We start from the raw sequence: 57,671 nt of genomic DNA, 5'->3' as shown, positions 1-57,671 counted from the left end.
AACCGTTTTATCGTCAGGAAGACCTAACCAAGCTGGAGTATCTGGATACCCTTCCCGGGGAGTTCCCGTATGTGCGCGGAACCAAAACCAACAACAATGACTGGTATGTTCGCCAGAATATCATTGTAAAAGATCTGGAAGAAGCCAACAAGAAAGCACTGGACGTTTTGATGAAAGGTGTGACTTCGTTGGGCTTTGTTTTTAATGAATGTACTGAAGTTACGGTGGCCGACATGAGTGTTCTGTTGAAAGACATTTGCCTGGAATCGGTTGAAGTGAACTTTGCAGCCAAATGTTACAGCAACAAAATTGCTGCTGCCTTTGCCGATTATGTGTTGGCCGGCAAATGGGACCCGGCTAAGGTTGTGGCTTCTGTGGCTTGCGACTCATTTGGAAACTACCTGCTGTATGGCCGCCTGAAAAACGGCAAAGATGGTTCGGTAGCTCAACTAAAAGACCTGATCGAAAAAACAACTGCTTTGCCAAACTTCCGTGTGGTTGCTGTGAATGCTAAAAACTACGGGAATGCCGGTGCTTCGGTTGTGCAGGAATTGGCATTTGCTTTGGCCCAGGGCGCGGAGTACCTTTCGGCTGTTACCGAAGCGGGTGCGGAGGTTGACGCTATTGCAAAAAATATCAAATTTAATTTCAGCGTAAGTGCCAACTACTTCATGGAGATCGCGAAATTGCGCGCTGCCCGGATGTTGTGGGCGCAAATCGTAAAAGCTTACGAGCCTAAATGCGATGACAGCTGCAAGATGAATGCTCATGCCGAAACCGGCAGCTGGAATAAAACGGTTTATGACCCTTACGTAAACATGTTGCGTACACAAACCGAAGCCATGAGTGCTGCCTTGGGTGGCGCCAATTCCATCACGGTACTTCCGTTCAACGCCATTTACGAAGAGCCAACAACTTTCTCTGATCGGATTGCCCGCAACCAACAGTTGTTGCTGAAAGAAGAATCAAACTTCGACAAGATTGTTGACCCGGCTGCCGGTTCATACTATGTGGAAGAGCTGACTGCTTCAATCGCCGACGAAGCCTGGAAATTGTTCCTCGCCATTCAGGATAAAGGAGGCTTCCTGGCAGCTGCCAAAGAAGGTTTTATTCAGGCTGAAGTGAAAGCGATGGCGGCAAAACGCGATTTGAACGTGGCTACCCGTCGTGAAAACCTGTTGGGTGTAAACCAGTTCCCGAATTTCACCGAAAAAATAGAAGGTTCAGTTGACGCATCTGTTTTTGAGGCACAGGATTTAACTGCCGAAGATGCTGAAATTGAAACGCTGAAACCATACCGTGGTGCACAGGCTTTTGAAAAAATGCGTGCTGCTACCGATAACTTCGCTAAAGACAATAAACGTCCGCTGGCTTTCATGCTAACCATTGGTAACCTGAACTTCCGCAAGGCTCGTGCTCAGTTTGCCTGCAACTTCTTTGCTGTTGCCGGTTACGAGGTGAAAGACAATAACGGTTTTGAGACGATCGAAGAAGGTGTGGCTGCTGCTAAAGCTGCCGGTGCCGACATCGTGGTGCTTTGCAGTTCTGATGATGAATATGCTGAATTGGCCCCAGCTGCTTTCGAAGCCATTAAAGGCGAAGCAATCTTTGTTGTTGCCGGCGCTCCTGCCTGCACGGATGAGTTGAAAGCTAAAGGCATTGAAAACTTCATTCATGTGAAGAGCAATTTGCTGGAAGAACTGAAGGCTTACCAGGCAAAATTGGGTATTAATTAGATTAACAGATATTCAGATTATCGGATTTTCAGACAATTGACGACAACATGCATAACTATTCTGAATTGAAAATATGGCAAGAGGCCAGGAAGCTGGTTAAGGAAGTTTATTCCTTGACTGCCGGTTTTCCAAAAGAAGAGATGTATGGATTAACGTCACAAATAAGAAGAGCTGTTGTTTCAATTCCTTCGAATATTGCTGAAGGAACTGGCAGGAGTAGTGATAAGGAGTTCCAACGTTTCCTTGATTATGCTATCGGTTCTCTATTTGAATTGGAAACACAAATCATTTTGTCTAATGATTTGAATTTCATCAGTGCTGAAAATTATGAAACAGTCTGTTTAGATATAAAATCACTTATACGAATGATTGTCAAATTTAAAGGTGTTCTCGTCGTCTGAGAATCTGAATATCCGACAATCTAAAAATCTTACAAGTATGAAACTAGATTTTAAGAATATAAACATTAAAACAGCCACCGCCCAGCCAAAAGCAAGTGAGTGGGCTGCAGAACACAAAATTGAGAAAAACTGGGTGACTCCGGAGCAGATTCCGGTGAAACCGGTTTACACCAAAGAAGACCTTGAAGGGATGGAGCACCTGAGTTATGCTGCCGGTTTGCCACCATTCCTTCGCGGACCCTATTCGGCCATGTATGCCATGCAACCCTGGACAATCCGCCAGTATGCAGGTTTCTCAACAGCCGAAGAGTCAAACGCGTTCTACCGCCGTAACCTGGCTGCCGGTCAAAAAGGCCTTTCTGTTGCCTTCGACCTCGCAACACACCGTGGTTACGACTCAGATCACCCTCGTGTAGTGGGTGATGTGGGTAAAGCAGGCGTGGCGATCGACTCCATCCTGGATATGAAAATCCTGTTCGACCAGATCCCATTGGATAAAATGTCTGTTTCCATGACCATGAACGGTGCAGTTTTGCCGGTGTTGGCTTTCTACATTGTAACCGGTTTGGAACAAGGCGCCACGTTGGAACAACTGTCGGGTACTATCCAGAACGACATTCTGAAAGAATTCATGGTGCGTAACACCTACATCTACCCACCGGAATTTTCGATGAAGATCATCGCTGATATTTTCGAGTTCACCTCTCAGAATATGCCGAAGTTCAACTCGATTTCAATTTCGGGTTACCACATGCAGGAAGCTGGTGCAACGGCCGACATTGAAATGGCTTACACGCTGGCCGACGGGTTGGAATACCTCCGCGCCGGTATCAACGCCGGAATGGACATCGATGCTTTCGCGCCACGTTTGTCATTCTTCTGGGCTATTGGGATGAACCACTTCATGGAGATCGCCAAAATGCGTGCTGCACGTATGATCTGGGCGAAGCTGGTGAAACAGTTCAATCCGAAAAACCCAAAATCAATGGCTTTGCGTACACACTCGCAAACTTCGGGTTGGTCGTTAACCGAGCAAGATCCGTTCAATAACGTAGGCCGTACGGCTATCGAGGCGATGGCTTCGGCGCTGGGTCACACCCAGTCGCTGCACACCAACGCACTCGACGAAGCGATTGCATTGCCAACCGACTTCTCGGCCCGTATTGCCCGTAACACGCAGTTGTACATCCAGCAGGAAACTGAAATCTGCCGTGGCGCAGACCCATGGGCCGGTTCGTACTATGTGGAGGCGTTGACGAAAGAATTGTACACCAAAGCATGGGCGCTGATCGAAGAGGTTGAAAAGCTAGGTGGTATGGCCAAAGCCATCGAAACCGGTGTGCCTAAAATGCGTATTGAAGAAGCTGCGGCACGTACTCAGGGACGTATCGACAGCGGTGTGCAGACCATTGTTGGGGTGAACAAATACCGGTTGGAAAAAGAAGACCCGATCGATATTTTGGAAATCGACAACACAGCTGTTCGTTTGTCACAAATCGAACGTTTGAAAAAGCTGCGTGCCGAGCGTAACGAGGAAGACGTACAACAAGCGTTGGCTGCCATTACAAAATGCGCCGAAACCGGCAAGGGCAACCTGCTTGATCTCTCTATTAAAGCGGCACAAAAACGTGCTTCATTAGGTGAAATTTCCGACGCCTGCGAAAAAGTTTGCGGACGTTATAAAGCTGTAATCAGAACAATCTCAGGCGTGTATTCAGCAGAAAGCAAACACGATAAAACCTTCCAGGAAGCGCAGGAGCTGGCGAAGAAATTTGCCGAATTGGAAGGCCGTCAACCTCGTATCATGATCGCCAAAATGGGTCAGGACGGACACGACCGCGGCGCGAAAGTAGTGGCAACCGGTTATGCCGACCTTGGTTTCGACGTGGACATGGGACCGCTGTTCCAGACTCCGGAAGAAGCTGCCAAGCAAGCCGTTGAAAACGACGTGCACGTGATGGGGGTTTCCTCACTGGCTGCCGGTCACAAAACACTGGTGCCAGCGGTTATTGAAGAGTTGAAGAAACTGGGTCGTGAAGACATCATGGTGATTGCCGGTGGTGTAATTCCTGCTCAGGACTATCAATACCTGTACGATGCCGGTGTGGTAGCTATCTTCGGACCAGGCTCAAGCGTTGCTGCTGCCGGAAAGAAGATCCTTGAGATTTTGATCGCTGCACACGAAGAATAACGAAAGTCGCGAGTCGCGAGTATTGAGTAACGAGTCAAAACAACTCACCATACTAAAAGCCATTTCCGAAAGGGAGTGGCTTTTTTCGTTGGGTGGCGCGGTTTTTTTGCCGCGCATGAATTGGCGAATAGAATTCGCCGCACCCGTGTTTTCCCTGTTCGGTAGGGATCCCGAAATAAATTCGGGATGACTTACGACGCTGCTTTTCCCGTCATTCCGAGCGTAGCGAAGGAGACTTTTTTAATTGATTAAACACCATTAAAACTTCCTTCCCGATTGCGCGAAATATCCGTATAGATGGCGTAAAATTTTCTTCTAAGAGAAAATAAAATTCCATCTAGATGAAAATAAAGTTTCATCTAGATAGAAATATTCCCGCATCGAGACGGAACAAAACAGACGTGATGCTTGATTTATAGCAAGCGGCCTTTGCCGAAAGAGTGCGGCCGAATGCGTTTCGTTATCGGTTGCTTTTATCGCATTTCATATGCGCACGCGAAGCAGCTGCGGGAAACAAAAAAGGCCACTCCAACGAGCAGCCTTTCGGATCTATACAGGGTATTCTAATTTTTGCATCAATCTCAGTTGATCAGATCGAATCCGCAGAACGGAACCAATACTTCGGGCACGCGGATGCCTTCGGGGGTTTGGTTGTTTTCGAGCAGGGCGGCCACAATGCGGGGCAGGGCCAGGGCGCTGCCGTTCAGCGTGTGGGCGATCACCGGTTTCTTGGTTTGCTCGTCGCGGTAGCGCAGTTTCAGGCGGTTTGCCTGGAACGACTCGAAGTTGGAAACGGAGCTCACTTCCAACCATTTTTCCTGGGCAGCCGAGTAAACTTCAAAGTCGTACGTTAGCGCAGACGTGAAGCTCATATCGCCACCGCAGAGGCGCAGGATGCGGTAGGGGAGTCCCAGTTTTTGCACCAGGCTTTCCACATGGGCCACCATTTCTTCCAAAATGGCATAACTGTTATCCGGGTGCGCAATCTGCACAATCTCCACTTTGTCGAATTGGTGAAGGCGGTTCAGTCCGCGTACATCCTTGCCGTACGAGCCGGCCTCGCGGCGGAAGCAGGCGCTGTAGGCGGTATTTTTGACGGGCAGGTCTTTGGCTTCCACAATCACGTCGCGGTACAGGTTAGTTACCGGCACCTCGGCCGTGGGGATCAGGTACAGGTTGTCTTCGGTAACGTGGTACATCTGGCCTTCTTTGTCGGGCAGCTGTCCTGTGCCAAAGCCACTATCCTCGTTCACCATCAGCGGTGGCTGAATTTCGAGGTAGCCGGCCTTTTCAGCTTCATTCAGGAAGAAGTTGATCAGCGCCCGTTGCAATTTGGCGCCCTTGCCTTTATAAACGGGGAAACCGGCGCCGGTGAGCTTCACGCCGAGTTCAAAATCGATCAGGTTGTATTTGCCGGCCAGCTCCCAGTGGGGCAGTTTATCTGCACCCAAGGTGGGCAGTTCGCCGCCCGATTTTACCGTAACATTGTCCTCGGGGGTCCGGCCTGCAGGCACCAGATCGGCTGGCAGGTTGGGCAGCTGCACCTGCAATTCGAACACCTGCTCGTCGATCGTTGCGAAGCTGTCGTCCAGTTGTTTGATAGTGTCTTTCAGTTCGGTGGTGCGTTCTTTGGCGGCATTGGCTTCGGCTTGTTTGCCTTCGCGGAACAGTTGGCCGATCTCTTTCGAGAGCTTGTTCATTTCGGCTTTCACCTGGTCGGCTTTGGCCTGAATTTCATTTTTCTTTTTATAGAGGTCGATGATTTGGCCAACAATACCGGCTGCATCGAAGTTTTTCTTTTTCAGTTTTTCAATAACCAACTCCGGGTTTTCCTGGATAAATCGTAGGTTGAGCATGTTGCACAAATTTTGAGGTCGCTGACCTATTTATTATTTCTTCAATCGTACTTAAAAACAGAAACCCATGCAGAAATTACGAATCGTATTTTAAGCTGTTTGTTTCTGCGGGCCAAAGTTATAAAATAAAAATCTCCTGCCTCAAACAAGACAGGAGATTCTCCAATGCTATTTTTAGATCGTCTTAGTTTGCTGCCACAACGGGTTCAACAGACACATACGACCTGTTGTCTTTTTTCTTTCTGAAAACAACAGTACCATCAATCAGGGCAAATAAAGTATGATCTTTTCCCAGACCAACATTATCACCAGGATGATGAGAAGTTCCACGCTGACGAACCAAAATGTTGCCAGCTTTGCAAACCTGACCGCCGTAGATTTTTACGCCAAGTCGTTTACTTTCCGATTCGCGTCCGTTCTTCGAACTACCGACACCTTTCTTATGAGCCATGGTTAATTAATGCTTTTAGGGTTATCCAATAATTTCTTCAATCTGAATCTGAGTCAGGTACTGACGGTGACCATTTTTCTTTTTGTAACCTTTTCTTCTTTTCTTTTTGAAGACGATTACTTTTTCCCCTTTCAGGTGGTCCAGTACTTTAGCGGTTACTTTGGCTCCTTCCACAACCGGGGTACCGATTTGGATTGCGCCGTCGTTATCAACCAAAAGAACTTTCTCAAATTCTACACTCTCGCCTGCTGCTGTTTCGAGGCGGTGAACAAACAATTTTTTGTCTTTTTCAACACGGAATTGTTGTCCGGCAATTTCTACAATAGCGTACATGTTATACGATTTTTCAATTTCTTCCGGAAGGCGGGAAATCTTCTGAACTTCCGCTTGTTGAGCCCACTCGAAAACTTTGGACTGCAAAAGTAGCTTTTTTTTAATGACTGCCAAAGAATTACATTTCTTTTTTAGTGGAATGATGTGGTGTGCAGCCTTTTGCTTTTTCCTGTATCCATAAAAAACGGAACGGGGGAAGTGCCCTGCCAATCGTTGCCGTGAACCTGAAAAGATGCTTCCCAACGCCAGGCTGTCTGTCTGTACAACACACGGAGGTGCTCATTATTCGGGCAATAAACCGGGGCAATCCTCTTGATTCCGTGAAACAATTATTATATTTGCTTCACACACCGCCGATGCTTGATATATGCAGAAAGTACGTTTAAACATTTTGGGTCTGTCCGTTAGTCAAACACAATCAGGGGCTTATGCCTTGGTTTTGGCCGAGGAAAACGGGGATCGCCGGATCCCCATCATTATTGGCCCGGTTGAAGCCCAGGCAATTGCCATTCAACTGGAAGGCCTGAAACCGCCCCGTCCGCTTACCCACGATTTGTTCAAAAATTTGTCCCTGGCTTTCGATATCAATATTTCTGAGGTTATTATCTACAAATTGGAGGAAGGTATTTTTTACTCCGAGTTGGTGTGTGAAATGGGTTCTCACGAAACCCGGATCGATTCGCGCACCTCGGATGCTGTGGCACTGGCCTTACGTTTTAAATGTCCTATTTATACCACAGAAGATATTTTGAGCAAAGCCGGTATTATCCTCGATTTGGAAAGTGCATCGGGCGGCGAGTTTGGCGAAGAACCTGAGCGGGGGCACAAAAAGCGGGAATCGGAGTTCGACCGTTATACCGTCAGCGAACTGACCGACATGATGAATGACGCCATCAACAACGAAAACTACGAACGGGCCTCCAAAATACGCGACGAAATCAACCGAAGAAAAAAATAACCCCTGCGAATGAAACAGCTTATCTTCAGGCTTCTGTTGCTGGTTGCAGTAATCAGCTCCCTTTCGTTGGTAACATCAGCCGCCCGCTTGTCTGAAACTACATTACAGGCGGACACCACAATTCAACCTGAGACAACCTCACAATCAGCCCAATTTAAGCAGGCTGATAATCCATCCACCACTTCAAATATCCTGATTTCGAAAGGCCGGGAGCGTTCCTTCAGCCTGATGACTATTTTGCGCGGACTCATCGGGATGCTGGTGTTGGTAGGATTGGGCGCCCTGCTCTCGAAAGACCGTAAACTTATTCCCTGGAAAACGGTGGGTGTGGGATTGGCGTTCCAGGTGGTGCTGGCTATTGGAGTACTGTATGTGCCGTTTATCCGGTCCGGTTTCGAGTTTTTCGGTCGTATCTTTGTCAAAATATTGGATTTTACCAAAGTGGGCAGCGAATTCCTGTTTGGACAGCTGATTGATATGAACACATTCGGTTCTATTTTTGCTTTTCAGATATTGCCAACCATTATTTTCTTTTCAGCCCTCACCAGTCTGCTTTTTTATTGGGGAATTATCCAGCGCATTGTGTGGGCGTTGGCTTGGGTGTTCACCCGGTTAATGAAATTGTCGGGCGCCGAGGCGCTTTCGGTGGCCGGTAATATTTTTCTGGGGCAAACCGAATCGCCTCTCATGATTAAGGCCTATCTGCCCAAAATGAACAATTCCGAGATTATGCTGGTGATGACCGGAGGGATGGCTACCTTGGCGGGTGGCGTGCTGGCAGCGTACATTGGCATGTTGGGGGGCAACGACCCAATGTTGCGGTTGGAATTTGCCAAGCATCTGCTCACTGCTTCGGTGATGGCAGCTCCGGGTGCGGTGATTTTCTCCAAGATCATGCTTCCCAATCCGGATGTGGTGAATAAGGACGTGGAGGTCAGTAAAGATAAAATTGGCAGCAATGTGCTGGATGCCATTACAAACGGAACCTCCGACGGCATCCGGTTGGCGGTGAACGTGGCCGGCATGTTACTGGCTTTTCTGGCCCTGATTGCCATGTTCAATTTTACGTTTGGCAAAGTCGGCGGGTGGACCGGGTTGAACGAGCTGATTGCCCGCGGAACGGAAGGACGCTTTACCGAATTGTCGCTGCAATTTTTGATGGGCTACTTGTTTGCCCCCATTATGTGGCTGATTGGGATTTGCCCGCAAGACATCATGCTGGTGGGGCGTTTGCTGGGCGAAAAACTGATCCTGACCGAGTTTATCGGGTATATCAGCCTTTCGGAATTAAAAGCTGCCGGAGCTTTTTGGGAGCATAAGTCCGTCATAATGGCTACTTATATATTATGTGGTTTTGCCAATTTTGCCTCCATCGGAATCCAAATAGGGGGTATTGGCGCCCTGGCTCCCAATAAACGGATTGTTCTTTCGAAGTACGGGATGCATGCTTTGATTGCCGGAACCTTGGCTTCGCTGATGTCGGCAACTATTATCGGGATGATCCTGGGCTAATCGTTTTCTAATCTGCCAATTGAATTTCTTATTTTTTCTTGTTCGGACTTGTTCCGTGTACTGGTTATTAGTCCTCAGGGAGCTGGTCCGGTTGGGTTTGCGCCCAACCGTAGCGGTGTTTTGCTGTGGCCATATTGATGTCGCAATGCTTGTCCTCTTTTTGTTACAGCAAAAAGGATGTTTTTGAATACTTAACTAATTAGAGATGAATACGTAATCAATATTAGTATTAATCAAAAACTCTCCGTCATGAGGCAAATCAACTTAACTTTTCAGATTTTGCTGGTCTTTTTGCTGTTTGCCGGTTGCAATCAAAAACCCGAAATTGGGTTGCTGATGGATACAATCGCCAGGGAACGCTGGGTGAAAGACCGGGACGCATTTGTCCAAAAAGTAAACGATCTCGGAGGGTCCGTTACCGTTAAAGTAGCCGACTCAGATGCTTCAGTACAGTTTCAACAGGCACTGGAAATGATTAACGCCGGCATCGATGTGTTGGTAATTATTCCGGTAGATATGACCGTTGCCGCTGGTATCGTGAAAATGGCCAAGAAGCAAAATATCCCGGTCATCTCATACGACCGATTGATCCGCGACAGTGATATCGATTTTTATGTTTCGACCGACAATATTGATGTGGGGGAACAGATGGCGAGCTTTCTGACTACCGTCCGCCCTACAGGCAACTATGTCCTGATTGGTGGGCCAACCACCGATAATAACTCGTTCCAGCTACATCTGGGCTGGATGAATGTGCTTCAACCCCTGATAGACAAAGGGGATATCAAGGTAGTCAGCCATCAATTTGTGGAACGCTGGGAACCACAGGATGCCTATCAGTTGATGTCATCGGTATTAAATGAAGGGCATACGGTAGATGCGGTTATTGCTGGCAATGATGCCTTGGCCCAGGGGGCTATTGATGCCCTGGCAGAACATGGCATGGCCGGTAAGGCCTTGGTTGCCGGGCAGGATGCCGACATTACGGCAATCCGGAATATCATTCTCGGAAATCAAACCATCACCATTTATAAACCGATTGAGTCGCTAGCCTTTAATGCGGCTGATGCAGCTGTAAAAATGGCAAAGGGGAAAAAGCCATCCGATAACATGAGTTTTACCATCAATAACGGACACCGTCTGGTGCCGGCTATTCTGCTCAACGGACAGGTGGTGAACAAACAAAATATCCGGATGACCGTCATTTCTGAAGGGTTTGTTGCTGAACAGGAGATATTTGAATAATACTATGTTTCCAAAACCCTTTATGGAGGCGCAAACCGGCTGGCTTGCGCTTCTTTTTTGCGGTTAGGCTTCCGGTATGTTCCGATCTTTTCTGTTCCCTCTTGGCGATTCAGGCTAAAACCAGTAACTTTCCGCACAATTTTGATTTTTCCTGAAGGAAGTTTACCATGAAGCAATATCTTGATTTACTGGATCATGTCCTGAAAAACGGCGCGGAAAAGAAAGACCGTACCGGAACCGGGACCATTAGTGTTTTCGGGCACCAGATGCGCTTTAACCTGGAAGAAGGTTTTCCTGCGCTAACGACTAAAAAACTGCACCTCAAGTCGATTATTCACGAGCTGTTGTGGTTCCTGGCCGGCGATACCAACATCAAATACCTCACCGATAACGGGGTCCGGATCTGGAACGAGTGGGCCGACGAGAACGGCGATCTTGGCCATATTTACGGTTACCAGTGGCGATCGTGGCCAACCCCCGATGGCGGACATGTTGACCAAATTTCGGAGGTGGTCAACTCGCTGAAAAATAATCCGGACTCGCGACGCCATCTGGTTAGTGCCTGGAATGTTGGCGAGTTGGACAAAATGGCCCTGCCGCCGTGCCACCTTTTGTTCCAGTTTTACGTGGCTAACGGTAAATTGTCGTGCCAGCTGTACCAGCGTAGTTGCGATGTCTTTTTGGGGGTTCCGTTCAACATTGCTTCCTACGCTTTGCTGACCCTGATGATGGCTCAGGTTACGGGTTTGAAACCCGGCGACTTTGTATGGACCGGCGGCGATGTGCATATCTATCAAAATCACCTTGAACAGGTAAAACTTCAGCTGACACGCGAACCCAAACCGCTTCCGCAAATGAAAATTAATCCGGGCGTGAAATCCATTTTCGATTTTAAATACGAAGATTTTGAATTGGTAAATTACGATTCTCACCCGCATATCCCAGGGAAAGTTTCTGTTTAAAGATAAAAGCAATTGAGGGTTTCGCATCATGTGAAGCCCTCAATATTTAAAATACTCATCTGTTTAACCAGTAAGAAAATGATCCACGAAAATATTTCCATCATTGTAGCTATTGCGCAGGACTTCGCCATTGGCAAAAACAACGATTTATTGTTTCACTTGCCCAACGACCTGAAGCATTTCAAAGAAATTACTTCGGGCCACACGATTATTATGGGGCGAAATACCTTGTTGTCGTTGCCCAAATGGCCACTGCCCAAACGTCGCCACATTGTGATTACCGATAAGCCGGATGATCATTTTGAAGGTTGCGAAACGGTTTTTTCCATCGAAGAGGCCATCGAGAGAGTGAAGGACGAGAAGGAAGCATTCATCATTGGTGGCGGAATGATCTACCGTCAGTTTTATCCGCTTGCCGGAAAATTGTACCTGACGGTGGTGCATCAGGATTTTGATGCCGATGTGTATTTCCCGGAAATCAACTTTACGGATTGGACCGAATTCGGACGCGAAGATTTTCACGACGAAAAAAATGGGTTTGATTATTCATACATCAACCTGAGAAGAAAATAGAAGGCTTGGGCAATTAGTTGGGCAGACCTGAGTTATAATTGAAGTTGAATTTCTGATAAAGAGCAATGACAAACTAATTTTAAAACAGACGAGTATGAAAACAAGGAACGTGATACTGCCAATCGTTTTTTCGTTGTCGCTGATCTCTTGCCAAAAAAACGATCATGATGCCGAAGGGGTAACTGAAGAAGATATTGAAATCATCAAAACTGAGAACCAGGCTACCTATTTGCTGGAAGATTTGGAAAGTGAGGTGGATTATTTTTCTGCTTCGTCCGAGTCCTCGAACATGCAGAAGTCGGCTCAGGTTGGCGGGCCTTGCGCTGCGATAACGATTGACGTTACAGAAGAAACAATCTTCCCCGTTGTGGTTACCGTTGACTATGGCGATGGGTGCGACGGGCTGTGGGGGCATCGCAAAAGCGGGACGATCGTCATCACCAAAACAGCTCCCTGGTTCCAGGAAGGAGCGAAGCGTATCATCGAATTCCAGAATTTTGTCATGGACACGGTGGCTGTCTCCGGAAGCATGACAATTACTACCGAAGCGTTTCAGCAAAACCTGGTATCTTTCCGCACGGTCAGCAACATCGCCTTTACCTGGAACGAAACCCTCAGCCTGAACCGTACCGCTGACATCACCCGTTCGCTGCTGGCGGGGTTTGATACCCCTTTCGACATCACGGACAATGTTATTGAGGCAGAGGGAATGGCCACCCTTACCTTTCCCGGAGGTGACCGCTACACACGACAAACTGTTGAGCCGCTTGTTATCATGGGATCGTGCCAGCATATTGTCAGCGGAATTCTGGAGATTGTGAAAAACGGGGAAACTGCCATCACGGTAGATTATGGCGACGGTACTTGCGACAATAACGTGGTGGTTTCGAAAGATGGAGAAAGTGTTGAAGTTGAACTGAACCGTGAGGAAAATTAGATTGGATAATGATCAGCATAATTGAAAAAGTCCGGTGTGAGCCGGACTTTTTTGTATCTAGTAAAGTAATTTTCCCAGGTTGTCGAACCGTTTCTGGTAATCATCCATCGAGCGCTGAATGACTTCAAAAGCTTCGTCCGCCCCATAGGTGTGGGTAATTTCGGTGTCCTTATCTTTTCCCGGCATATCTTTATAGGTAAGGAAGTAGTGCTTCAACCGCTCAACAACAATCGATGGAAGGTCGGCCACATCTTTATAGCCTTCATAAACCACATCGTTGTTGAGCACGGCAATGATTTTGTCATCCGCCTCGTTACCATCAATCATGCGAAAACCACCAATTGGCCGGGCATGCACCAGGATATCCCCGTGGGTGATGTCTTTCTCGGTGAGCACACAAATATCGATTGGGTCGCCATCGCCGCGAATTCCTTTTTTCCCGGTTTTTTGCATGCAAAATTCACCTACTGAATCGCCGCAAAACGTTTGCGGAATAAAACCATAGAGAGCAGGTACTACGTTGGAATATTTCTGGGGTCGGTCGATGCGTAAATAGCCGCTGTCCTTATCAATTTCATATTTCACCGTATCGGTCGGCACAACTTCGATAAAGGCAGTTACTTTTTCCGGGGCATCTTTCCCGATGGCAATACCGTGCCAGGGATGCGATTTGTAACGAAGTCCCATTAATCGCCCAATGGGGTCAGACAATCTGTCAACCATAATTTTAACTTTAAAGCTTTTACTGGAACCCCGATTCAACAAAAAGGTTGACGTGAGTCCCAAATTTCTGTGTAAAAATAGAAAAGCCTGTTGGTTTTTGGAAATAACAAACAGGCTTCCGGGTTTCTTTTAAACATTGAATGGCTCTGACGCTGCTTGTCGGCCAATCCGGTCAACCGCCACTACCTGGTATTCGTCGCCTGGTTGGGCCGTGGTATCCCGATACAAATGCTTGTCTTTTGTACAGATGGGCACATGTTTTTTCTCGTCCACTTTTTTCCCGTTTTTCAGGATTTCGTAATGGCTGACCGGTTCGTCGCCCGCAAATGCCATTCCCCATGCCAGTTCTGCGGTATTTCCTTGCTGTTGAAACGAAACATCATTGGGAGCGCTCAATTCATTCTTTTTGATTTGAAAGTAGTTGGCCTGTCCGTCTTTGGCCTTTAACCCCAGTTCTTCAATTTTTCGCCGTTCGGCTTCTGTCAGCGATTCAGGTTCCACCTGGGCGGCATAAAAATTCTGCACCAGCTGGCATTTCATCGGATCGTCATCGATATGGCCGATACCAATGATGGCCGTGTGCACCCCTGGCGTTGTCAGTGCATATTCGACCAAGGGGCGGCTGGGGATGGCAGGCGTGCCCACTCGGCGCACTACGTCGCTCGGGTTGTTCGACCACTTGGCATCTTTATCGTACATGGCTCCATCGGCAAACACCTTCATGGCGATGACACCCATGTTTTTTGCCTTTGCCAGCGGAATCGCGTTATACTGCATGTTGAACATGCGGCGGTCGTTGAGGTTGATGGCCACCAGCATGGCGTCCAGTATTCCGTATTGATCGCGCTGGATCATTTCCATCATCACCGGGGCGCTGTAATGGCCCGAGAAACCGATGTGTTTCACCAGTTTTTCATGTTTGGGGTTTAGGCCGGTGAGGTTAGTGCCGTCGCGGTAGTCGCGCAGCGCTACGAAGGCGCCGAACTCACCATTGGGGTCGAGCGGTGTTTCCAATCCCTTGAAAAGCACGTCCACTTCTTCCATGAAATTCAGGTTGTGCGCTAAGATCATGTCCACATAGGCGCCATCCGGATAATATCCTTTTCCGTCGCCAAATAGTTGCGAAAGCGAACGCTTCAGGTCGCCAATGGCGCCGAGGCCATGATCGCCGTTTGTCCAGTTACGGACCTTTTCACTATCTGGCGGGAAGTTGTTGTTCCCCCAGCGAATGTGTGTTTTTGTTGTCAGGAAGATGGATTTTCGCAAAGCTTCGTCATAACCGGGTTCGCCGGGCACCAGGTTTAGTGTGCGGAAGGCTTTTCCAAAGTTCATCTGACTGGGCCCGTACAGGTTTGACGTATCGAAGTAGTTGACGCCCATCCGGAAGGCCTTCAGGATGATGGGGACGGGGTCGACATCTTCGGGGGTCCATTGCAGCGAAGCTTGTCCGCCCAGCCCGAGGGTGGTCACTTCAAAATCAATTTTCCCGAATTTCCGCTTCATGGGGGCCGGAAGTTTGTCGATCGCAAAATTATCGAGAGGAAGGAGGGTCGCACCGGCAGTTGTGGCAGCAGAAATCTTAATAAAGTTTCTGCGGTTCAGTTGGTAGGGTTTGTCTTTTTCCATCGCTTGCTGATTTGTCGGATAAAGTTACAACGAAATAATGTGAAATGCTTGACGATATGTTCATCGAAAAGATAGACCGTTTAAAATTGTATTACCCTTAATGCTGGTTTTTCAAAACCACTTCAATCCTTTTGCTGAAGGAATTGCCGGCATCATCAATCAGTGTGATCAGGTATTTACCGGGCTGCGGGTTCACCGGCATTTGATGATTTCCGGCAGTTTGTCCCAAATAGGCTTCATCCAGATGCCAGAAAATGGTTGCGCCGGGCGACGAATGTGCCGCTTCAAGAATAACCTGGCCGGGAGTCCCATCCAGCTGCACCGGAACGAAAACCTGGTTGTTTTCGCGCGGATAGATCATCTCCATCACGGCTTGCGTGGTTTCCTGACAGCCAGCAAGAAATGGGGGCAAGGTTTTGTAGAACGGATTTCGGCGTTTGTAATACCACTCCATCACCGGGGGCAATACAAACCAGGATTGATGAAGCATTTCGTTTACCGACAGGCAGTTGGTGGTAACCTGCCACTGTCCGGACAGATCTAGATGGACCAGCCGGTGATATGGGCAGGGCGGTGTGTTGAGTCCCTTTTGCATTACCCAAGTGGTGTCGGCGTTCACACAGTGCGGTCCTACCCGATAACCACTTTCCCGGCAAACGGGTATCTGCACCATTTCATCCACCGGCTGGGTAAACCAGTTACTACCCGGCAATAAGTTGAACACGTCAAACATCAGGGGAGCTGCTGCAGCCGTCCCGGTTAGTCCAGGCCGACCTTCACCATCGGCATTGCCGCACCAAACCGCAACCACAAAGTTCCGGTCGATGCCTACGGCCCAGCCGTCGCGAAAGCCAAAGCTGGTACCCGTTTTCCAGGCCACCTGCCTCGACGATGAAAACGATTCCCAACCCGATTCTTCATCCGGCCGGTTCACTTTCAGTAACGCTTCCATCGTAAGCCATGCTGCTCCGGCTGAAACTGGTGTTATTTTGGTTTCTTCTTTTGGAAATATTTTGGGTTGATAGATCGGTTTCCGAAAGTCGTCTTGAAAAATTGCGCCGTCTTCTTGTTCGTAATGGATCAGCATGCGTCCCAAAGAAGCATAGGCGCCTGCCAAATCCCACAAGTTAACTTCGGCCCCTCCCAAAATCAACGATAGTCCGTAATGCCCGGATGGCTTGTTCAAGTTCGAGAAATTGAGTTTTTTCAAAACTGCATAAAAACGGTCAACCCCGAAATCGCGTAACATACGCACGGCGGGAATATTAAGCGACTTGGACAAGGCCATGGACGCCGGAACAGCTCCTTCAAATTGCAGGTTGAAGTTTTGCGGGCTGAATCCGCCAATTTGAGTGGGAATATCGGGCACAAGCGTATGTGGCAAAATCAGCCCGTCGTCTTGCATTGCCGCGTAAAGAAAAGGTTTCAGGATGCTCCCCGAGCTGCGGGGGGCGGCTGTCACATCTACCTGTTCTCCATGCAGCCCGGTTCCCGGGTCAGGCGAGTTTCCCACATAAGCCAGCACTTCGCCTTTTTCCACATTTATCACGAGCACCGCCGCATTGTGAATTTCATTGGCCCGCAGGTTCAGCAAATGTTGGCGGACCAAACCATTCACACGCTGCTGCAATTGCTGGTCCACCGTTGTGACAATCCGCTCGCCGGGATGCTCTTGCAGCACCCGGCCCAGTAAATGCGGCGCTATTTGCGGAATGGCATACACTTGCTGTGGCAGTGCTTCCAATTTCGCTAGCTTACAGGTGGTTTCATCCAGTTTCCCTTGCTTTTCCAACCGGTCGAGCAGGTGGTTGCGCTTTTTCAGCAGCAGTTCGTTTTGCTTGCCGGGATAGATCAATGATGGTGAGTTGGGCAACACGGCCAGCGTGGCCGATTCGGCCCAGGAGAGATATTCGGCGTTGCGCCCAAAATATCGCCAGGCTGCGGCACCCAGCCCGACGATGTTGCCGCCAAACGGAGCATTCGAAACGTACAATTTCAACAGTTCTTCTTTTGAATAAGATAGTTCGGCCCGAACAGCCAGCGATAGCTCAATCAGTTTTTGCCAAATGGTCCGGGGCTTGCCTTTGCGCGAAAGGCGGATTAGCTGCATGGTGATGGTGCTGCCGCCACTCACCACCCGTCCATTTCTGATGTTCTGTTGCAGCGCCCGGGCCAACGAAACCGGGTTAAAACCGGGATGGTAATAAAAATGGCGGTCTTCAAAAGCCAGCACACAGGTTTTATACTTTTCGGGAACGGCCTCCACTTCCGGAAAACGCCATTGCCCGTCGGAAGCAATATGAGCGCCCAACAGTTCGCCGTTCCGGCTTTCAATCACGGTCGATGTCGGATCGGAGAACAATGGCGAGGGCAGGCTGAACCACCAGAAGAGAAATAAGATTAGAAAAATGGCGATAGAGAATTTCCCTCTTTTTGAAAAGTTCACGCAAAGCCGCAAAGGCGCGAAGTGATTTTTTTTCTTTTCTTTGCGTCTTCGCGGCTTTGCGTGAAATAATAAATTTAAGTTCATTTTTCTAAAGGTTGTTCACTACCCGGTGTATTCCATTTTTAATCAGAGTTTCATTGAAATTGATCAACAATCCAAGCTTTATGGAGGTTAATCGCAAGTATGTCAAAAGCTGTTTGTAATGTACCTGCGCAAGGGCTTCAACCGATTTTGTTTCAATGATAACCTTGCTGTTCACCACCAAATCTGCCCGGAATCCATGATCCAGCTTTCTCTCTTTCCAAATTACCGGAACCGCCTTTTGCCGTTCAACCAGCAACCCTCGCTCGATCAACTCATAAACCAGAATATCTTCATAGACTGATTCGAACAAACCGGGTCCCAATTGTTGGTGTATCGCAAAGGCAATATCAACAATTATCCTTGAAATTTCATTTTCAGTCATAAGCAATTTATTTATTTGTGTCACATTTCACGCATAGGTGTGAAGATGCAAAGTCATTTTCTTTCTTTTTCTGGCGTCTTTGCGCCTTTGCGTGAAAGATCACTTCACCATTTCCACCCATTGGCCGGGTTTGCGGGAGTTGATGCGGTTGTCGTACATAGCTTCGCACTGAACGGACGGCAGGTAAAATTTACCCTCGTAGGCCGCATTCAGCAAAATACGGAACGTTTTTCTCTCATGCGGATTCAAACTGAAATAAGTCAGCACCCGGTCGTCGCGGATGTCCTGATAGTCGAAGGCATCGCTTTTCAGCGGACTGTCCACATCATTCAGCCTGGCATTGATAATTTCCCAGCCCGACGGGAAAATCGTGGTCAGCGCCATTTCCTTGTAGATCCCGCGTTGTCCGGGATTTTGCACGCTGATTTCTGCTACGAAGTCGGTTCCCTGCGCTAACCGGGCCGGGTCAATTTTTTGGCCTTGCATGTCGGTGTAACGCAGTTCCATAAACAGGTTGCTTTGGGCAGAAGTGGTATCGCCGGTAACCGGAATTCCCTCGCTCATCACGCGGGCATACATTACCTTGCTGGTTTGGTTTTCCACCTGTACCTGAGCGGTCTTGTTATTTTTCAACGTCACATTGCCCTGCCAAACCGGTTTGTTTGCGGAAATTGTTTCAGCGATTGATTTGTTGAAAGAAACTTTCGCGTTCAGTGCGGTTTGGTCCGGCTTTCCGTCACCGGCAAATTCAGCAATGGCCACCAGCGCAAAAGCAGTGGTTTGTGTGCTCATCCATTCATCCGATGACAGTTGGGCCGAAAGTTCTGTCAACAGCGGGAATGCTTCCGTTTGCTTTTTCAACAGGGCCAGCGTTTCCAAAATCATTGCCCGGTCGCGTGCATCAGAACCATAGGTGTTTGAAAGTTCACGATATGGTTTGATGGTTTTGCTGAGCTTGCTGATCATCTTTTCGGCCACCTCCGGCTGGCCAGCTACCGCGTAAGCTGCTGCCAACCGCCACTGCGACAATTGGTCCAGCTCTTTTTCCTCGCGCAGACGGTTCATGGCGCCAAAGTCGGGCGATTGGGCCAGGGCCAGCGTGTACAACCGGTATGCCTGAATGAGCGGAGAACGCTCGTATTCGTTCGTCCTCTGCCAGTTTCGGGCCGCGTTTTTCTGGTAGTTCAGCCATTTCTCTTTCAAGCCAAACGGAAGGGTATAACCTGCTTCTTCTGCCTTCAACATAAAATGGCCGGCATAATTAGTCCCCCACAAAGAAGAATGCTGCGAGCCGGGCCAGTAAGCGAAACTTCCGTCATTTAACTGAAACCGGGTGAACAGGTTGAGAGCAGCCCGGATGTTGCTTTCGGTTTCTTGTTTTTGTCCGGGTGAGATTTCTGTGAGGCGGTTGAGCATTAGCTGCGGGAAGGCTCCCGAAGTGACCTGCTCGATGCAGCCATGCGGATAATGGATCAGGTAGTGGAGGCGGCGGCCCAGGTCGATCGGCGGGATGCCCGACAGTTCGAGCCGGGCGGTATTGGTGCCTTCCATGCCCGGGGCCAGCACCGCAGTTTCCCATTTCTGTCCGGGCTGAATGATGGTTTCCAGCATATTGACCACCCGTGGATTGGAAGGCCGGATTTCAATTTCAATGTCGTAACTGGCTTTGTGGCTGCCGCTTTCTGCTGTTACCGTCACTTTTCCAATGCCGGTTTTTTCGGCCACTTTCAGGTTGAACCCGGCCAGCTGGTCGCCGACTTCGGTAAACTGAACTTGCCGCGAACTTCCGCCGAGGGGTGTTAACAGTTCGTTGGTTTGAATGCTGATTTTCACATTTTTCACCTCGGGCTTCATGGCAAAAACATTCACCGGAAGTTTCACTTCTTCGCCCGGGCCAAGCACACGCGGCAAGGTGGCCAGCAGCATCAAAGGCTTCAGCACTTTCACCGATTTTTCAGCGTTCCCGTAAGCGCCGTTGTTGCCGGAAACCACCATTACCCGCACAGCGCCCACATAGTTCGGCATTTGCAGGCTGTGTTTGCTGGTTTTTCCTTTCTCCAAGGTAAAGGGGCCAATAAATGAAACAACCGGTTTGAAGCGGTTTACCTTTTTGCGTTTTGCAGCGGCCAGGTTTTCGTCGCCACCAACGGCAAAAGCCCGTTCCAGTCGGGCGCCGTAAGCGCCAATCACATCGTCGTAGAAATCCCAGGTTTTCACGCCCAACGCTTCGCGGGCATAAAATGCAGGCCAAGGATCAGGTGTTTTGAAGCGGGTCAGGTCCAGCAAGCCTTCATCGACCACCGCCAGCGTATAAGTCATTCTCTGGCCATTCTTCTCCGATACTTTCACCTCGTATGCTTTTTCAGGCGCCAGTTCGTCAGGCATTGAAATGACCGGCGTCAGATGTGTGTTTGGATCCTCAATCAGCACGGGAATGACTCCGTACAACCGGATGGGCGCATCGTTTTTAGTCTGGGCATGCGGCTGGATCAGCGAGATGTGTACAAAAATATTCGGGGCCATTTCGGGTTTTGTGTCGAAGCTGAAAACCGTGTTTTTCTCGGTCGTTTCCACCCAAAACAAATCCAGCACGTCTGAGCCGTTTTCGATGCTCACCAGTGCTTTTCCGTTTTTGCCCGACGGGATGGTGACCGTCACTTTTTCGCCTGTATGGTATTTTTCTTTATCCGTTTTGAAGGACAGCATGGTGGCCGCATGTTGCATCCCCTCGGCAGCCCAGTAGCCCCACTTGGAAAAATAGGCCGTGATCCCGGTGCTGTGCCCGCTTTCCCGGTCTTTCACATGAATGAGGTAGCGCCCGCTGTCATTCCAGTCGGTATAGTTAATTTGAAGTGGAATGCTGGCTGTGCCGTTCACGGTACTCACCATTTTGCGCATGACTGGCTTTTTGTATGAGTTGTTTACATAGCGGGCCAGGTTATCTTCGCCGGCATCCCACCACCAGTGCCAATCCACTTTGTAAACGGTCACTTCCAATTCTTTACGGTCAACTTTTTGGCCTTTGTAGTCAACGGTGACCAGATCGAGCGGATACGATGTGCCGATTTTGTACCAGTTGGAATCGGAGGCCGGTAGCTTAACACCCACAAAAGATGGGTACGGCGCATACGGAACGGTTTTCATATCGATGCTGAAATCGCCCGTCTCTTCATAAACCCGTGTGCTGAAATGAGCATTCAGCATGCCGGGGGCAGAGCTTATTTGCGGCAGTTTGAAATTGATGTTTGCCAGGCCCTTGTCATCCACTTTCCCGCTGAAAACCGCCTGCTCTTCTGCATAAAATTCTTTGGCCGGGTCGTCAAAATTGTAATTGAATAATCCGGCGAAGGTTGTTTTTGTTTTTGAAAAGCTGAGCGAAACCTTTGCTTTCAGGTTTTTGGCCGTGCCACCATGAAGCCAGGCTGTTTTCAGCGTTCCTTTGGCATAGCCCTGGTAAATTGAAAGCGGGTCGGCTTCAAACTTCAAGTCGATTTTCAACCGGTTGGGTTTTACGGTTTCCACCTTGATGCGTTTGGAGAAGGTCTGTCCGCCTACTTTTAACCGGGCATTCCAATTTCCGGTTGGCGCTTCAGGATCGGTTTCGGCTGTGAAGCAGTAAAAGCCATTCATTCCGGCGGTTTTTACCTGTCGGCTGACGGTTTGCCCTTTGGGGTTGATCAGTTCAAAAATTACCGGGTGATTGTCGGGCAGGTTGTTTTGTTTGTCTTCCAGCAGGAAGGTGAGGAAGATTTTGTCGCCGGGGCGCCAAACACCGCGCTCGCCGTAAATGTAACCTTTAGTGCCCTTTTGGACCACTTCGCCCGAAACATCAAAGTTGCTGAGCGACAGGGATGAACCATCATCCAGGCGCAGGTAGGCCAGTTGCCCGTCTTTTTCGGCAACGAGCAGGAACGGTTTGTGTTTTAGTTGCACCTTGGCCAGCCCATCCGCTCCGGTGACCACGGTTTCCATCAATTGTTTCTGAAAGCTGTAAATTTTCAGGTTTACTCCAGTTTCGGGGGCAGTGGTTTTCAGGTTAGTGACGGCAAAATACAGTTGTTGGTTACTGCCGCCTTTGGCAATGATGCCCAGGTTGGTTGCAAACAGGTTCCGGGCAACAAAACGTCCCGAATTGTAATAAGATGCTTCATCCGGGTTTTCGCGTTCCTCCCATTCGTAATCGTCCGGATAGTAGTAATCCGAATACCACCCCGGATGGTTCCATTCATCCATTTCCTCTTCATACTTTTGTGCCGTTTCCAACATGTCAACAGGTGAGGTTTGGGGCGCAGCAGGCATTTCTTCCAGACCGTAAAGTGAATAATCTTTCCTGAAACCCAACTGAACCCGGTAAATGGCGCCTGGCTCTATTTTTACCAGTTTGGCAATATCTACCGTGTAGGTGTTCCAGTTTTTAAGTTGAGAAAATGAGGCTACATTCAGGTCAACCTTCTTTTGAAAAACGAGGCGCCCCACCTGTTTGATGTTCGAGTTATCCGGATAGTTGTTCTGCTGAAAAAACTGGTGAATGTTATGAGTGAATATCTGGATGATGCGCAGATCAACCGCATTCAGGTTCACCGCCTCAAAAGGAAAAATCAGTTCGTTGGACGAGGGAACAAGGCTGCCCTTTCCAACCAGGCGGACAGCAGGTTTCAGGTCTTCGAAGCGCACTTGCAGTGTGGTTGGTTCTTTTAGTTTGAAATTGAGCGCATTTCGTATCCCGGACGAAATATAGACATCGTGCTCGCCGGCCAACCGGGAGGGCACGTATATTTTCAGTTCATTGTTTTCAACCAGGTAGCGCAATTGGTCAATTTTGTCGATCGAAACCAACCCCTCCAGATTTTGATTGGCCAGCAACGGATCGGAAAACCGGATCAGCAAATATTGCTCGGGCTGCTGAACTACCCGGACATCAACTACTTTAAAAACATCCAGTGCCGGAAGTTCCATTTCTTCCATGCCTTTTTTTGCATCGCCGATTGCCCCTCCATCCCATTTTATGGCCAATTTTTGCGGATCATTTATTCTGACTAAACTGTCAGCCCGGAAGACGTGATTTTTTCCTTCCGCATCATGCGTCCAACTCAACGACAACGGTTGATTGTTTTTCAATACCCGGATCAACGCTTCAACCTGTTTTTCATCTGCAAAATCGGCCGTGAAAACCTGGCCCGACAAGAACTGCAATTTCAGGTTTTCGTTGTCGTAAGCCCGGATGGACAGGTTGTTCACATTGAAGGATTGGCGAATCGTTTTCACCTGGAATTGTAGGGTATTGACCCGCGAAGGTACATCGAGGATTTTGCCCAAAGCTACCGTCACCGTGTAAGCTGCATCCGATTTCATCCGCTCAGAGGGCAAAAAGGCGAGGGTTTGGTTATCAACCCATTGTATTTTTCCTTTCACGGATGGCGACAGTGAGATCAATCCAGCTGGCGCCTCTGTTCCCGGTTGCCCCGGGTTTTGAGGCTCCTGGCTGAATGTAATCAAAATGGGCGCTTTGCATGAAATTACCCCACTGGTATAACTGCTGACGAATTGAGTAAATCCGCTGTCAACTTCGATTGTTTGTTGGGTCTTTTTATCTCCGCAGGAAGGAAGAAAGTGTAAGGCTGTAATCAGAATAACAGCCAGGCGAACTGCTAATTTCATAATGAACCGGTTATAAGGTATGTTGAATATTAGTACTGAAAGATTTGCCGGGATGTGGCGGTCATATAGTTGGTGAAAAAGAGATCGAATGACGCGGCTAAAAACTGCTCAGGTGCCCCAGCTTTCCCGGTCCAGGCTCCGGTACTGGATGGCCTCGGAAATATGGTGGCTTTCAACCGGCTCCGATCCTTCGAGGTCGGCAATGGTACGGGCAACGCGCAAAATGCGGTCGTAAGCGCGTGCCGAGAGCCCCAGTTTCTCCATGGCATTTTTCAATAAATTATTGCTGGCCGGGTCCAGTTGTACAAAGTCGCGTATTTGCCGGGACGACATTTGCGCATTGCAAAACACGCCTTCGGTTTTTTGGTATCGTTTCGACTGGATTTCGCGGGCCTTGATGACCCGTTCGCGAATGGCGTGGCTGTTTTCCGTTTCACTCAATTCCGACAATTTCTTAAAGGGAACCGGCACAACTTCCAGGTGAATGTCAATCCGGTCGAGCAGTGGGCCTGAGATCTTATTCAAGTATTTAGGCACCATGCCCGGGGCACAAACACACTCCTTGGTTGGATGGTTGTAGTACCCACAGGGGCAGGGGTTCATGGAGGCCACCAACATCATGCTGGCCGGGTATTCAACCGAAAACTTGGCCCGCGAAATGGTGATTTTCCTGTCTTCCAACGGCTGGCGCATCACTTCTAAAACCGTTCGTTTAAATTCGGGCAGTTCGTCTAAAAAAAGTACGCCGTTGTGGGCCAGGGAAATCTCGCCGGGTTGCGGATACGTTCCGCCACCAACCAGGGCTACGTCAGAAATAGTATGATGCGGAGCCCGGAAAGGCCGTTCGGTCATTAGCGAAGTGTCCTTGTCTATTTTGCCCACTACCGAATGAATTTTGGTGGTTTCCAATGCTTCGTGCAGGGTGAATGGTGGCAAAATGGTAGGAATTCGTTTGGCCAGCATGGTTTTGCCGGCTCCTGGCGGACCAATCATTATCAAATTGTGGCCGCCGGCCGCTGCAATTTCAAGGGCACGTTTTACATTTTCCTGCCCTTTCACATCCGAAAAATCAACATCGGTGCTGTTTAGCTTTTTGTAAAATTCCTCGCGGGTATTTACTAGGGTTGGTTCCAGTTCCGTTTCATCGTTAAAGAAACAGACCACTTCTTTGATATTTTCCACTCCGTAAACCTTTAGCTTGTCAACAACAGCAGCTTCTCGGGCATTTTGTTTGGGCAGGATGAATCCTTCAAAACCCTCTTCCCGTGCTTTAATCGCGATGGGCAGAGCGCCTTTTATGGGTTGCAAAGTGCCGTCGAGCGATAGTTCGCCCATTAAAATGTATTTTTCCAGTTTTTCAGGGGAAATCTGTTCCGAGGCGGCCAGCACGGCAACGGCCAACGGCAAATCGTAGGCAGAACCTTCCTTTCGCAGATCGGCGGGAGCCATGTTGATGATGATTTTTTGCCGGGGCCATTTAAAGCCGTTCAGCCGGAGTGCCGACTCAACGCGTTGCTGGCTTTCTTTGACTGCACTGTCGGGGAGCCCGACTAAAAAGAACCGAATCCCCTGCGATACATCGGTTTCAATGGTAATGGTAGTGGCATCGATGCCATGCACGGCGGAGGCAAAAGTTTTGATCATCATGGGGCAAAGGGTTTTATCTGACTTTAAACAAAACATAAATTTACACCGACAATTATTAACGTGCAAGCAATGGGGCCTGTTACTTTGTTTTTTCGCTATTTTTGAATAAAAGTAGATCATATGTTGGCAAAGCAAAAACTCTATGAGGTTATTTTTGAGGCAGACTCAAGAGGTGGAAAGATCTTTGATATCAGTCTGTTGTTGATTATCCTTGCCAGTATCATTCTGGTGATGCTGGAGAGCGTACCAGCAATCAGCAAAGAATACCGGCACGTATTAAATGTTTTGGAATGGGTGATCACCGGTATCTTCACCGTCGAATATAGTTTACGTGTGCTGATCGTGGTAAAACCGCAGAAGTATATTTTCAGCTTTTACGGGATTATTGATTTGTTGGCTGTGTTGCCCACCTACCTGAGTTTGTTTGTTGTTGGCAGTCACAGTCTGATGGTCATCCGTGCCATCCGTTTGCTCCGGGTGTTCCGTATACTCAAATTGAACCGCTACACCTTAGCCGGGCGAAACCTGGCCAGAGCTTTGCGGAATAGCCGAGAAAAGATTTTCGTTTTTTTGTTTTCGGTCATCAACATGGTGTTAATTGTAGGAACATTGATGTATCTGATCGAAGGCCCCGAAAATGGGTTTAAAAGTATTCCCACAGGCATTTACTGGGCCATTGTAACCATGACTACGGTTGGCTACGGTGATATTTCGCCGCAAACAGCTACCGGACAATTTTTGGCCAGCATGGTGATGATTGTGGGCTATGCCATTATTGCCGTTCCCACGGGGATTGTCACTTCCGAAATGATAAGAACTTCCCGCAGCAATAACACGCAGGTTTGCCCCGAATGCCTCTACGACCAGCACGATGACGACGCTGTGTATTGCAAGAAGTGCGGACATAAAATCAATTAAATTGAGGCTGGCTTGGTTCTTGGGTTGCAGGGAGGTTTTTGCCGGAAGCTTATTTCGCTATGTGGGTTGGTTTTTGTATTTTTGTAGGTCAATAAACAAATTTAGCCATGATCGGAAAGTTTTTCCATACACCCAAGTCCCACCGTTTCAATATTCCTTACCGCTATTACGATCCGGAAAAGGAAGAGATGGAGAACCGGGAAGATCGCATTAAACGGGAATTGGGGATTCACGAGAAAAAGGAATGGAACCCCAATCGACGGCCCAATATTCGCGGCCAGTTCCGGCGGGCCATGGGCGGCTCTTCCAAAACAGCGGAAGAGGCCAGAAAACGTTCCAATACCCGTTTAATTTTCCTGATTATCATTTTGAGCTTGGCTGTTTACCTGATTTTAAAATTTTAACGCAATTCCGTGCCAGATATTATTCAACTGCTTCCTGATTCGGTAGCCAACCAGATTGCCGCGGGTGAAGTCATTCAACGGCCTGCCTCTGTGGTGAAGGAACTGGTTGAAAACGCCATTGATGCAGGAGCAACGCAAATCACGATAAACATAAAAGATGCCGGACGCACGCTGATCCAGGTCAGCGACAATGGTTGTGGCATGTCGGACACCGATGCCCGCATGGCTTTTGAACGTCATGCGACTTCAAAAATAAGGTCGGCTAACGATTTGTTTGCGATCCGCACAATGGGCTTTCGTGGTGAGGCGCTGGCCTCTATTGCCGCTATTGCCGATGTGGAACTGCACACCCGGCAACATGATCAGGAGATCGGAACCTTCATCCACATCAACGGATCGAAAGTGATTGCCCAGGAAGCCGGCAGCTGCACGGCGGGCACCAACTTCCTGGTGAAAAACCTGTTTTTTAACGTTCCGGCACGGCGTAAGTTTTTAAAGGCCAATTCAACCGAGCTGAAACAAATCATTAACGAGGTGCAGCGTATTTCGCTGGCCAACCCGGAGATAGGTATTTCGCTGATTCACAACCAGCAATCTGTTTACGAATTAGGGAAGGATGACAATATCCGCAAACGCATTGTCGCCATCTTCGGAAAAAATATCAGCCAAAGCCTTATTCCCGTAGATACGGAGACATCGCTGGTCAAGATAAAAGGCTACATCGGTCAACCCAAATATGCCCGGAAAACATTTGGCGAACAATTCTTTTTTGTGAACAACCGCTTTATGAAACACCCGTTTTTTCACCGGGCCATCATGCAAGCCTATGAAAAGATTTTGCCGCCTGAAAGTTTCCCCTCGTATTTTCTGTATTTCGATGTTGATCCCGAATCTATCGACATCAACATTCACCCGACGAAAACCGAGATCAAGTTTGAGAATGAAATGGCCATCTGGCAAATCATTCAGGCCTCGGTGCGCGAAGCGCTGGGCAAGTTTAATGTCGTGCCGTCAATTGATTTTGATCAGGCAGGCAGTATTGATATTCCCATTGCCCCCAAAAGCCGTGAAGGAATTGCTCCGCCGAAAATACAGGTCGATCCTACCTACAATCCGTTTGAAGTTGAAAAACGAAGTTCGGTAAATTTCTCTGCAGGCAGTTCGTATACTTCACCAAAGCAGGAACAGGTAAAATATTGGGAGACGCTTTACCGGGATTTTGAGGACGACAAGGAAGATAATGCACCGCTCGTCATTCCGGAAGAAAAGCGGGAAGAATCCATCGAGATTAAACATGAGGAAGCATTTTCGGGAAAGACCTGTTTTCAGTTTAAAAATAAGTACATTCTGACCCCGGTAAAATCGGGTTTGATGGTGATTGACCAGAAAAGAGCCCACGAACGCATTCTTTTCGAGAGTTTTATGGCTGTGTTAGACAGCCAAGAAATTGCCAGCCAGCAGCAGCTTTTCCCGCATACCTTTGAGTTGAATGCAGCTGATGCCGAATTGCTGCGCTCGGTACTCGATGACCTGAAATCGCTGGGGTTTGATGTGCGCGAGTTTGGCGCCAACAGCTTCATCATTAACGGAACGCCCGGCATGCTCGACAATTCGTCGCCCCTGGAAATTATTGAAAGCTTGCTGGAGGATATGAAAAGCACCGCCGTGGACTTAAAAGAAAAGGCCCGCGAAAAAGTAGCGGCCTCGTTGGCGCGTGCCTCGGCAATTCCCTATGGTTATGCGATGAAACCGGAAGAAATAAACCAACTCATTGATCAGTTGTTTGCTTGTTCAACACCCAACTTTTCGCCCGCCGGAAAACACGTGTTGACCATCATGCCGGTGGAGCAATTTGAAAAGCTGCTGAAGTGACAATTTGACGGCATTTGTTTAATTTGCCGTGAAAAGTTATTTTGGCGTGGCTCTTGTGGGCACAACTAAAAATTTCGACTATGTACAATAACAGACCCATGTTTGGGAATATCCCACCGGTTGTAAAAAACCTGATCATCATCAATGTGCTCATGCTGTTGGCTACTTACGTAATGAGTATGCGCGGTATCAACCTGACCTCCACCCTGGGTTTGCATTATATTGCTTCGCCGGCTTTTAAACCGTATCAGCTGGTTACGCACCTGTTTATGCACGGAGGATTTACCCACTTGTTGTTCAATATGTTTGCCCTATGGATGTTCGGACGGATTCTGGAGAGCGTTTGGGGCCCGAAGCGTTTCTTTATTTACTATTTTGTCACCGGGCTGGGGGCTGCCGCGTTGCACATGTTCGTAAACTTCATCGAATATCAGTCGGTAATTTCGAAGATGAACCCGGAGCAGATTGACATGGTAATGCAACAGGGGCGTGATGTGTGGTTGCAGGGAAAGAACTTTACCGACCCACTGGCTGGAAATCTGAACATGTTGCTGAACGTTCCCACGGTTGGAGCTTCGGGCGCTGTTTTTGGGGTGTTGCTGGGCTTTGGGATGCTGTTCCCCAACACGCAATTGATGCTGCTGTTCCCGCCCATCCCGATCAAAGCCAAGTATTTTGTCATCGGTTATGGTTTGCTGGAGCTTTATCTTGGTTTGGCTCGCCCGGGAAGCAACGTGGCCCATTTTGCCCATTTGGGGGGCATGTTGTTTGGCTTCTTATTAATAAAATACTGGAACAAAAACAGCCGCAACTTCTATTAACCAATGAACATTGCTGACGAAATAAAGGAATCTTTCAAAAAGGGATCGGTGCTCACCCGATTGATTTACGTCAATATTGGCGTTTTCCTGTTTATACGTATTCTGAATGTTTTCTTCTTTTTACTGAATGAAGATTTCTCGCTGCTGAACTGGCTGGCACTGCCTGCCGACATGCACCAACTGCAATCCCGTCCGTGGACTCTTGTGTCGTACATGTTTTTGCATTTCAGCTTTTTGCACATTCTGTTCAACGTCTTGTGGTTGTACTGGATGGGGAAGATTTTCCTGTTCTACTTTGACGAAAAGAAGTTGCTGAGCATTTATCTGCTTGGCGGACTGGCGGGTGGCCTGTTTTTCTTGGTTGGTTATAACCTGTTCCCGGCATTTACCGAAGTGGTTGTGTTTTCACAATTACTGGGCGCCTCGGCTTCGGTGCTGGCGATTATTGCCGCGGTGGCCACTTATGCGCCAAACCATACCATCAGCCTGCTGTTTATCGGATCGGTGAAGATGAAGCATGTGGCCTTGGTTTCGCTGCTGATGTATGTGATCGGGATTGCTTCGTCGAACGCAGGCGGAAACCTGGCCCATTTGGGTGGGGCATGCCTGGGTTTTGTGTTTGTGGTGGCTTACCGAAATGGAACGGACCTGACCAAATGGCTTACCAGCCTGACTGATTCACTGGTGAAATTGTATAAGCCCAAACAACGGATTCAGGTGAGTTATCGGGGCAAACACGATGATCTGGAATTTAACCGGCGGAGAAATCTGAAACAGGAAGAAATCAACCGGGTGCTCGACAAAATCAGTAAATCGGGTTACGACTCGCTGACCAAAGAAGAAAAAGAGCTGCTTTTCAAGATGGGCAAATAGTCAAAAATCCAACCGTTCTTCCAGTTCCTGCAATTCCATTTCCCGTCTCAGGGTGGAGGCTTTCCTGCGTGCCGCACTCAGGCTGGCGTTCAGCTCAAAGCCGATCAGTAAAATCAATGACATGATATAGAACAGTAACAATACTACCAAAAGGGTTCCGATGGAGCCATAAAGTTTGTTGTACTGGCTGAAGTTGGTGATGTAGTACCCAAATCCAACCAATACAATTATGCTGAGAATGGTCGCCAGGGTGCCTCCTGCCGAGATAAACCGCCAGCGTGTTTTTTTTGTCGGTGCGAAGAAATAGAGCGACGAATAGGCAAAGAAGAACAGAGCGACCACGACAATCCATTTGCCGATTGATAGCAAATAATACGTGAAGTGGCTGCCAAGCAGTCCGTGCTGGTCCAGGTAGTTAATAGCAAATTGGCCCACAGTAATTACCGTAATGGCAATGGTGAGCAACACCGAAAGGATAGCCAGCAACAATAAGGCAACCAGACGTTGCCCGTACCAAGTGCGACTTTCGAAGCTATGCAGCGAGGCGTCAAAAGCGCTCATCATGGAGGCCAGTCCGTTGGTGGAGAAAATCAGTGCCATGAAAAAACCCAGTGACAACAAACCACCTCGTTGGCGGGTGAGAATGTCCTGAATGGTTTCTTCAACTACCAAAAAAGTATGGGTGGGTAGAAAATCGCGAATCAGTAGAAACAGCTCTTCCTGAAAATCTTCGATAGGAATGTACGGAATAAGCGTAAAAATAAAGATAATAGCCGGAAAGAGCGCCAAAAAAAAGCTAAACGCAATGGCCGACGCGCGCGTGGTAATTGCCCCGTTAACGATGCTCCGGTAGAAAAATAGAAGGACATCATATAGTGGGATTTTGTCAAACCCGGGAAAACTGACTTTTCGCGCCCGGATCATCAATCGCTGAGAAAATCGTTTTACCCGGTGATAACGATTGGCCATTGGCACTATTGTTTTTCAATTCTCAATTGGTGGATGTATGCTTTTTCTCCGTCATTTTTCAATAAAAAATATACCCGGAAGGTGCCTTGGTTAGTGGATAAATTGCCGATGGCGTATTTGGCACCTTCTTTTCCTCCCTGGTGAATGATGCTGAATCCTTGTGCTTTATGCTGACTGAAAAAATTGGTCACAATTTGCTGTGCCTGCGCCTTACTGTACACATCATCCTGATCAAGCACCACCATTTCAATGTTTTGGTTGAAATAAGACGACAGGGTGCTGGCGTTGCCTGTTTTTAAACTCAATACCACCTCATCGGGTATCTGGGCAAAGAGTTGCAATCCTGCAAAAACAAATGCAAATGTAAAAATCAGGGTCCTGTAAATTATCCTTTTCATTTTTACTATTTTAGGAACACAATGGCAACCTGCATAAATTGTACCAATTATCGGAAGGATACTGGCTTTGGTTGCATAACTTTGTAAAGGTAACAAAATTCGACTTAGAAACTCCCTATGAAAGTTAGGCTAATTGTGATCGGGAAGACAGACAAAGACTATTTGCAGGAAGGAATTGACATCTTCCACAAACGTATTCCGCATTATTTACCTTTTGAGTACCTGGCGCTGCCCGATATTCGGAATACCCGGAAGTTATCTGAAGATCAGCAAAAAGAAAAAGAGGGTGAATTGTTGCTGGCCCAGTTGAAACCCGGCGATGAGCTGATTTTGCTGGACGAGCACGGAAAGCAGTTTCGCTCCACCGAATTTGCACGGTTTTTGGAGAAAAAAATGCTCGGTGGAACAAAAACCCTGGTATTTGCCATTGGGGGACCATACGGTTTTTCAGGAAAGGTTTACGAAGCAGCCACCGGGAAGATTAGTTTGTCGAAGATGACTTTCTCGCACCAGATGGTGCGGTTGATCTTTAGCGAACAACTTTACCGGGCCTTGTCGATCCTGAAAGGTGAGCCGTACCACCACGAATAATAACCGGGCCAACTCATGGAAAAACTGAAAAAATACCTGCTCCTCCTGCTTGCCGCTTCATTTTTTGTGTTGGGTTTTATCGTCGAAAACCGTCTGCTCCATCCGGAACAGGAAACCAAAGTGGCGAAAAATTTCGAACAACGGCTTCACCAGAAACAAATTTCGCTGGACGAAAAGCTGGATGAAATAGCGACAACGATTGAACGGGATGATTTTGACGGTAATTTTCAAACTGCCTTTAACGACTTGTTGCCATTGTTTGGCGAGCAAGGAATGGGATTCTTAATTACCTATCAGAGCCAATTGCTGTTCTGGTCGAACAACCGGTTTTCGTTTGCCGGGCGCTTTATCCGCCAGTTGAGCAATGCAAATGTACAGTTCTTACCGAACGGGATTTATTACAGCGCGGTTCGAAAGGCCGGAGGCTATTCTGTTATTGGGCTGATTCATTTAAAAGACAGCTATGCCATTGAGAACGAGTTTATTGAAAATAAGTTTGCCGAGGCGTTTTCAATACCTGCAAACTATTCGATCAGGCTGACGAATTCGTCGTATGCGCTTCCTGTACACGACCGGGACGGGAAGTACCTGCTTTCGCTGGTACCGTCGGGAAAAATCCACTGTCCGCACGCACGGCTTTACTTGCCTTCTGTTTTGTTTGGGTTTGGTCTGCTGGCTTTGTTTCTTTTTGCCCGGGTGATGTTTAAGCAATACCGGCACGAACATTTTATTTTGCGGGTGGCGGTGTTGGGATTATCGCTTTTTGGGTTTTACTGGCTTCGTATTCTGTTTCGGTTCCCCAGTGTTTGTTATGCTTTCGACGTGTTTTCACCTTCCTTGTACGCCTATTCTTTTTGGTTGCCATCGCTGGGTGATTTATTACTGCTCACCATTCTGATCTTTTTTTGGAGCCTCAATTTTGCCAAGGATTTTATCTTCTCCAAGAAGAAGAAAACCTACGAACTGGTGGTAGCTTATGGATTTATTGCCTTGTTTTATTTGTTGGTCAACTTCTTGGTGCAAAACTTGATCCGGAACAGCAGCTTCTCGTTTCAGCTTAACCGGATCGACAACATCAACCAATACAGCCTGGTGGGCTACCTAATCATTGCCTTGCTGTTTTTTTCGGCTTTCATTATCAATCTGAAGGTGGTTGAAGCAAGCGAAGTTCATCTGCCCCGGCGACGGTTCTTGCTGGTTCATGCCTTTCTGCTTATGGGGTCAGTTATCCTGGCCATTTGGGTTCGGAATGTCAATCTGTATGCGCTGTGCCTGTTTCTGATCACCAATTTTTCGGTTTTGGTCCTGCAAAAAACCCAGCTCAAGCGCTTTTCGCTTTCCTTCCTGATCTACTTCGTGTCGTTGTATACTTTTTTTACGCTGATTATCATTCAAAATCATAACAATAACCGGCGGCAACAAATTCAGCAGTTGATGGCGATTAATTTGTATTCGGAACACGACCCGGCAGCCGAAGTTTTTTTAACCGAGATGCAGCAGGAAATGAGCACGGATTCGGTGATTCCCTACCTGTTGTCATCGTCTTACTCGCACCTTGAAGAGTATATTGTCCATCAATATTTCAGTGGTTATTTCCGGAAATATGACAGTCAGATTACCGTTTGCGACGGATCGGATAGTTTACTGGTGCAGCCTGACAACCGACTGGTGCCTTGCTTCCCGTTTTTTGATGAAATGATTGCGGATTATGGCACACAAATTCCAGGTACCAATTTTTATTACCTGGATAACATGAACGGGCGAATTTCGTACTTTGGAAAGTTATTTTACCCGCTTTCGTCCGACTCGCTGGGCATTTCTGTCTTTATTGAATTGAAATCGAAATTGCTGCCCGAAGGAGCCGGGTTTCCCGAACTGTTATTGGACAGGTCGTTGCAAAAGCCCGAACGTTACCGGCAGTTTTCCTATGCCAAATATTTCAACAACGACCTGGTGTACCTAAGTGGCGACTATCAGTACAATTACTACATCAACACCTATGACCTTGGGAACACCAAGGAAGAGTTCGTTTTAAAGAAGTGGGATGGATATGACCACCTGATTTACCGGTTGGACAATAATAATTACATCCTGGTCAGCACCAGTTCGTTCGAGTTTATCGATTATCTGATTTCGTTCCCGTATTTATTTGTCTTCTACTTCGTTTTTATTTTGGTGGTCGTGTTTGCCGGTAATGCCAACTATCGCAGGCAAGCCTTAATTTATGACTTGAAGTTCCGCATTCAGGCTTCTATTATTGCGGTGGTGTTGCTTTCGTTGCTTGTGGTGGCGGGTGGTACCATTTATTACAATATTCGTGAGTACGAAAACAAGCACCAGGACGACCTGAATGAAAAGATGAAATCGATTGCCGAAGAAATAAACCTTCGGTTGAGTGAGGTGGATGAGTTTACCGTGGACGTGGAAAGCTGGCTGTGGCGCGAGCTGAATGATCTTTCCAATATTTTCAGGACCGACATCAACATTTATGGTATCGACGGGGAAATGATTGCTTCCTCGCGACCCGAAATTATTAATCGGGGGATTATTTCAACTCGCATGGATGCGCAGGCTTTTTACGAGTTGACGGAAAATTACCAGATTAGTTATATGCAGCCAGAAAGTATTGGTAATCTGTCTTTTTTGTCGATTTACGAACCCATTATCAACAATAAAGGGGAGTACCTTGGTTTTATCAACCTGCCGTATTTTACCCGTGGCGATAAGCTCAAACAAGAGGTTTCCACCTTCATCGTTGCCTTTATCAACTTGTATGTTTTGCTCTTTTTTGCTAGTGTGCTCGTGGCGGTTTTGTTGGCCAACCAAATTACGCGTCCGCTCAGTTTGATCCGCGAAAAACTGAAAGGCATTCAGCTGGATAAGAAAAATGAACAAATTACTTACCAGCGCGACGATGAAATTGGCGCCCTGGTGCAGGAATACAACCGGAAAGTGGAAGAACTGGCCGACAGCGCCGAACTGCTGGCCCGTACCGAACGGGAGCTGGCCTGGCGTGAGATGGCCAAGCAAATCGCTCACGAGATCAAGAATCCGCTTACCCCCATGAAGTTGAATATTCAATACTTACAGCGGGCAAAGGCCGAAAATAGCGCCCATTATGACGAATATTTTGACCGGGTGACGCGAACCTTGATCGAACAAATTGACACTCTCTCGGATATTGCCACCGAGTTCTCCAATTTCGCAAAAATACCCAAGGCCAGGAATGAGGTCTTCAACCTGTCCGAACGCCTCCGGCATGTGGCCGAGTTATTCGAATCGAGCCATCAAACAAAGTTCCGGTTGGAACTAAACGGGCTTGATTATGTGCTGGTTTTTGCCGACAAGGAACAGGTTTCGAGAGCCGTGGTAAACCTGGTTAAGAATGCAATCCAGTCCATTCCTCCAAAACGAAAAGGGCAAGTTACGGTTAGTCTTCAAAAGGACGATGAGGTTGCCATCATCTCGGTGGAGGATAATGGGGTTGGCATTCCGGAAGCAATCCGGCAGCAAATGTTTCAGCCCAACTTTACCACCAAAACCAGCGGTATGGGACTTGGGTTGGCCATCGTTAAAAAGATTACGGAGACGTTCCGGGGCAGGATATGGTTCGAAACTGAGATTGAACGCGGAACAACTTTCTTTATGGAGATTCCGCTATACAAGTAGTGTTTGCTGAAACGTATTATTTCGCAACTGACAAACATAAAACCACTGTTTAAACACAAAAACGTATAATTTTGTTATTCTACTAAATCGATAGAGATATGAATAATCCAGTCAGCGCTTTTCGCATCGAAAAAATTCAGGTTGTCGAAACACTTATCGTGCTTGGCGCAACCATGTTGATTCCGTTTTTGGTCCACCTGTTGCCGGATATTGGTGGCAACCTGGCCGGTAAAGTGTTCCTGCCAATATTTTTAGCCCCATTGGTGGCAGTATTCTTTTTTCGTAAACATGTTGCCCTGATTGCCGGATTGGCGGCCCCATTGCTCAACTACCTGATTCTTGGTCGGCCAGCCCCCGAAATGGTACTCACGATGAGTGTGGAAGTTGTTCTTTTTGTGCTGTTGGTCAGCTGGTTGAAGGATGTCCGGATTGTAAGCTTCCTGGCAGCCCCGTTGGCTTTTATTGGCGCTTCATTGGTGGCAGCCTTGCTCATGAGCGTTTTGGGCGTGATTACTTCCCTGTTTGTGTTCTGGATGGGCGCCATCGTAGTTGGCATTCCCGGAATCCTGGTTCTGGCCATGTTTAACTTCGTATTGCTGAAAATAAAAAAATAGATGGTCCCGCTTTCTTTTCAGGAAATTAGCGAAAGACTGAGGCAGCAGGATCTGCCGGAGGTGGATCTGGTGATTGGCATCGGGACCGGGGGGGTGGTGGCTGCCAGCCTGGTGGCTTTTCACCTGAAATGTGACCTTCAAATAATCACCTTGAACTACCGTGACGAAACAAATACGCCACAGCGCGAAGAACCGTTGATCATTCGGGGATTGGCGCCGGGCCAAGATCTGAATGGCAAAAAAATACTGTTGGTGGATGATGTTTCCGTATCCGGGAAAACCATGCAACAAGCCATCTCTGCCTTGGGATTGCCGAATATTCAGACCTTTGCACTAAAAGGAAAAGCCGATTATGTTCTTTTTCCCGAGGTGAAAGAATGTGTGAAGTGGCCTTGGAAATAGCGGAAATTTTAGATTGGCTGATATAAGCAGAAAAAAGCTGTTCTTTTGCGGAACAGCTTTTTTCGTAGGTTGAGGTCGGTGGCGGATTCGAACCGCCGTACACGGTTTTGCAGACCGTTGCCTAGCCACTCGGCCAACCGACCTTGTTTTTCGGGACTGCAAATTTAGATAAATTTTCCAGCTTTGCAACAACCCGTGCAACGATTTTATTACCGTGTTAAACTTACGCTCACCTTTCCGATTTGTCCGCCCATGGGTGGATTCATCTTCGAAAGCTTGATGGTTGCTTGCTCCAGCGTTGGAAAACGGGTATAGAGCGCATCCAGAATCCGGGTGCATACATGCTCCAGCAAATCGGAAGGCCGGGCCATCTCTTGCTTAATCAGATCATAAACAGATTGGTAATTTAAGGCATCTTCCAACCGGTCTGTTCGTCCCGCTTTTTCACAGTCAGTTATCAGTTGTACCGAGACGATAAACCGGTTGCCAATTTGCTTCTCCACCGGGTAGTGCCCGTGATAGGCATAAAATTCCATTCCTTCAATTTCAATTAGTCCGGACATCTTTCTTTTTTTTGAGGTTAAAATTACTGAGGGTTATTGCCCTGTAAAATTAATTTTTCTTTTTCAGGTGGTCATTTTGTTGGGGATGAAATCCTTTTATGCTGAATCATTTTATACTTTTGTGCTAATCCAAAAAGAACCTCTGCCCGAAACTATTCAAAGAGGGCCGGCAATCCGGCAGATGGACAAACATCATCTTAAATCTTGATTTTTTACGACTATCTAAGATGTTGAGATGTGTTTTTATTTGTACTGTAAATTTAACAACTGAGTTATATGAGCGAAAGTAGTCCTGAAAAAGAAATGGTGGTCAAGAAAAATTTCATTCATCAAATAGTTGAAGAGGAAATAAAAGCCGGAAAGAACGGGGCCCGGGTGCACACCCGTTTCCCGCCTGAACCCAATGGATATTTGCATATCGGACATGCCAAGTCGATTTGCCTGAATTTTGGGACTGCTCAGAAATACAATGGATTGACCAACCTGCGTTTTGATGACACCAATCCCACCAAAGAAGAAACCGAGTATGTGGATTCGATCAAGGAAGATGTGCGCTGGCTTGGATTTGACTGGGGTGACCGCGAGTTTTATGCCTCCGACTATTTTGGAAAGCTGTTTGACTTTGCCGTGAAACTGATCCGCGATGGCAAAGCTTATGTGGACGATCAGGATGCCGAAACCATCAGTAGCCAGAAAGGTACACCAACCCGTCCGGGAATGGAAAGCCCTTTCCGGAACCGTTCAGTTGAAGAGAACCTCGACCTTTTTATGCGGATGAAAGCCGGTGAATTTAATGAAGGAGACCGCGTCCTTCGTGCCAAAATTGATATGGCTTCGCCCAACATGCATATGCGCGACCCGATCATTTACCGGATCATGAAAACCCCGCACCATCGTACCGGCGACGAATGGTGCATTTACCCTATGTACGACTTTGCCCATGGGCAGTGCGATTACTGGGAGGGCATTACCCATTCCATCTGTACCCTGGAATTTGAAGTGCACCGCCCGCTGTACGACTGGTTTATCGACCAGCTGATGGACAGCGATTACCGTCCGCGGCAAATTGAGTTTGCCCGTTTGAACCTGACATACACGGTGATGAGCAAGCGCAAGCTGCTGGAACTGGTGAAAGACAAGCATGTTACCGGCTGGGACGATCCGCGTATGCCCACTATCTCGGGGCTGCGCCGCCGTGGTTATACTCCGGCATCGATCCGTAATTTCTCCGACCGCATTGGTGTTACCAAAGTGGATGGCGTGATTGATGTCGCTTTGCTGGAACACAGTGTACGCGAAGACCTGAACAAACATGCTCAACGTGTGATGGGTGTGCTCGATCCGTTGAAGGTGGTTATTACCAACTATCCCGAAGGTCAGGTTGAAGAGATGGAAGCTATTAACAACCCTGAGAACCACGAAGCCGGTACGCGCCAGGTGCCCTTCACCCGCGAGCTTTATATTGAGCGCGATGATTTTATGGAAAACCCGCCGAAGAAATTTTTCAGGCTTTCGCCGGGGACCGAAGTGCGCCTGCGTTACGCCTATTTTATTACTTGCAACGAAGTGGTGAAAGATGAAACCGGTAAGGTTATCGAGATGCGCTGCACGTACGATCCGGCTTCCCGCGGCGGAAATTCACCCGACGGGCGAAAAGTAAAAGCAACCTTGCATTGGGTGTCGGCTACTGAGAATGTGAAGGCAGAAGTGCGCCTCTACGACCGCTTGTTTACGGATGAAGAACCCGATGGGCACAAAGATGTCGATTTCAAAGATTTCATGAACCCGGATTCGCTTCAGGTACTTCCCGATTGTTATATCGAGCCGTTTGTGAAGGGAGCCAAGCCATTGGACTCGTTTCAGTTCGAGCGTTTGGGCTATTTTAATGTTGACCTGGACAGCTGCGGAGAAAAATTGGTTTTCAACCGGACCGCACAACTACGCGATACCTGGGCCAAGCACAAACATAAATAGTACAGCAAGTTTTGCGAGAAACAACACACTGTTCGTAAGAACGTGGTCCTAATCCTGTTTTGAAAGAGGTTATTCAAAAATCGTTTTTGGATAACCTCTTTTCCTGTTTTAAAATCAAATTGAACTTTTATCCAGGATCGTCCCGACTGGTAAAAACCGATAGTTACCGGTTTTTCGATTTGGCAGGCCCTTGCCTGATTCGTATGAATGTTGGTCTTACCGATGAATCACTTCCGTTAACCGATCTGTTTTCGTCTGTTTTTGGCGGAAGTGTTAGCTTTACTTCGAATTCATTAGAACGTAAAATCATGGAAAGACAGCAAAATAGCAGGCAATATGGTTCGCAATCCAACCCGGAAAAGAGGCGGGGCGGTTCGTTTTTAGGCACTATCCTGATCATTGTCGGGTTGCTTTGGATCTTGAAAGAATTTGGTTGGCAACTTGGTTTCCCGGCTGTGGAGTCTATTCGTCATGCAATTGCCGGTGTATTTACAATTTTTCGTGTCCATGCCTGGACATTTGGCTTGCCGGTTCTTTTGCTGATTGCCGGTGTACTGCTGGTCATCGGTCATCGTGGAATTGGTATTTTTTTGTTGGTACTTGCCGTGTTGCTCTTTATGCCACATCTGATAATACCCGGTATTTTGGCTATCATTTTCTTCCCCGTTTTGCTGATTATTGTCGGGATCATTCTTTTGACAAAGCTTTTATAAGCGGCGTGCGAAAAGATGGTGTGCTTTTGTGGATTATTTTTAAATTCGGGAACGGAACGGCAGCGTGTAACTGTTGCCAACGAATGATACTAGATTATGGAACAAAGAGGAAATAAACGTTTTTACCTGGGGGTTGTGCTGATTGTTATCGGGGGTATCCTGATTCTGCAGCGGCTAAATATTATTCCCTGGGGAATTGCTGATTTACTGATTTCATGGCAAATGCTGTTAATCGCGATCGGAATTTTTTCCTTGCTTGCCGGAAACCGTGTGGGTGGGGTAGTACTGATTGCAATTGGCGGGTTTTTCATCCTACCCGAACTGGTGGTTGTTCCGCGCGAGGTGCGGCGCATCTACTGGCCGTTGGTGTTGGTTGCCATTGGCGTGGCGTTGTTGTACAGGCAGAAAGGCTGTACCCGGCAAATTGAGCAGGGACCTGCGGACAAGTCGATTGACCAGTTCGATGATTTTGTCATCTTTGGAGGACGCGAGATATTTATCAACTCGCAGGAATTGAAAGGCGGACGCTCCACGTCAATCTTCGGGGGCATTGAATATGACTTTCGCAAGGCGCAATTGGCCCCGCAAGGTGCTATTATCGACTGTATCTGCATTTTTGGAGGGACCGGCCTGAAAGTGCCGCTCGACTGGAATGTGCGCAACGAGGTGACTACCATTTTCGGCGCTTTTACCGACAAACGCGGCGATACATTCCAAACCGGCAATTATGATCCGTCAAAAACAATTGTCATTAAGGGAATTACGGCGTTTGGCGGTGTGGAAATAAAACATGTATAAAAGATCTTCAGCACAAAATAATAACCGATAATTACCTGAACGAGTGAAGCACCCGTTTTTTAATAACCGGATATTGATTCTCTATTACGGGCTGTTTTGGCTGGTAATGGGGCTGGGCAACAGTTTGCTGCAAGCCTTTTGGAACAATATGGGCATGGAAGCGTCCTTGCTGGAATCCGTGCATCTTTTCCTGTTGTATCCTATTCTTGGCGCCAGTATTTGGTACTTGATCCGCTACAACGGATTGAATGAAAATGATTGGCTGTGGAATGTCATGTTCCACTTGGTTGCGGCATCAATTCTCAATGCAATCTGGCTTTACATGGGTTTTATTGCGGTGGGAATGGTAAACGAAATTTATCTGGATAATTTCTATAAGGCGCTTCCGTCCAATATCTTGGCTGGCTATTTAATGTATGCCGGCTATGTGGTTTTTTTCTATGCATTAGGATATTACGATTCGTTAAAAGAAAAAATTAAACGCGAAGCCGAACTGAAATCACTGGTTCGTGATGCCGAGTTGAACGCACTTAAATCTCAAATTAATCCGCACTTTCTATTCAATAGTCTGAACTCCATCTCTTCGTTAACCATCAGCAATCCTCAAAAAGCGCAGGAAATGGTGATTAACTTGTCTGCCTTCATGCGTTACTCCTTGCAGCATAACCGCGACGAAACGGTGTCGTTGCTCGAAGAACTGGAAAATATCAAGCTGTACCTGGGGATTGAGAAGGTTCGGTTTGGAAAGAAGCTGCTCCCTGTTTTTGAGGTTGAAGAAGCCTGCCTGCAAGCCCGGATTCCGAATATGATCCTGCAACCCTTGTTTGAAAATGCCATTAAATACGGCGTTTACGAAGCCACAAGCCCTGTATCCATACGCGTGTCCTGTAGGCCCGAACAGGCTTATTTTCATCTGACCATCGAAAACGATTACGATCCGGAATCGGTAAAAAACAAAGGTGAAGGGATCGGCCTGCGTAATATCAGGCAGCGTCTGGAGTTGATTTATGGAAATCCCAACCTGATTCGGGTTACCGATGACCGGACAAGCTATAAGGTTGAATTAATGCTCCCTAAAAAATAAAAACCATGAGCGATAAATTGAATGTTTTAATTGTTGAGGACGAAGAACTGGCTCGCGACCTGCTGAAATCATACCTGAAAGATCATCCCCAAATCAATTTGCTGGGCGAATGCGAAAACGGATTCGAAGGTGTCCAAAAAATTAATGAACTCAAGCCCGACCTGGTTTTTCTCGATATTCAGATGCCGAAGATCACCGGGTTCGAGATGTTGCAACTGCTTGACCACAAACCCGAAATTATCTTCACCACGGCATATGACCAGTTTGCCCTGAAAGCGTTCGAGTTTAATGCGGTTGATTATTTGCTCAAGCCTTTTTCCAAAGATCGGTTGCTTACAGCCATTGACAAGGTAGCCAGCCGGGTGGCCAACCAGGAAAATAACGCCGAAAAACTGGAGCGTCTCAGCGAATTTTCCACCGGTCGCTATTTAGACCGCGTGGTAGTGAAGGACCGGCACAAAATCAGCATCATTCTGACGGGTCAAATTCGTTACATTGAGTCACTTGACGATTATGTGATGCTTTACACAGAAGATGGACGGCACATGAAGCAAAAGACCATGAAGTTCTTCGAAACCAACCTCGATCCGAATGACTTCATTCGCATTCACCGCTCCTACATCGTAAATGTAGCCCACATTGCCGAAATCCAGCAGTACGAAAAAGAGTCCTACCTGGTCATCTTGAAAGACAAGACTAAACTGAAGGTGAGCAAATCGGGCTATAAAAACCTGAAGGACACGCTCAATTTTTAGCCGGTTCAATGGATTGGAATACGGTGATTTTCTTTTTGGTAAAGTGTTAACACGGGTGTCATGACACCGTACTTTTTTTATTTTTACAGGCAAAAGCTGTTAACATGAAGAACCTTTTTTTATTGGTCCTGTTTTTTTTTCCCGCACTCTCCTATGCTCAAACTGAAGTTGGCTCCGAACCCGGCAAGCTTCTGGTGATTATTTTGATCATACTGGCCTTGCCCCTGGTATTGTTTCTGTTGAGCAAACTGCGGAAGGAAAAAGCGGCTACCACGAAAAGTCGTTCCCTTTTTTCCTTTGGCAGGCTAAGGGTTGAGTTGCTGAAGGACCGGAAATATCGCCCACGAACTTTAACAATGCGGGTAAAAAACAATAAGCGGAAAGACGTCGACGTTCAAGCACCGGTGCTGATGTTCCGTAAGTTATGGTCGGTCCGTAAGTTTAAGTTGAAGGGGATGGACCGGTACGTAATTTATCCGCTTTACCTGGAGGCAGGTAAAACCCATGAACTTCACATCAACCTGGGGGTTTTTCATGAACACGATCGCAGTCTGGCTACGTATTACTGGGCAAAAGTAATTGTACAGGATACCCACGGACGAAAATATACGTCCAGGTATATCACGCTTCGTAAAAGTTTGTTTTCATAATGCGCAACTGGAAATTTAACCATATCGATTTTTCAACTTTCCCGTTTTATGGCGGCAATGATCTTGGCGTTTTCCTTACCGAAAAGGGAGCCAGTATTAAAATCTGGACGCCCACGGCCCAGGCGGTTCAGTTCCTGGTTTACAGGCAAAGCCATGGCGGTACCCCCATTCGGATTGATGAACTCGTGCCCTCGGAACAGGGTTGCTGGAAACTTGAATTGGATGGCGATCTTGCAGGTCTGTACTATACCTTTCGGGTGAATGATGGCGATTGGCTGAACGAAACGCCGGGGGTTGATGCCCGAGCGGTCGGAGGAAACGGTAAACGTGGCCTTTTTTTCAGACCGGAAGAAACAAATCCCGAAGGTTGGGAGAGCGACAAACCGGTCGTACTGGAAAACCCGGTGGATGCCATTCTTTACGAATTGCATATACGCGATTTTTCGATAGCTCCAGGATCGGGAATGACAAACAAGGGAAAATATTCGGCTTTTATGGAAGCAGAGACTCGCAGTCCCGAAGGATTGGCAACAGGTATCAGTCACCTGAAAGAGCTTGGAATAACACATGTGCACTTGCTTCCCGTAGCCGATTTTTTTTCGGTGGATGAACTTCACCCGAATGAAAAATACAATTGGGGTTATGACCCGTTGAATTATAATACGCCGGAGGGCAGTTATGCTACCAATCCGGAAAACACGTCGCGTATTACCGAATTTAAACAGTTGGTGTTGTCCCTCCACGATGCCGGAATTGGTGTGGTGATGGATGTTGTGTACAATCATACAGGCTACACACGCCGGTCATGGTTCAACCAAACGGTGCCGGGGTATTATTACCGTCAAAACCGGAGCGGTGGATTCTCGAATGCCAGCGGTTGCGGAAACGAGATTGCTTCCGAACGTGCCATGGTCCGGAAATTTATGGTTGACTCCGTTTGTTATTGGGCAACCGAATTTCACATCGATGGGTTTCGTTTCGACCTGATGGGGATTCACGACACGCAGACGATGAATGAAATTCGCGCTGCACTGGATCTGCTGCGACCGGGTATTCTTATATACGGCGAAGGCTGGACGGCTGATCAAAGCCCTTTGGCGGAGCAGTATCGGGCCGTGAAGGCGAATGTTTCCCAACTCGACCGGGTGGCTTGCTTTAATGACGACTTTCGGGATGCACTGAAAGGGAACAACTTTGATGGTAACGGAAAAGGGTTTGTAAACGGCAAAACACTGCACGAAGAAGCTATCAAATTTGGCATCGCTGCTGCATGTTATCATCCGCAAATTGTTTACAGTTATGTTGAAAGTTCGTCCTATGCCTGGGCGCAGGAGCCGTGGCAGTGTGTCAATTATGTATCCTGTCACGATAACTATACCTTATTTGATAAGCTTAAACAGAGTTGCCCGGAAGTAGCGCCTGAACGGATTAAAAGGATGCACATGCTGGCAGTGGCACTGGTGCTTACTTCGCAAGGAATTCCTTTTTTACATGCGGGGGTGGAATTTTGCCGGACCAAGTACGGAAATCACAATTCATATAAATCCCCGGATAAGATTAATCAGTTGGACTGGTCGCGCAAAAAGGAATATCAGGATGTTTTCTTATACATTAAAAAACTGATTGAATTACGGAAAAGCTTTCCCGGCTTTCGGCTTCGATCAGCTTCAGATATTCACCGGCACCTTATATTTTCGCCGGTTTATCAAGTTGGTGTTGTTTCGTATGGTCTTGACTGTGTGGTTAACGAATATGATTGGAGGAGCATGCAGCTGATTTTTAATGCCAGGGAAACAGAAGTGGAAGTTGAGCTGCCGCAGAATGGACACTGGACGATACTGGCCTTAGAAGATCTGATTGATTTGCGGGGTATGCAGCGGCTGGAAACCAATACGGTGTCGGTTCCTCCGGTTTCCATGATGATCCTGGCGCACTAAAATACGGCCAACAATAAATCGATATCTTTGGCTTGCAGGTTGAGTTTTTCACCCAGATCGTGGTTGGTAAGAATTCCGTTGTAAATGTAAATACCTCTCCGGAATCCTTTCGAATTTTTGATGTAGTTCTGAATACCGCCAATTTCGCCAATGGAGATAATAACTGGTGTCAGTACATTGCTGAGCGCAATGGAAGCTGTTCGCGCAACAAGCGACGACATGTTGGGTACACAGTAATGAACGATTCCGTGTTTCACGAAGGTCGGATTGTTCAGATCGGTGCACTGACTTGTTTCGAAACAACCTCCCTGGCTGATATTCAGGTCGATAATCACGGATCCCTTTTTCATTCGTTGTACCATTTCTTCCGAAACCCGGAATTTGGGGCTTGAGTTGAACGACATGGCTCCCATAACCACATCGGCCGATTTTAATGCTTTCTTTAAAACAGTTGGGTACAGCACCGACGTGAAAATGCGCTGTCCGAGCCGTTCTTCCAGTTGGCGTAATTCAAAGATGTTGTTGTCAAAAACTTTCACGGTAGCCCCCAGTCCCAGTGCCGCCCGGGCAGCAAATTCGGCAGCTGTGGTTGCTCCCAGGATTACCAGCTCGGTGGGGGAAATTCCGGTGACCCCTCCCAGCAGAACCCCCTTCCCGTTGCGGGAATTGCTCAGGTATTCGCTGGCAATGGTGATAGCAGTTGCACCCGAAATCTGGCTCATCAACCGCACAACCGGTAAGCAGTTTTCTTCGTTTTCCATGTACTCGTAGGCAATCGATGTTACCTTTTTCCGCATCATGTTGTGGATCGATTCGCTGCAATGAGTGTGTAGCTGCAGGTTCGAAATCAGGGTTTGGTTGCCTCGGAGCAGTTCAATTTCATCCTGGTCAAATGGGGAAACACGTAAAACAATGTCGCACTGAAAAACTTCGGCTTTTTTATCGACCACCACGGCGCCGGCTTTCCGGTATTCTTCGTCGGTGTAATTGGCAGCCTTTCCGGCATTGGTTTCTATATAGATTTCGTGGCCATAGGAAACGAGCAGTTCAACAGCCTCAGGCGTCAGCGGGATCCGGAATTCCACCTTCGAAAAATCGGAAGGGATGCCGATGGTGATTTTCTTTCCTTTTCGGCGGATTTCCAGCATTTCTTCTTTGGGGACAAACAAGGTTGCCAGTTCCGGGGCATGTTCTTTTTCTGTCATTTACCGATGGATTGGTCGTCCAAGTTACTCTTTCTGTGGCAATAATCAAAACGTCCTAAAGCCGGAAAGCTTTTATCTGTCGGGCCGTGGGCGAGATTTCTTCAATATGCACTTCTACAAGGTTTTCGGGGAGCAAGGGTTCAATTTTTTCGGGCCATTCCATAAAACAATACTGGCCGCTGTAAATATAATCGTCAAACCCAATGTCGAGAGCTTCACCTACATCTTTGATGCGGTAAAAGTCGAAGTGGAAAATTTTTTCATCGCCTGCTGTGTCATATTCGTTTATCAGGGCAAAAGAGGGGCTGGTGATGTTGTCAACCGATCCCATAGCACGGCACAACGCCTTGATGAAAGTTGTTTTTCCGGCGCCCATTTTGCCGTAAAAGGCAAAGATACGGTCATCTTGAAAAACTTCTAAAAGTTGCTTGGCGGCCTGCTTCAGCCCATCTACCGAATTGACTTGTATGGATAGCATGATTTTCCTGAATTTGGGTGCAAAATAAGAAACTTCCGTTAAAATACTTTTGCCTGCCATTCGTTAAATTTTTGTTTAGAAAAAATGTGTTACATTTGAAAAAAATACAACGAAACTTGCAATTATGAATCTGCCTGAAAACTTAAAGTACACAAAAGAACACGAATGGGTTCGTGTTGAGGGTGATGTCGCAGTGGTTGGCATTACCGATTTCGCTCAGGGCGAACTGGGTGATATTGTCTTTGTTGAAATTGAAACAGTTGGGGAAACCCTGGCAATGGGTGAAACTTTTGGTACTGTTGAAGCTGTTAAAACAGTTTCGGACTTGTTTATGCCGGTTGGTGGCGAAGTGCTTGAACTTAACCCAGCGTTGGAAGACAGCCCGGAGCTGATCAACAAAGATGCCTATGGAGATGGTTGGATGATTAAGGTAAAAATGGATGATGCGTCGCAACTGAACGACCTGATGGACGCTGCTGCCTATAAGGCAATGCTCGAAGCTTAACCTAAAGAGATTCTTAGATCGATAAAATGTCCCCGGAGTGCATACTTCGGGGATTTTTGTTGCTAAACATCGTGTGGTTTTTCCCTGAGAGCTTACTGTTCAAAATAAAAAATCCGGCTCAATGGCCGGATTTTTCTATATCTGTTTTAAGGTATTTCTTACAGCGTTTTGGCTACCTCAATTTCGTGGAACGATTCGATCATGTCGCCCTCTTTGATATCGTTGTACCCATCAATGTTCAACCCGCATTCATAGCCTTTGGCTACTTCTTTCACGTCGTCCTTAAAGCGTTTCAGCGATCCAAGTACTCCGGTGTAGATAACGATTCCATCGCGAATGATCCGCGCTTTGTACGAGCGGAAAATCTTTCCGTCACGGACAATACATCCGGCCACGGTACCCACTTTCGTAATTTTGAAAGCGGTGAGTACTTCGGCTGTACCCGTAATTTCTTCCTTGATTTCCGGAGAAAGCATCCCTTCCATCGCCGATTTGATTTCGTTGATGGCATCATAGATGATGGAGTACAGGCGGATATCGACTTCTTCTTTTTCAGCCAGGCGGCGTGCTTGCAGAGAAGGACGTACCTGGAAGCCTATCACGATGGCATCGGAAGCGGTTGCCAGCATAATGTCCGATTCGGAAATGGCGCCAACTGCTTTGTGGATTACGTTCACCTGAATTTCTTCGGTCGATAGCTTGATCAATGAATCTGACAAGGCTTCGATTGAACCGTCCACGTCACCTTTCACAATCAGGTTCAGCTCCTGGAAGTTGCCGATAGCAATACGGCGGCCAATTTCATCCAGCGTAATATGTTTCTGGGTGCGGAGCCCTTGTTCGCGTGAAAGTTGTTCGCGTTTATTGGCAATCACGCGGGCTTCGCGCTCGTTTTCAAGCACGTTGAATTTGTCACCGGCCTGCGGCGCACCGTCCAATCCAAGGATGATAACCGGTTCAGAAGGCCCGGCTTCCTGGATACGCTGGTTCCGTTCGTTGAACATGGCCTTTACGTGTCCGTAATACTGACCGGCCAGCACAATGTCGCCTTGGTGCAAGGTTCCGTTTTGAACCAGCATGGTGGCAACATAACCACGACCGCGGTCGAGTGATGATTCAACAATAGTACCGGTAGCACGTCTGTCTTTATTGGCTTGCAGCTCCAGCATTTCGGCTTCGAGCAATACTTTTTCAAGCAACTCGGCAACGTTGGTACCGTTTTTGGCTGAAATGTCCTGGCTCTGATATTTTCCACCCCATTCTTCAACCAGAAAGTTGAGATTGGCCAGTCCTTCTTTAATTTTCTCCGGATTGGCGCCGGGTTTGTCAATTTTATTGATAGCAAACACGATAGGCACACCAGCAGCCTGGGCATGGTTGATGGCCTCTTTGGTTTGCGGCATGATATCGTCGTCGGCCGCCACAATGATAATAGCAATGTCGGTTACCTGAGCACCCCTGGCGCGCATGGCGGTAAACGCTTCGTGCCCCGGAGTATCCAGGAAGGTGATATGACGGCCATCTTCGAGGGTCACGTGGTAAGCGCCAATGTGCTGGGTTATTCCCCCGGCTTCACCTGCAATTACATTTGTGCTTCGGACGTAGTCGAGAAGCGAAGTCTTACCGTGGTCAACGTGCCCCATTACAGTAACAATAGGGGCGCGCGGATGTACTTTATCGGGCAAGTCTTCATGCTCTTCAATGGCTTCCAAAATGTCGGCACTTACAAATTCTACCTTGTAGCCAAATTCATCGGCTACAACGGACATGGTTTCGGCATCGAGCCGTTGGTTGATCGACACGAACAGCCCAAGGCTCATACATGAGGCGATGACCTGGTTGACACCGACATCCATCATGGTTGCCAATTCGGAAACCGATACGAATTCGGTTACCTTGAGTATGTTCTTCTCGGTAGATTGTTTTTCGTGTTCTGCAGCGGCTCGTTCGCTGGCGGCATGTCGTTTATCACGACGATATTTTGATCCTTTGGATTTTCCTTTGGTCGAGGTTAACCGGGCCAGCGTGTCTTTGATTTGCTTTTGAACGTCTTCTTCACTGACTTCTTTCTTGATTACCCGCTTTTTACCTTTACCAGCCTGCTGAGGAGCCTGCCTTTGAGGTCCGCTGCCAGGTTGCTGCGGTTTACTTACGTTGATACGACCGTTTGCATCCTTTTGAATACGACGGCGTTTTTTCTTCTGGCTTTGTGCCGAATCATCGCTGGATGAGGCAACAGGTCTTCTTTCGGGCAGGTCGATCTTGCCAACAACCGTTGGGCCGGACAATTTATTTACCCGTGTTTTTATTTCCTGACTTTCCGGAGTGGTTGGTTGCTCCTGAGGTGCTGGTCTTTTTTGTTTTTCACGTTCGCGGCGCTCGTCTTCTTTTTGTTTTTTTGTCTTTTTTGCCGGGCGTGTTTTTTGGTTCAGGGTGGACAGGTCGATTTTCCCAACTACCTTAACTTCTTCAACTTTAGGAATATTGGTTGGCATTTGTTCCGGTTCTGCCGGTTTTGTTGCCACGCCTTCTTCGGTTGGTTCTTCTTCGGTTGGTTTCTTTTCTTCCGCTTTAGGAGCTTGTGGTTCCGGTTGGGGAACTTCTGCTTGTTTTTTGATCACCTGAACTTTTTCTTTCGGAGCTTCCTCTATAGGCTTTTCGGCTGCTTTCGGAGCTTCTTCTTTCTTTTTATGCAGGTTGTCCAGATCGATTTTCCCCAGAATTTTGGGTTTTTCAATCTGTGGAGCATGCGTTTTTTCAACTTGTTCAGACGGGGCGTGAGGTTTTGGGTGCTTTGACGAAATGATGTCGCTTTTTGAGCTGCTCAAATCGGTTATACGGATTTCGTCCGCCGAGTAATCATCCTCTTCTTCATCCGAAGTGTCCGGTTCCTCGTGCAGGTCGTCCAGAGTGATTGTTTCTTTTTTTGTACGCTGGCTTTTCAGGTTGATCTTTTCTGATTCTTTTTTGAGGCTGATATCACTTTTATACTCTTTTTCGAGCAGGTGATAGGCATCCTCCGAAATCTTTGTGTTTGGATCAGTATCAACATCGAATCCTTTTTTGTGCAAGAATTCTACAATGGTTGAAAGTCCAACGTTAAAGTCTCGTGCTACCTTACTAAGTCGCGTATTTTTGTTGCCAATTGTCATATACCCAATCTGTTTTTTTAATCTTCTTTAAGCGTTGTTGAGAAAATCATGCAATTTTACTCAATTTATTTAAAACCTGACAGGCGAAAGGTTATTTTTAGTTTAATACTTACTCAAACTCCGATCGAAGGATGCGTAACAATTCATCGATGGTTTCTTCTTCCAGGTCGGTGCGTTTAATCAGGTCGTTCCGGCTCATGCTCAGTACGTTTTTGGCCGTGTCAAGTCCAATCGACTTAAGTTGGTCGATTACCCAGCTTTCAATTTCATCGGCAAATTCATCCAGGTTAACGTCTTCATCGTCAGCTGCCATTTCGCGGTAAACATCAATTTCGTAACCTGTCAGTTGGCTGGCCAGCCTGATATTAAGGCCGCCTTTCCCGATGGCCAGCGAAACCTCGTCGGGCTTCAGGTAAACATCAGCTCGTTTGGTGTCCTCGTGTATTTTGATTGAGGAAACTTTGGCCGGGTTTAGTGCCCGCTGGATAAAAAGTTGCAGGTTAGACGAATAGTTGATCACGTCAATGTTTTCGTTCCGCAGTTCGCGAACAATGCCGTGAATACGGGATCCTTTCATCCCAACGCAGGCGCCTACGGGATCAATTCGTTCGTCGTATGATTCTACGGCCACTTTGGCGCGTTCGCCGGGTACACGAACAATCTTTTTAATGGTAATCAGTCCGTCGAAAATTTCGGGGACTTCCAGTTCGAACAAGCGTTCGAGGAATACCGGCGAGGTGCGCGACAGGATGATCAGCGGATTGTTGTTCCGCAGTTCCACTTTGTAAACTACTGCGCGCAGGGCATCACCTTTCCGGAAATAGTCGGTGGGTATTTGTTCCTGTTTGGGCAGGATCAGTTCATTACCTTCGTCGTCCAGGATCAGGATTTCCTTTTTCCACACCTGGTAAACTTCGCCGGTTACAATGTCACCGATTTTGTTCTTGTATTTGTTGTAGATATGGTCTTTTTCGAGTTCAAGGATCCGGCTGGCCAAGTTTTGGCGCAGGTTCAAAATCGCCCGTCTTCCAAAATCCTTAAGCTTCACTTCATCGGTAACTTCTTCGCCAACTTCGTAGTCTTCATCAATTTTTTTGGCGTTCGTCAGCGTGATCTGTGTATTTGGGTCCGAAATTTCGGCATCTTCTACTACGATCCGGTTTCGCCAGATTTCAAAGTCGCCTTTGTCGATGTTGATGATGATGTCGAAGTTTTCGTCGGTGCCGTATGTTTTTTGCAACACGTTCCGGAATACGTCTTCCAAAACACTCATCATAGTGACCCGGTCAATGTTTTTCAGGTCCTTAAATTCGGAAAAGGTATCGATTAGATTAATATTATCCATCTTGCCCCGGTTTTTAGAATTTTATAATGTTTTTAACTGTTTTTGCTTCGTCAAACGAAATTCGGTGTAACTGAGTTACCAATTCTTTTTTCTTTTTGCCTTCTACTTTTTCGGCTTTGGTGGTTTCCAGCTCAAATCCGTTTTCGTCGGTTTGTTTCAGGATGCCTTCCAGTTTTTGACCATTTTTCAATACGACTTCAACCTCTTGCCCAATGTTTTTAAGGAACTGGCGTTGTACCCTGAACGGGTGTCCCAGTCCGGCTGACGAAACCTGAAGTTCAAAATCTTCGGCTTCGCGGTCAAGATTGTGTTCTATTTGCCGGCTGATTTGTACGCAGTGGTCAATGGTAATACCTGTTTCACTGTCGAGCAGTACCGAAATCTGGTTTGCCGGACTGACTTCAACCTCCACGATAAACTGGTCGTCAGTCAGTTTATCTTCAATTAATTGGATTATTTTATTCCGGTCGATCATAATACACGGCTAATAAAATAGGGGACTTCAGGTCCCCTATGTAGCGGTTTGTGTTTAATTGTCAGCGCAAAAATAAGAAAATCTATTCAAACCACAAAATATGGAAATAAATGATTCTCAGGAAAAAGTCGCTTGCACCAGGCTGACTTTCGGGCAAAACCGCCTGAAATGAAAAAGTTTTATATTTTTGTTGCGTCTATATTTTTGAACAGACAACCGAACAGCTTGAAAACAAATAAGAAAAAGATTATTAACGACCCGGTTTTCGGGTTTATCACCATCCAATCCGAACTAATCTTTGATTTAATTGAACACCCGTATTTTCAGCGATTACGAAGGATAAAGCAACTGGGCTTGTCGTGTATTGTCTTTCCGGGCGCTAACCATACCCGGTTCGAACATGCGGTTGGTGCCGTTTATCTGATGCGATCGGCAATTTCGGTTTTGCAGTTGAAAGGGGTGAAGATTACCCGTGATGAAGCTGAAGCGGTTACTGCCGCCATTCTTTTGCACGATATTGGGCATGGGCCCTTCTCGCACGCGCTTGAACATTCTATTGTTGACGGCATTTCGCACGAGGAGATTTCGGCCATGCTTATGGAGGATCTGAACCGTGAGTTTAATGGCAAGCTGGATTTGGCCATTCGGATATTTAAAAACGAATACCCCAAAAAATTTCTTCACCAACTGGTGGCTAGTCAATTGGATGTTGACCGCCTGGACTACCTGAGACGCGATAGTTTCTTTTCGGGCGTTACGGAGGGGGTTATTGGCTCTGACCGTATTATTAAGATGCTGAATGTGCGTCGGGGCGAACTGGTGATTGAAGCGAAGGGAATTTATTCCATTGAAAAATTTCTGATATCGCGCCGCCTGATGTATTGGCAGGTGTATTTGCACAAAACGGTCCTATCGGCCGAGTACCTGCTGGTGAATGTGTTGAAGCGAGCCAAAGAGTTGGTGATGAGAGGCAAGCGGCTTTTTGCTACCCCCGAACTAGAGGTTTTTCTTAAGAATAGAATTACAATTGACCATTTTTTATCCGGGCAAGCTTTTCAGGGCCGTTCATTACTTTCGATTTTCGCAAGTTTGGACGACAGCGATTTGTTTGCTTCCATTAAGCAATGGCAATACGAGGAAGATCCGATACTGGCTTATCTGTCCGGATGTTTGATCAACCGGAAGCTGTACCGGATAAAAATCAGTAAGCAACCTTTTTCGGAAGCTTCTGTTCGCACCCTTCGAGAAAAAATACGCCTGCATTTTGGGGTAGATGAAACGGATGTGGATTATTTTCTGGTCCATGATTCAATCACCAACAGCGCCTATGCAGCCGGTGATGATCAGATCAATATCTTATTTAAAAACGGGAAAGTAAGCGAGATCAACGAAGCCACCGATATTAACCTGTCCAGTTTGTCCCAGTCGGTGAGGAAATATTTTATCTGTTATCCGAAAGAATTGGACATTAAGTAATTTAAACCTATTTTTGCACGGCGCCAAGAGAATAATTTATGGAGTTTAAAGCAATTAATATCGCTGATTTTCTGTATGGTACAGTTGAGGGCGATGAGAATATCAGCGTAAGCAATGTTTCCAGAATAGAGGAAGGGAAACCAGGGACTTTGGCCTTTTTGGCTAATCCCAAGTATGAAAAGTTCCTCTACGAAACGGAAGCTTCCATTGTACTGGTGAGCCGGAATTTTGTTCCGGAACGGCCGGTTTCCTGTACCCTTATCCGGGTTGATGATCCTTACCAGTCCATTGCTTCGCTGTTGGAAATGTACCAGCAAGCTAAGATGCAAAAATCAGGTATCGAACAACCTTCCTATATCGATTCTTCGGCTACAATTGGAGACGGGATTTACGTGGGCGCATTTGCGTATGTGGGTGCAAAAGCGATTGTTGGCAAACAGGCAAAGATTTATCCGCAGGTATTTATCGGCAGTAATGTAAAAATCGGGAGCAATACCATTATATATGCTGGCGCTAAGATTTATGATGATACGGTTATTGGCGACAACTGCATAATACATGCTGGTGTCGTAATCGGCTCAGATGGTTTTGGCTTTGCACCAACCGAAGACGGTTCTTACAAAAAGGTTCCGCAAGTGGGCAATGTTATTATCGAAGATGATGTGGAAATTGGAGCTAATACCACCATTGATTGCTCCACGATGGGCTCCACCATTATCCGAAAAGGAGCAAAATTGGACAATCTGATCCAGGTTGCACATAATTGCGAAGTGGGTGAAAATACGGTCATGGCCGCCCTAACCGGTATTGCCGGATCGACCAAAGTGGGCAAAAACTGTATGTTTGCCGGTCAGGTTGGCATTGCCGGTCATATCACGATTGGTGATGGTGTAAAAATTGGCGCTATGGCTGGCGTTTCAAATAGCATTAAGGCCGGGAAAACCGTTCTGGGAGCACCGGCCATGGACCACGACAGGGCTTTGAAAACATACGTGGTGTACCGCCGCTTACCCGAAATGCGCGATCAATTGATTGAGCTTCAAAAAGAGATTAAGGAATTGAAATCAAAATTGAACGAAGAATAGCTTCGGATACAGAAGTGAAGATGACAGAGAAACAGAAGACTTTAGCTACGGAATTCTCCCTTAGCGGTAAAGGTTTACATACCAGTTGTTTGGTAAATGCCGTGTTTAAACCGGCTCCCGAAAATCATGGAATCAAATTTAAACGCGTTGATCTGGATGGCCAACCGGTCCTCGAGGCTGATGCTTCGCTGGTCGTAGATACTTCGCGAGGAACGGTGATTGCCAAAGGCGAAGCCCGGCTAAGTACCATCGAACATGCGTTGGCGGCCATTGTGGGGATGGACCTCGACAATGTATTGATTGAAGTTGACAATCAGGAAATGCCGATACTCGATGGCAGTTCACGGTTTTACGTTGATGCGATCGGGAAAGCAGGAATAACAGAACAAAATGCCCTTCGCGAATATCTGGTAATCCGGGAAAAAATGGCGTTCAAAGATCCCCAAACCGGGTCCGAAATAATTGCCCTTCCGGATGATGATTACCGGTTGAATGTGATGATATCTTTCAATTCGAGCGTGCTCAGCAACCAATTTGCCTCACTGGACTCCATTCGTGATTTTAAAACAGAGGTAGCTAATTGCCGAACATTTGTATTTCTTCGCGAGCTGGAATTCCTGCTTCAAAATAACCTGGTAAAAGGTGGCGATTTGGACAATGCCATTGTTATCATGGACCGTGAAGTGGAACAGGAGGAGATGGATCGGTTGGCGAAACTGTTCAATCACGATCGGGTAGAGGTAAGCAAAGAAAAAGGTATCTTGAATAACCTGGACCTTCAGTTCGACAATGAATGTGCCCGCCATAAACTGCTTGATGTGATCGGCGACCTCAGTCTGGCCGGTATGCGTATTAAAGGGCGTATTATTGCTACCAAACCAGGGCACAAGGTAAATACCGAATTTGCCAAATTATTGAAAAAGGAAATTCAACAACGCAAATCAAAAACCGCTGCCCCGGAATACAATCCGGAAAAGGAACCGGTACTGGATGTCTGCGTCATTAAAAAATTCTTGCCACATCGTTTTCCGTTCTTGTTGGTCGATAAAATTATTGAACTGACTGATGACCATATTGTCGGTGTGAAAAACGTAACCGTAAATGAACCGTTCTTTCAGGGGCATTTCCCCGGCGAGCCGGTTATGCCCGGAGTTTTGCTCGTGGAAGCGATGGCTCAGTGTGGCGGACTTTACGTATTGCACAACCGGGAAGGAAAATACTCGACTTATTTCATCCGGATTGACAACGTGAAATTTCGCAAAAAAGTAGTACCGGGCGATACACTCATTTTTAAAATGGAACTCACCAGTCCTATCCGCAGGGGCATCGCCAATATGAAAGGTTTGTGTTTTGTGGGTAAAACCATTGTTGCTGAGGGCGAATTCATGGCCCAGATTGTAAAAGCTTAAAAACGATTGAAAACAATTATAAGATGAAACAACCATTAGCTTACGTACATCCCGAGTCTCAGGTGGCTGATAATGTGGTGATCGAACCATTTGTTACCGTTGATAAAGATGTCGTTATCGGGGAAGGTACGCGAATTGGCTCCAATGCCACGATTCTGCCAGGAACACGTATTGGCAAAAATTGCCGGATTTTCCCGGGTGCCGTGATTGGTGCTGTCCCCCAAGACTTGAAATTCAAAGGAGAATATACAACCGTGGAAATTGGCGACAATACCACCATTCGTGAATGCGTAACCGTAAACCGGGGTACCATTGCCCGGGGTAAAACGGTTATCGGGAGCAACTGCCTGATCATGGCCTATGTTCATATCGCTCACGACTGTATCGTTGGAAACAACGTAATCCTGGTAAACAGTACCCAGCTTGCCGGTGAAGTTACGGTTGATGATTGGGCAATCATTGGAGGAATGAGTGCCATTCACCAGTTTGTCCGGGTAGGCACCCATGTGATGATTTCCGGTGGTTCTCTGGTCCGTAAGGATGTTCCCCCGTTTATCAAAGCCGGACGTGAGCCGCTTTCATACGTGGGTATCAACTCTATCGGTCTGCGCAGGAGAAACTATAACAATGATAAAATCCGCGAGATTCAGGATATTTACCGCTATATCTATCAAAAAGGGTTGAATACAACCCAGGCGATCGAAATTATTGAAGCCGAAATGGCAGCCACTCCTGAACGTGATGAAATCCTGCTGTTTGTAAAAGATTCGAAACGAGGAATTATTCGCGGGTATTTCCCCGATTAATTGGCTCTA

General features: G+C 47.2%; 47 protein-coding genes and 1 tRNA gene (1 of these 48 running past the window's edge). 30 read left to right on the top strand and 18 right to left on the bottom strand.

The genetic code is table 11. From position 1 onward, the window contains the following. The 3 genes in view from mutA to scpA are tightly spaced (at most 47 nt apart) and all read left to right on the top strand, a layout consistent with a single transcriptional unit that may run on beyond the window. Positions 1–1,736, top strand: partial view of a methylmalonyl-CoA mutase small subunit gene (mutA, locus tag N2K84_RS07955; RefSeq protein ID WP_282591262.1) — the 3' portion only. Its footprint begins 142 nt before the window's first position; the window shows 1,736 of its 1,878 coding nt (coding positions 143–1,878); the start codon falls outside the window, past its left edge; the stop codon is at positions 1,734–1,736. 47 nt (positions 1,737–1,783) lie between these two features. Continuing rightward, positions 1,784–2,137, top strand: a complete 354-nt coding sequence (locus N2K84_RS07950; protein ID WP_282591261.1) for a four helix bundle protein — start codon at positions 1,784–1,786, stop codon at positions 2,135–2,137. 37 nt (positions 2,138–2,174) lie between these two features. After that, complete coding sequence (scpA, locus tag N2K84_RS07945) at positions 2,175–4,328, top strand: methylmalonyl-CoA mutase (RefSeq protein ID WP_282591260.1); 2,154 nt, start codon at positions 2,175–2,177, stop codon at positions 4,326–4,328. A 581-nt stretch (positions 4,329–4,909) separates the two neighbouring features. Here scpA and serS read toward each other — a convergent pair. The 3 genes from serS to rplU form a co-directional block, all read right to left on the bottom strand. After that, positions 4,910–6,184, bottom strand: coding sequence for a serine--tRNA ligase (gene serS / locus N2K84_RS07940; RefSeq protein ID WP_282591259.1), 1,275 nt, complete (start codon positions 6,182–6,184; stop codon positions 4,910–4,912). A 184-nt stretch (positions 6,185–6,368) separates the two neighbouring features. Continuing rightward, on the bottom strand, positions 6,369–6,635 hold the full coding sequence (gene rpmA, locus N2K84_RS07935) for a 50S ribosomal protein L27 (protein ID WP_282591258.1): 267 nt from the start codon (positions 6,633–6,635) through the stop codon (positions 6,369–6,371). A gap of 21 nt (positions 6,636–6,656) precedes the next feature. After that, on the bottom strand, positions 6,657–7,082 hold the full coding sequence (gene rplU / locus N2K84_RS07930) for a 50S ribosomal protein L21 (RefSeq protein ID WP_282591257.1): 426 nt from the start codon (positions 7,080–7,082) through the stop codon (positions 6,657–6,659). Between the two features lie 253 nt (positions 7,083–7,335). Between rplU and N2K84_RS07925 the strand changes: the two genes are divergently transcribed. From N2K84_RS07925 to N2K84_RS07900, 6 genes are all read left to right on the top strand, one after another. Further along, entirely contained in the window at positions 7,336–7,926 is a 591-nt protein-coding gene (locus N2K84_RS07925) for a bifunctional nuclease family protein (RefSeq protein ID WP_282591256.1), read from the top strand. 9 nt (positions 7,927–7,935) lie between these two features. Beyond that, complete coding sequence (locus tag N2K84_RS07920) at positions 7,936–9,438, top strand: NupC/NupG family nucleoside CNT transporter (RefSeq protein ID WP_282591255.1); 1,503 nt, start codon at positions 7,936–7,938, stop codon at positions 9,436–9,438. Between the two features lie 249 nt (positions 9,439–9,687). Continuing rightward, positions 9,688–10,683, top strand: a complete 996-nt coding sequence (locus N2K84_RS07915; protein WP_282591254.1) for a substrate-binding domain-containing protein — start codon at positions 9,688–9,690, stop codon at positions 10,681–10,683. Between the two features lie 167 nt (positions 10,684–10,850). After that, positions 10,851–11,645: a thymidylate synthase gene (locus N2K84_RS07910; RefSeq protein WP_282591253.1), complete on the top strand. Its 795-nt coding sequence runs from the start codon at positions 10,851–10,853 to the stop codon at positions 11,643–11,645. Positions 11,646–11,723: 78 nt separating this feature from the next. Next, a complete protein-coding gene (locus N2K84_RS07905; RefSeq protein ID WP_282591252.1) occupies positions 11,724–12,218 on the top strand; it encodes a dihydrofolate reductase in 495 nt (164 codons plus the stop codon). Positions 12,219–12,312: 94 nt separating this feature from the next. Next, the gene (locus N2K84_RS07900) at positions 12,313–13,155 is read left to right on the top strand and encodes a hypothetical protein (RefSeq protein WP_282591251.1); all 843 of its coding nucleotides are present in this window, start codon (positions 12,313–12,315) and stop codon (positions 13,153–13,155) included. 57 nt (positions 13,156–13,212) lie between these two features. Here N2K84_RS07900 and N2K84_RS07895 read toward each other — a convergent pair whose 3' ends face one another. The 6 genes from N2K84_RS07895 to N2K84_RS07870 form a co-directional block, all read right to left on the bottom strand. Then, a complete protein-coding gene (locus N2K84_RS07895) occupies positions 13,213–13,878 on the bottom strand; it encodes an inorganic pyrophosphatase (protein ID WP_282591250.1) in 666 nt (221 codons plus the stop codon). A 129-nt stretch (positions 13,879–14,007) separates the two neighbouring features. Continuing rightward, the gene (locus N2K84_RS07890; protein ID WP_282591249.1) at positions 14,008–15,504 is read right to left on the bottom strand and encodes an aldo/keto reductase; all 1,497 of its coding nucleotides are present in this window, start codon (positions 15,502–15,504) and stop codon (positions 14,008–14,010) included. 97 nt (positions 15,505–15,601) lie between these two features. Beyond that, on the bottom strand, positions 15,602–18,034 hold the full coding sequence (pbpC, locus tag N2K84_RS07885) for a penicillin-binding protein 1C (protein ID WP_282591248.1): 2,433 nt from the start codon (positions 18,032–18,034) through the stop codon (positions 15,602–15,604). A gap of 4 nt (positions 18,035–18,038) precedes the next feature. Then, positions 18,039–18,416, bottom strand: coding sequence for a GxxExxY protein (locus tag N2K84_RS07880; protein ID WP_282591247.1), 378 nt, complete (start codon positions 18,414–18,416; stop codon positions 18,039–18,041). A gap of 99 nt (positions 18,417–18,515) precedes the next feature. Next, the gene (locus tag N2K84_RS07875; protein ID WP_282591246.1) at positions 18,516–24,074 is read right to left on the bottom strand and encodes an alpha-2-macroglobulin family protein; all 5,559 of its coding nucleotides are present in this window, start codon (positions 24,072–24,074) and stop codon (positions 18,516–18,518) included. A gap of 108 nt (positions 24,075–24,182) precedes the next feature. Beyond that, positions 24,183–25,721: a YifB family Mg chelatase-like AAA ATPase gene (locus N2K84_RS07870; protein ID WP_282591245.1), complete on the bottom strand. Its 1,539-nt coding sequence runs from the start codon at positions 25,719–25,721 to the stop codon at positions 24,183–24,185. A 120-nt stretch (positions 25,722–25,841) separates the two neighbouring features. Between N2K84_RS07870 and N2K84_RS07865 the strand changes: the two genes are divergently transcribed. The 5 genes from N2K84_RS07865 (at position 25,842) to N2K84_RS07845 (ending at position 30,609) form a co-directional block, all read left to right on the top strand. Beyond that, complete coding sequence (locus N2K84_RS07865; RefSeq protein ID WP_282591244.1) at positions 25,842–26,639, top strand: ion transporter; 798 nt, start codon at positions 25,842–25,844, stop codon at positions 26,637–26,639. Between the two features lie 107 nt (positions 26,640–26,746). Then, a complete protein-coding gene (locus N2K84_RS07860) occupies positions 26,747–27,043 on the top strand; it encodes a hypothetical protein (protein WP_282591243.1) in 297 nt (98 codons plus the stop codon). A gap of 9 nt (positions 27,044–27,052) precedes the next feature. Further along, entirely contained in the window at positions 27,053–28,915 is a 1,863-nt protein-coding gene (mutL, locus tag N2K84_RS07855) for a DNA mismatch repair endonuclease MutL (RefSeq protein ID WP_282591242.1), read from the top strand. A gap of 80 nt (positions 28,916–28,995) precedes the next feature. Further along, positions 28,996–29,736: a rhomboid family intramembrane serine protease gene (locus N2K84_RS07850; RefSeq protein ID WP_282591241.1), complete on the top strand. Its 741-nt coding sequence runs from the start codon at positions 28,996–28,998 to the stop codon at positions 29,734–29,736. A 3-nt stretch (positions 29,737–29,739) separates the two neighbouring features. Next, positions 29,740–30,609 carry a rhomboid family intramembrane serine protease gene (locus N2K84_RS07845; RefSeq protein WP_282591240.1) on the top strand — a complete coding sequence of 290 codons (870 nt, stop codon included), beginning with the start codon at positions 29,740–29,742 and terminating at the stop codon, positions 30,607–30,609. Here N2K84_RS07845 and N2K84_RS07840 read toward each other — a convergent pair whose 3' ends face one another. Together N2K84_RS07840 and N2K84_RS07835 are read right to left on the bottom strand one after the other, a co-directional pair. Next, entirely contained in the window at positions 30,610–31,578 is a 969-nt protein-coding gene (locus N2K84_RS07840; RefSeq protein ID WP_282591239.1) for a YihY/virulence factor BrkB family protein, read from the bottom strand. It abuts the gene before it with no gap. A 5-nt stretch (positions 31,579–31,583) separates the two neighbouring features. Continuing rightward, complete coding sequence (locus N2K84_RS07835) at positions 31,584–31,976, bottom strand: DUF4783 domain-containing protein (protein WP_282591238.1); 393 nt, start codon at positions 31,974–31,976, stop codon at positions 31,584–31,586. 117 nt (positions 31,977–32,093) lie between these two features. Between N2K84_RS07835 and rlmH the strand changes: the two genes are divergently transcribed. The 4 genes from rlmH to N2K84_RS07815 all read left to right on the top strand — a co-directional run bounded on the left by rlmH (position 32,094) and on the right by N2K84_RS07815 (position 37,252). Then, on the top strand, positions 32,094–32,567 hold the full coding sequence (gene rlmH / locus N2K84_RS07830) for a 23S rRNA (pseudouridine(1915)-N(3))-methyltransferase RlmH (protein WP_282591237.1): 474 nt from the start codon (positions 32,094–32,096) through the stop codon (positions 32,565–32,567). Between the two features lie 15 nt (positions 32,568–32,582). After that, the gene (locus N2K84_RS07825; RefSeq protein ID WP_282591236.1) at positions 32,583–36,236 is read left to right on the top strand and encodes a sensor histidine kinase; all 3,654 of its coding nucleotides are present in this window, start codon (positions 32,583–32,585) and stop codon (positions 36,234–36,236) included. Between the two features lie 98 nt (positions 36,237–36,334). Beyond that, the gene (locus N2K84_RS07820) at positions 36,335–36,850 is read left to right on the top strand and encodes a hypothetical protein (protein ID WP_282591235.1); all 516 of its coding nucleotides are present in this window, start codon (positions 36,335–36,337) and stop codon (positions 36,848–36,850) included. Then, the gene (locus N2K84_RS07815) at positions 36,851–37,252 is read left to right on the top strand and encodes a phosphoribosyltransferase (protein WP_282591234.1); all 402 of its coding nucleotides are present in this window, start codon (positions 36,851–36,853) and stop codon (positions 37,250–37,252) included. A 72-nt stretch (positions 37,253–37,324) separates the two neighbouring features. Here N2K84_RS07815 and N2K84_RS07810 read toward each other — a convergent pair. Further along, positions 37,325–37,395, bottom strand: a tRNA-Cys gene (locus N2K84_RS07810). 66 nt (positions 37,396–37,461) lie between these two features. After that, positions 37,462–37,815, bottom strand: a complete 354-nt coding sequence (gene folB, locus N2K84_RS07805) for a dihydroneopterin aldolase (RefSeq protein WP_282591233.1) — start codon at positions 37,813–37,815, stop codon at positions 37,462–37,464. A gap of 276 nt (positions 37,816–38,091) precedes the next feature. On the opposite strand from folB, the gene N2K84_RS07800 reads away from it, so the two are divergent. The 7 genes from N2K84_RS07800 (at position 38,092) to pulA (ending at position 45,726) form a co-directional block, all read left to right on the top strand. Continuing rightward, the gene (locus tag N2K84_RS07800; protein ID WP_282591232.1) at positions 38,092–39,789 is read left to right on the top strand and encodes a glutamine--tRNA ligase/YqeY domain fusion protein; all 1,698 of its coding nucleotides are present in this window, start codon (positions 38,092–38,094) and stop codon (positions 39,787–39,789) included. Between the two features lie 119 nt (positions 39,790–39,908). Next, positions 39,909–40,502 (top strand): hypothetical protein, encoded by a 594-nt coding sequence (locus tag N2K84_RS07795; protein ID WP_282591231.1) that lies wholly within the window; start codon positions 39,909–39,911, stop codon positions 40,500–40,502. 96 nt (positions 40,503–40,598) lie between these two features. Then, a complete protein-coding gene (locus tag N2K84_RS07790; protein WP_282591230.1) occupies positions 40,599–41,300 on the top strand; it encodes a LiaI-LiaF-like domain-containing protein in 702 nt (233 codons plus the stop codon). 43 nt (positions 41,301–41,343) lie between these two features. Then, complete coding sequence (locus N2K84_RS07785) at positions 41,344–42,384, top strand: sensor histidine kinase (RefSeq protein WP_282591229.1); 1,041 nt, start codon at positions 41,344–41,346, stop codon at positions 42,382–42,384. Between the two features lie 5 nt (positions 42,385–42,389). Next, the gene (locus N2K84_RS07780; RefSeq protein WP_282591228.1) at positions 42,390–43,139 is read left to right on the top strand and encodes a LytR/AlgR family response regulator transcription factor; all 750 of its coding nucleotides are present in this window, start codon (positions 42,390–42,392) and stop codon (positions 43,137–43,139) included. Positions 43,140–43,243: 104 nt separating this feature from the next. Further along, positions 43,244–43,789, top strand: coding sequence for a hypothetical protein (locus tag N2K84_RS07775; RefSeq protein ID WP_282591227.1), 546 nt, complete (start codon positions 43,244–43,246; stop codon positions 43,787–43,789). Beyond that, on the top strand, positions 43,789–45,726 hold the full coding sequence (gene pulA / locus N2K84_RS07770; protein ID WP_282591226.1) for a type I pullulanase: 1,938 nt from the start codon (positions 43,789–43,791) through the stop codon (positions 45,724–45,726). Before N2K84_RS07775 ends, pulA begins: the two co-directional genes overlap by 1 nt. Here pulA and N2K84_RS07765 read toward each other — a convergent pair. Both N2K84_RS07765 and tsaE read right to left on the bottom strand, forming a co-directional pair. Continuing rightward, positions 45,723–46,931 carry an alanine dehydrogenase gene (locus N2K84_RS07765; RefSeq protein ID WP_282591225.1) on the bottom strand — a complete coding sequence of 403 codons (1,209 nt, stop codon included), beginning with the start codon at positions 46,929–46,931 and terminating at the stop codon, positions 45,723–45,725. The two genes, pulA and N2K84_RS07765, sit on opposite strands and share 4 nt — an antisense overlap. A gap of 55 nt (positions 46,932–46,986) precedes the next feature. Further along, positions 46,987–47,469 (bottom strand): tRNA (adenosine(37)-N6)-threonylcarbamoyltransferase complex ATPase subunit type 1 TsaE, encoded by a 483-nt coding sequence (gene tsaE, locus N2K84_RS07760; RefSeq protein WP_282591224.1) that lies wholly within the window; start codon positions 47,467–47,469, stop codon positions 46,987–46,989. Between the two features lie 64 nt (positions 47,470–47,533). On the opposite strand from tsaE, the gene gcvH reads away from it, so the two are divergent. Next, complete coding sequence (gene gcvH, locus N2K84_RS07755) at positions 47,534–47,914, top strand: glycine cleavage system protein GcvH (protein WP_282591223.1); 381 nt, start codon at positions 47,534–47,536, stop codon at positions 47,912–47,914. A gap of 158 nt (positions 47,915–48,072) precedes the next feature. Here gcvH and infB read toward each other — a convergent pair whose 3' ends face one another. From infB to rimP, 3 genes are all read right to left on the bottom strand, one after another. Then, positions 48,073–51,066, bottom strand: coding sequence for a translation initiation factor IF-2 (infB, locus tag N2K84_RS07750; protein ID WP_282591222.1), 2,994 nt, complete (start codon positions 51,064–51,066; stop codon positions 48,073–48,075). 109 nt (positions 51,067–51,175) lie between these two features. Next, positions 51,176–52,411: a transcription termination factor NusA gene (gene nusA / locus N2K84_RS07745; protein ID WP_282591221.1), complete on the bottom strand. Its 1,236-nt coding sequence runs from the start codon at positions 52,409–52,411 to the stop codon at positions 51,176–51,178. Positions 52,412–52,424: 13 nt separating this feature from the next. Continuing rightward, a complete protein-coding gene (rimP, locus tag N2K84_RS07740) occupies positions 52,425–52,886 on the bottom strand; it encodes a ribosome assembly cofactor RimP (protein ID WP_282591220.1) in 462 nt (153 codons plus the stop codon). Positions 52,887–53,054: 168 nt separating this feature from the next. Between rimP and N2K84_RS07735 the strand changes: the two genes are divergently transcribed. Genes N2K84_RS07735 through lpxA form a run of 4 tightly spaced genes read left to right on the top strand, consistent with a single transcriptional unit; the run spans position 53,055 to position 57,662 of the window. After that, positions 53,055–54,362 carry an HD domain-containing protein gene (locus N2K84_RS07735; protein WP_282591219.1) on the top strand — a complete coding sequence of 436 codons (1,308 nt, stop codon included), beginning with the start codon at positions 53,055–53,057 and terminating at the stop codon, positions 54,360–54,362. Positions 54,363–54,400: 38 nt separating this feature from the next. After that, the gene (lpxD, locus tag N2K84_RS07730; protein ID WP_282591218.1) at positions 54,401–55,447 is read left to right on the top strand and encodes a UDP-3-O-(3-hydroxymyristoyl)glucosamine N-acyltransferase; all 1,047 of its coding nucleotides are present in this window, start codon (positions 54,401–54,403) and stop codon (positions 55,445–55,447) included. A 20-nt stretch (positions 55,448–55,467) separates the two neighbouring features. Further along, a complete protein-coding gene (locus N2K84_RS07725; protein WP_282591217.1) occupies positions 55,468–56,856 on the top strand; it encodes a bifunctional UDP-3-O-[3-hydroxymyristoyl] N-acetylglucosamine deacetylase/3-hydroxyacyl-ACP dehydratase in 1,389 nt (462 codons plus the stop codon). A gap of 23 nt (positions 56,857–56,879) precedes the next feature. After that, on the top strand, positions 56,880–57,662 hold the full coding sequence (lpxA, locus tag N2K84_RS07720) for an acyl-ACP--UDP-N-acetylglucosamine O-acyltransferase (RefSeq protein WP_282591216.1): 783 nt from the start codon (positions 56,880–56,882) through the stop codon (positions 57,660–57,662). The last annotated feature ends 9 nt before the right edge of the window (positions 57,663–57,671 follow it).

The sequence above is a fragment of the Gaoshiqia sediminis genome (assembly GCF_025907915.1).
GTDB lineage: Bacteria > Bacteroidota > Bacteroidia > Bacteroidales > Prolixibacteraceae > Gaoshiqia > Gaoshiqia sediminis.
The sequence above is the reverse complement of the archived record's forward strand: the minus strand, read 5'-3'. Positions and strand labels throughout refer to the sequence as shown.

What these genes read in the sequence shown, in the direction of transcription:
- N2K84_RS07950 (WP_282591261.1), top strand. Translation starts at nt 1,784, where the DNA reads ATGCATAACTATTCTGAATTGAAAATATGGCAAGAGGCCAGGAAGCTG.
- scpA (WP_282591260.1), top strand. Translation starts at nt 2,175, where the DNA reads ATGAAACTAGATTTTAAGAATATAAACATTAAAACAGCCACCGCCCAG.
- serS (WP_282591259.1), bottom strand. Translation starts at nt 6,184, where the DNA reads ATGCTCAACCTACGATTTATCCAGGAAAACCCGGAGTTGGTTATTGAA.
- rpmA (WP_282591258.1), bottom strand. Translation starts at nt 6,635, where the DNA reads ATGGCTCATAAGAAAGGTGTCGGTAGTTCGAAGAACGGACGCGAATCG.
- N2K84_RS07925 (WP_282591256.1), top strand. Translation starts at nt 7,336, where the DNA reads ATGCAGAAAGTACGTTTAAACATTTTGGGTCTGTCCGTTAGTCAAACA.
- N2K84_RS07920 (WP_282591255.1), top strand. Translation starts at nt 7,936, where the DNA reads ATGAAACAGCTTATCTTCAGGCTTCTGTTGCTGGTTGCAGTAATCAGC.
- N2K84_RS07915 (WP_282591254.1), top strand. Translation starts at nt 9,688, where the DNA reads ATGAGGCAAATCAACTTAACTTTTCAGATTTTGCTGGTCTTTTTGCTG.
- N2K84_RS07910 (WP_282591253.1), top strand. Translation starts at nt 10,851, where the DNA reads ATGAAGCAATATCTTGATTTACTGGATCATGTCCTGAAAAACGGCGCG.
- N2K84_RS07905 (WP_282591252.1), top strand. Translation starts at nt 11,724, where the DNA reads ATGATCCACGAAAATATTTCCATCATTGTAGCTATTGCGCAGGACTTC.
- N2K84_RS07900 (WP_282591251.1), top strand. Translation starts at nt 12,313, where the DNA reads ATGAAAACAAGGAACGTGATACTGCCAATCGTTTTTTCGTTGTCGCTG.
- N2K84_RS07895 (WP_282591250.1), bottom strand. Translation starts at nt 13,878, where the DNA reads ATGGTTGACAGATTGTCTGACCCCATTGGGCGATTAATGGGACTTCGT.
- N2K84_RS07890 (WP_282591249.1), bottom strand. Translation starts at nt 15,504, where the DNA reads ATGGAAAAAGACAAACCCTACCAACTGAACCGCAGAAACTTTATTAAG.
- pbpC (WP_282591248.1), bottom strand. Translation starts at nt 18,034, where the DNA reads ATGAACTTAAATTTATTATTTCACGCAAAGCCGCGAAGACGCAAAGAA.
- N2K84_RS07880 (WP_282591247.1), bottom strand. Translation starts at nt 18,416, where the DNA reads ATGACTGAAAATGAAATTTCAAGGATAATTGTTGATATTGCCTTTGCG.
- N2K84_RS07875 (WP_282591246.1), bottom strand. Translation starts at nt 24,074, where the DNA reads ATGAAATTAGCAGTTCGCCTGGCTGTTATTCTGATTACAGCCTTACAC.
- N2K84_RS07870 (WP_282591245.1), bottom strand. Translation starts at nt 25,721, where the DNA reads ATGATGATCAAAACTTTTGCCTCCGCCGTGCATGGCATCGATGCCACT.
- N2K84_RS07865 (WP_282591244.1), top strand. Translation starts at nt 25,842, where the DNA reads ATGTTGGCAAAGCAAAAACTCTATGAGGTTATTTTTGAGGCAGACTCA.
- N2K84_RS07860 (WP_282591243.1), top strand. Translation starts at nt 26,747, where the DNA reads ATGATCGGAAAGTTTTTCCATACACCCAAGTCCCACCGTTTCAATATT.
- N2K84_RS07850 (WP_282591241.1), top strand. Translation starts at nt 28,996, where the DNA reads ATGTACAATAACAGACCCATGTTTGGGAATATCCCACCGGTTGTAAAA.
- N2K84_RS07845 (WP_282591240.1), top strand. Translation starts at nt 29,740, where the DNA reads ATGAACATTGCTGACGAAATAAAGGAATCTTTCAAAAAGGGATCGGTG.
- N2K84_RS07840 (WP_282591239.1), bottom strand. Translation starts at nt 31,578, where the DNA reads ATGGCCAATCGTTATCACCGGGTAAAACGATTTTCTCAGCGATTGATG.
- N2K84_RS07835 (WP_282591238.1), bottom strand. Translation starts at nt 31,976, where the DNA reads ATGAAAAGGATAATTTACAGGACCCTGATTTTTACATTTGCATTTGTT.
- rlmH (WP_282591237.1), top strand. Translation starts at nt 32,094, where the DNA reads ATGAAAGTTAGGCTAATTGTGATCGGGAAGACAGACAAAGACTATTTG.
- N2K84_RS07825 (WP_282591236.1), top strand. Translation starts at nt 32,583, where the DNA reads ATGGAAAAACTGAAAAAATACCTGCTCCTCCTGCTTGCCGCTTCATTT.
- N2K84_RS07820 (WP_282591235.1), top strand. Translation starts at nt 36,335, where the DNA reads ATGAATAATCCAGTCAGCGCTTTTCGCATCGAAAAAATTCAGGTTGTC.
- N2K84_RS07815 (WP_282591234.1), top strand. Translation starts at nt 36,851, where the DNA reads ATGGTCCCGCTTTCTTTTCAGGAAATTAGCGAAAGACTGAGGCAGCAG.
- folB (WP_282591233.1), bottom strand. Translation starts at nt 37,815, where the DNA reads ATGTCCGGACTAATTGAAATTGAAGGAATGGAATTTTATGCCTATCAC.
- N2K84_RS07800 (WP_282591232.1), top strand. Translation starts at nt 38,092, where the DNA reads ATGAGCGAAAGTAGTCCTGAAAAAGAAATGGTGGTCAAGAAAAATTTC.
- N2K84_RS07790 (WP_282591230.1), top strand. Translation starts at nt 40,599, where the DNA reads ATGGAACAAAGAGGAAATAAACGTTTTTACCTGGGGGTTGTGCTGATT.
- N2K84_RS07780 (WP_282591228.1), top strand. Translation starts at nt 42,390, where the DNA reads ATGAGCGATAAATTGAATGTTTTAATTGTTGAGGACGAAGAACTGGCT.
- N2K84_RS07775 (WP_282591227.1), top strand. Translation starts at nt 43,244, where the DNA reads ATGAAGAACCTTTTTTTATTGGTCCTGTTTTTTTTTCCCGCACTCTCC.
- pulA (WP_282591226.1), top strand. Translation starts at nt 43,789, where the DNA reads ATGCGCAACTGGAAATTTAACCATATCGATTTTTCAACTTTCCCGTTT.
- N2K84_RS07765 (WP_282591225.1), bottom strand. Translation starts at nt 46,931, where the DNA reads ATGACAGAAAAAGAACATGCCCCGGAACTGGCAACCTTGTTTGTCCCC.
- tsaE (WP_282591224.1), bottom strand. Translation starts at nt 47,469, where the DNA reads ATGGCAGGCAAAAGTATTTTAACGGAAGTTTCTTATTTTGCACCCAAA.
- gcvH (WP_282591223.1), top strand. Translation starts at nt 47,534, where the DNA reads ATGAATCTGCCTGAAAACTTAAAGTACACAAAAGAACACGAATGGGTT.
- infB (WP_282591222.1), bottom strand. Translation starts at nt 51,066, where the DNA reads ATGACAATTGGCAACAAAAATACGCGACTTAGTAAGGTAGCACGAGAC.
- nusA (WP_282591221.1), bottom strand. Translation starts at nt 52,411, where the DNA reads ATGGATAATATTAATCTAATCGATACCTTTTCCGAATTTAAGGACCTG.
- rimP (WP_282591220.1), bottom strand. Translation starts at nt 52,886, where the DNA reads ATGATCGACCGGAATAAAATAATCCAATTAATTGAAGATAAACTGACT.
- N2K84_RS07735 (WP_282591219.1), top strand. Translation starts at nt 53,055, where the DNA reads ATGAAAAAGTTTTATATTTTTGTTGCGTCTATATTTTTGAACAGACAA.
- lpxD (WP_282591218.1), top strand. Translation starts at nt 54,401, where the DNA reads ATGGAGTTTAAAGCAATTAATATCGCTGATTTTCTGTATGGTACAGTT.
- N2K84_RS07725 (WP_282591217.1), top strand. Translation starts at nt 55,468, where the DNA reads ATGACAGAGAAACAGAAGACTTTAGCTACGGAATTCTCCCTTAGCGGT.
- lpxA (WP_282591216.1), top strand. Translation starts at nt 56,880, where the DNA reads ATGAAACAACCATTAGCTTACGTACATCCCGAGTCTCAGGTGGCTGAT.